General features: G+C 68.1%; 48 protein-coding genes and 3 pseudogenes (1 of these 51 running past the window's edge). 10 read left to right on the top strand and 41 right to left on the bottom strand.

All coding sequences use genetic code 11. The features are described from left to right. From ACFFHU_RS29410 to ACFFHU_RS29395, 4 genes are all read right to left on the bottom strand, one after another. Positions 1–1,633, bottom strand: partial view of a Z1 domain-containing protein gene (locus ACFFHU_RS29410; protein WP_377343720.1) — the 5' portion only. Its footprint begins 1,280 nt before the window's first position; 1,633 of the gene's 2,913 nt are visible here — the first part of the coding sequence; its start codon is at positions 1,631–1,633; its stop codon lies beyond the left edge, outside the window. Continuing rightward, positions 1,630–2,619, bottom strand: a complete 990-nt coding sequence (locus ACFFHU_RS29405; RefSeq protein ID WP_377343719.1) for a PD-(D/E)XK motif protein — start codon at positions 2,617–2,619, stop codon at positions 1,630–1,632. Before ACFFHU_RS29405 ends, ACFFHU_RS29410 begins: the two co-directional genes overlap by 4 nt. Further along, positions 2,616–4,064 carry an ATP-binding protein gene (locus ACFFHU_RS29400; RefSeq protein WP_377343718.1) on the bottom strand — a complete coding sequence of 483 codons (1,449 nt, stop codon included), beginning with the start codon at positions 4,062–4,064 and terminating at the stop codon, positions 2,616–2,618. The genes ACFFHU_RS29405 and ACFFHU_RS29400 overlap by 4 nt, the downstream gene beginning before the upstream one ends. A 109-nt stretch (positions 4,065–4,173) precedes the next feature. Beyond that, positions 4,174–6,159 (bottom strand): AIPR family protein, encoded by a 1,986-nt coding sequence (locus ACFFHU_RS29395; RefSeq protein ID WP_377343717.1) that lies wholly within the window; start codon positions 6,157–6,159, stop codon positions 4,174–4,176. Positions 6,160–6,531: 372 nt separating this feature from the next. Between ACFFHU_RS29395 and ACFFHU_RS29390 the strand changes: the two genes are divergently transcribed. Next, positions 6,532–8,496 carry a DNA cytosine methyltransferase gene (locus tag ACFFHU_RS29390; RefSeq protein WP_377343716.1) on the top strand — a complete coding sequence of 655 codons (1,965 nt, stop codon included), beginning with the start codon at positions 6,532–6,534 and terminating at the stop codon, positions 8,494–8,496. Here ACFFHU_RS29390 and ACFFHU_RS29385 read toward each other — a convergent pair. The 9 genes from ACFFHU_RS29385 to ACFFHU_RS29345 all read right to left on the bottom strand — a co-directional run bounded on the left by ACFFHU_RS29385 (position 8,486) and on the right by ACFFHU_RS29345 (position 17,614). Continuing rightward, positions 8,486–9,760, bottom strand: coding sequence for an ATP-binding protein (locus tag ACFFHU_RS29385; RefSeq protein ID WP_377343715.1), 1,275 nt, complete (start codon positions 9,758–9,760; stop codon positions 8,486–8,488). The genes ACFFHU_RS29390 and ACFFHU_RS29385 overlap by 11 nt on opposite strands. A 477-nt stretch (positions 9,761–10,237) precedes the next feature. Beyond that, positions 10,238–10,723 (bottom strand): very short patch repair endonuclease, encoded by a 486-nt coding sequence (locus ACFFHU_RS29380; protein ID WP_377343714.1) that lies wholly within the window; start codon positions 10,721–10,723, stop codon positions 10,238–10,240. 81 nt (positions 10,724–10,804) lie between these two features. Then, positions 10,805–11,677, bottom strand: coding sequence for a restriction endonuclease (locus ACFFHU_RS29375; protein ID WP_377343713.1), 873 nt, complete (start codon positions 11,675–11,677; stop codon positions 10,805–10,807). A gap of 1,599 nt (positions 11,678–13,276) precedes the next feature. Beyond that, the gene (locus ACFFHU_RS29370; protein WP_377343711.1) at positions 13,277–13,597 is read right to left on the bottom strand and encodes a hypothetical protein; all 321 of its coding nucleotides are present in this window, start codon (positions 13,595–13,597) and stop codon (positions 13,277–13,279) included. Positions 13,598–13,629: 32 nt separating this feature from the next. Beyond that, a complete protein-coding gene (locus ACFFHU_RS29365; RefSeq protein WP_377343710.1) occupies positions 13,630–14,493 on the bottom strand; it encodes an SAM-dependent methyltransferase in 864 nt (287 codons plus the stop codon). Next, complete coding sequence (locus tag ACFFHU_RS29360; protein WP_377343708.1) at positions 14,490–15,152, bottom strand: GNAT family N-acetyltransferase; 663 nt, start codon at positions 15,150–15,152, stop codon at positions 14,490–14,492. The genes ACFFHU_RS29365 and ACFFHU_RS29360 overlap by 4 nt, the downstream gene beginning before the upstream one ends. Continuing rightward, positions 15,149–16,690, bottom strand: a complete 1,542-nt coding sequence (locus ACFFHU_RS29355; RefSeq protein ID WP_377343706.1) for an APC family permease — start codon at positions 16,688–16,690, stop codon at positions 15,149–15,151. The genes ACFFHU_RS29360 and ACFFHU_RS29355 overlap by 4 nt, the downstream gene beginning before the upstream one ends. A 47-nt stretch (positions 16,691–16,737) precedes the next feature. Then, complete coding sequence (locus ACFFHU_RS29350) at positions 16,738–17,367, bottom strand: GOLPH3/VPS74 family protein (protein WP_377343705.1); 630 nt, start codon at positions 17,365–17,367, stop codon at positions 16,738–16,740. 22 nt (positions 17,368–17,389) lie between these two features. Next, the gene (locus ACFFHU_RS29345) at positions 17,390–17,614 is read right to left on the bottom strand and encodes a hypothetical protein (protein WP_377343703.1); all 225 of its coding nucleotides are present in this window, start codon (positions 17,612–17,614) and stop codon (positions 17,390–17,392) included. A 33-nt stretch (positions 17,615–17,647) separates the two neighbouring features. Here ACFFHU_RS29345 and ACFFHU_RS29340 point away from each other — a divergent pair, with 33 nt between their 5' ends. The 4 genes from ACFFHU_RS29340 (at position 17,648) to ACFFHU_RS29325 (ending at position 23,904) form a co-directional block, all read left to right on the top strand. Further along, positions 17,648–19,006 carry an NsdA family TPR-like regulatory protein gene (locus ACFFHU_RS29340; protein WP_512700663.1) on the top strand — a complete coding sequence of 453 codons (1,359 nt, stop codon included), beginning with the start codon at positions 17,648–17,650 and terminating at the stop codon, positions 19,004–19,006. Between the two features lie 4 nt (positions 19,007–19,010). Next, positions 19,011–19,721 carry an SDR family oxidoreductase gene (locus ACFFHU_RS29335; protein WP_377343700.1) on the top strand — a complete coding sequence of 237 codons (711 nt, stop codon included), beginning with the start codon at positions 19,011–19,013 and terminating at the stop codon, positions 19,719–19,721. Positions 19,722–19,814: 93 nt separating this feature from the next. After that, complete coding sequence (locus ACFFHU_RS29330) at positions 19,815–21,674, top strand: Hsp70 family protein (protein WP_377343699.1); 1,860 nt, start codon at positions 19,815–19,817, stop codon at positions 21,672–21,674. Between the two features lie 85 nt (positions 21,675–21,759). Continuing rightward, positions 21,760–23,904 carry an AfsR/SARP family transcriptional regulator gene (locus tag ACFFHU_RS29325; RefSeq protein WP_377343698.1) on the top strand — a complete coding sequence of 715 codons (2,145 nt, stop codon included), beginning with the start codon at positions 21,760–21,762 and terminating at the stop codon, positions 23,902–23,904. Between the two features lie 130 nt (positions 23,905–24,034). Here ACFFHU_RS29325 and ACFFHU_RS29320 read toward each other — a convergent pair whose 3' ends face one another. Then, entirely contained in the window at positions 24,035–25,045 is a 1,011-nt protein-coding gene (locus ACFFHU_RS29320; RefSeq protein WP_377343697.1) for an abortive infection family protein, read from the bottom strand. A 387-nt stretch (positions 25,046–25,432) separates the two neighbouring features. Between ACFFHU_RS29320 and ACFFHU_RS29315 the strand changes: the two genes are divergently transcribed. The 4 genes from ACFFHU_RS29315 (at position 25,433) to ACFFHU_RS29300 (ending at position 32,088) form a co-directional block, all read left to right on the top strand. Further along, on the top strand, positions 25,433–26,197 hold the full coding sequence (locus tag ACFFHU_RS29315) for a hypothetical protein (protein ID WP_377343696.1): 765 nt from the start codon (positions 25,433–25,435) through the stop codon (positions 26,195–26,197). A 400-nt stretch (positions 26,198–26,597) separates the two neighbouring features. After that, positions 26,598–29,615, top strand: a complete 3,018-nt coding sequence (locus tag ACFFHU_RS29310; RefSeq protein ID WP_377343694.1) for a BTAD domain-containing putative transcriptional regulator — start codon at positions 26,598–26,600, stop codon at positions 29,613–29,615. 146 nt (positions 29,616–29,761) lie between these two features. Beyond that, on the top strand, positions 29,762–30,913 hold the full coding sequence (locus ACFFHU_RS29305; RefSeq protein WP_377343693.1) for a DUF2637 domain-containing protein: 1,152 nt from the start codon (positions 29,762–29,764) through the stop codon (positions 30,911–30,913). Between the two features lie 200 nt (positions 30,914–31,113). Next, entirely contained in the window at positions 31,114–32,088 is a 975-nt protein-coding gene (locus tag ACFFHU_RS29300) for an NYN domain-containing protein (protein ID WP_377343692.1), read from the top strand. Positions 32,089–32,163: 75 nt separating this feature from the next. Here ACFFHU_RS29300 and ACFFHU_RS29295 read toward each other — a convergent pair whose 3' ends face one another. From ACFFHU_RS29295 to ACFFHU_RS29265, 7 genes are all read right to left on the bottom strand, one after another. Then, on the bottom strand, positions 32,164–32,625 hold the full coding sequence (locus tag ACFFHU_RS29295; RefSeq protein WP_377343691.1) for a DUF4262 domain-containing protein: 462 nt from the start codon (positions 32,623–32,625) through the stop codon (positions 32,164–32,166). A 13-nt stretch (positions 32,626–32,638) separates the two neighbouring features. Further along, entirely contained in the window at positions 32,639–33,001 is a 363-nt protein-coding gene (locus tag ACFFHU_RS29290) for a hypothetical protein (protein ID WP_377343690.1), read from the bottom strand. A 116-nt stretch (positions 33,002–33,117) separates the two neighbouring features. Then, positions 33,118–33,408, bottom strand: coding sequence for a hypothetical protein (locus ACFFHU_RS29285; protein WP_377343688.1), 291 nt, complete (start codon positions 33,406–33,408; stop codon positions 33,118–33,120). 187 nt (positions 33,409–33,595) lie between these two features. Next, entirely contained in the window at positions 33,596–34,207 is a 612-nt protein-coding gene (locus ACFFHU_RS29280) for a hypothetical protein (RefSeq protein WP_377343687.1), read from the bottom strand. Positions 34,208–34,499: 292 nt separating this feature from the next. Further along, positions 34,500–36,137 carry a VWA domain-containing protein gene (locus tag ACFFHU_RS29275; protein WP_377343686.1) on the bottom strand — a complete coding sequence of 546 codons (1,638 nt, stop codon included), beginning with the start codon at positions 36,135–36,137 and terminating at the stop codon, positions 34,500–34,502. A gap of 33 nt (positions 36,138–36,170) precedes the next feature. After that, complete coding sequence (locus ACFFHU_RS29270; RefSeq protein WP_377343685.1) at positions 36,171–37,337, bottom strand: AAA family ATPase; 1,167 nt, start codon at positions 37,335–37,337, stop codon at positions 36,171–36,173. A gap of 152 nt (positions 37,338–37,489) precedes the next feature. After that, positions 37,490–37,744 (bottom strand): hypothetical protein, encoded by a 255-nt coding sequence (locus ACFFHU_RS29265; protein ID WP_377343684.1) that lies wholly within the window; start codon positions 37,742–37,744, stop codon positions 37,490–37,492. A 626-nt stretch (positions 37,745–38,370) separates the two neighbouring features. On the opposite strand from ACFFHU_RS29265, the gene ACFFHU_RS29260 reads away from it, so the two are divergent. Beyond that, entirely contained in the window at positions 38,371–38,877 is a 507-nt protein-coding gene (locus ACFFHU_RS29260; RefSeq protein WP_377343683.1) for a deoxycytidylate deaminase, read from the top strand. 5 nt (positions 38,878–38,882) lie between these two features. Here ACFFHU_RS29260 and ACFFHU_RS29255 read toward each other — a convergent pair whose 3' ends face one another. From ACFFHU_RS29255 to ACFFHU_RS29155, 20 genes and pseudogenes are all read right to left on the bottom strand, one after another. After that, entirely contained in the window at positions 38,883–39,671 is a 789-nt protein-coding gene (locus tag ACFFHU_RS29255; protein ID WP_377343682.1) for a sugar phosphate isomerase/epimerase family protein, read from the bottom strand. After that, on the bottom strand, positions 39,668–40,396 hold the full coding sequence (locus ACFFHU_RS29250) for a hypothetical protein (protein WP_377343681.1): 729 nt from the start codon (positions 40,394–40,396) through the stop codon (positions 39,668–39,670). Before ACFFHU_RS29250 ends, ACFFHU_RS29255 begins: the two co-directional genes overlap by 4 nt. Then, positions 40,393–41,826 carry a B12-binding domain-containing radical SAM protein gene (locus tag ACFFHU_RS29245; RefSeq protein WP_377343680.1) on the bottom strand — a complete coding sequence of 478 codons (1,434 nt, stop codon included), beginning with the start codon at positions 41,824–41,826 and terminating at the stop codon, positions 40,393–40,395. The genes ACFFHU_RS29250 and ACFFHU_RS29245 overlap by 4 nt, the downstream gene beginning before the upstream one ends. A 155-nt stretch (positions 41,827–41,981) precedes the next feature. Continuing rightward, the gene (locus ACFFHU_RS29240; RefSeq protein WP_377343679.1) at positions 41,982–42,881 is read right to left on the bottom strand and encodes a PfkB family carbohydrate kinase; all 900 of its coding nucleotides are present in this window, start codon (positions 42,879–42,881) and stop codon (positions 41,982–41,984) included. Between the two features lie 25 nt (positions 42,882–42,906). Then, positions 42,907–44,172 carry a hypothetical protein gene (locus tag ACFFHU_RS29235; protein ID WP_377343678.1) on the bottom strand — a complete coding sequence of 422 codons (1,266 nt, stop codon included), beginning with the start codon at positions 44,170–44,172 and terminating at the stop codon, positions 42,907–42,909. A 121-nt stretch (positions 44,173–44,293) separates the two neighbouring features. Beyond that, entirely contained in the window at positions 44,294–44,503 is a 210-nt protein-coding gene (locus ACFFHU_RS29230) for a hypothetical protein (RefSeq protein ID WP_377343677.1), read from the bottom strand. A 92-nt stretch (positions 44,504–44,595) separates the two neighbouring features. After that, positions 44,596–45,528, bottom strand: coding sequence for a hypothetical protein (locus ACFFHU_RS29225; protein ID WP_377343676.1), 933 nt, complete (start codon positions 45,526–45,528; stop codon positions 44,596–44,598). Between the two features lie 1,046 nt (positions 45,529–46,574). Next, a complete protein-coding gene (locus ACFFHU_RS29220; protein WP_377343675.1) occupies positions 46,575–46,898 on the bottom strand; it encodes a helix-turn-helix domain-containing protein in 324 nt (107 codons plus the stop codon). Continuing rightward, a complete protein-coding gene (locus ACFFHU_RS29215) occupies positions 46,895–48,025 on the bottom strand; it encodes a tyrosine-type recombinase/integrase (protein ID WP_377343674.1) in 1,131 nt (376 codons plus the stop codon). The genes ACFFHU_RS29220 and ACFFHU_RS29215 overlap by 4 nt, the downstream gene beginning before the upstream one ends. A 122-nt stretch (positions 48,026–48,147) precedes the next feature. Then, positions 48,148–48,936, bottom strand: coding sequence for a Rossmann-fold NAD(P)-binding domain-containing protein (locus ACFFHU_RS29210; RefSeq protein WP_377344083.1), 789 nt, complete (start codon positions 48,934–48,936; stop codon positions 48,148–48,150). 197 nt (positions 48,937–49,133) lie between these two features. Further along, positions 49,134–49,226 (bottom strand): annotated as a pseudogene (locus ACFFHU_RS29205) (DUF4314 domain-containing protein); the annotation flags it as partial. 77 nt (positions 49,227–49,303) lie between these two features. Continuing rightward, on the bottom strand, positions 49,304–49,957 hold the full coding sequence (locus ACFFHU_RS29200; protein ID WP_377343673.1) for a hypothetical protein: 654 nt from the start codon (positions 49,955–49,957) through the stop codon (positions 49,304–49,306). A gap of 907 nt (positions 49,958–50,864) precedes the next feature. Beyond that, positions 50,865–51,929 (bottom strand): annotated as a pseudogene (locus ACFFHU_RS29190) (peptidoglycan DD-metalloendopeptidase family protein); the annotation flags it as partial. A 101-nt stretch (positions 51,930–52,030) separates the two neighbouring features. Then, positions 52,031–53,068 carry a hypothetical protein gene (locus tag ACFFHU_RS29185; protein WP_377343672.1) on the bottom strand — a complete coding sequence of 346 codons (1,038 nt, stop codon included), beginning with the start codon at positions 53,066–53,068 and terminating at the stop codon, positions 52,031–52,033. A gap of 23 nt (positions 53,069–53,091) precedes the next feature. After that, positions 53,092–53,538 carry a hypothetical protein gene (locus ACFFHU_RS29180; RefSeq protein WP_377343671.1) on the bottom strand — a complete coding sequence of 149 codons (447 nt, stop codon included), beginning with the start codon at positions 53,536–53,538 and terminating at the stop codon, positions 53,092–53,094. A 195-nt stretch (positions 53,539–53,733) separates the two neighbouring features. Continuing rightward, a complete protein-coding gene (locus ACFFHU_RS29175) occupies positions 53,734–54,207 on the bottom strand; it encodes a hypothetical protein (RefSeq protein ID WP_377343670.1) in 474 nt (157 codons plus the stop codon). Between the two features lie 138 nt (positions 54,208–54,345). Beyond that, positions 54,346–54,993 carry a diguanylate cyclase domain-containing protein gene (locus ACFFHU_RS29170; RefSeq protein ID WP_377343669.1) on the bottom strand — a complete coding sequence of 216 codons (648 nt, stop codon included), beginning with the start codon at positions 54,991–54,993 and terminating at the stop codon, positions 54,346–54,348. Between the two features lie 95 nt (positions 54,994–55,088). Continuing rightward, the gene (locus ACFFHU_RS29165; RefSeq protein WP_377343667.1) at positions 55,089–56,039 is read right to left on the bottom strand and encodes a MarR family transcriptional regulator; all 951 of its coding nucleotides are present in this window, start codon (positions 56,037–56,039) and stop codon (positions 55,089–55,091) included. A gap of 178 nt (positions 56,040–56,217) precedes the next feature. Further along, positions 56,218–56,571 (bottom strand): histone-like nucleoid-structuring protein Lsr2, encoded by a 354-nt coding sequence (locus tag ACFFHU_RS29160; RefSeq protein WP_377343666.1) that lies wholly within the window; start codon positions 56,569–56,571, stop codon positions 56,218–56,220. 22 nt (positions 56,572–56,593) lie between these two features. After that, positions 56,594–57,458: pseudogene (locus ACFFHU_RS29155) on the bottom strand (Rossmann-fold NAD(P)-binding domain-containing protein); the annotation flags it as partial. Between the last annotated feature and the right edge of the window lie 213 nt (positions 57,459–57,671).

The following is a 57,671-nucleotide window of genomic DNA, read 5'->3' as shown; positions in this document are numbered from 1 at the left end:
CGCGTAGCCTGGTCAAGCCGCTGGCCCGGTAGTAGCCGGCAGTGTTCCACAGGTGGCCGATCAGCTCGGCTGTCTGCCGGTGGGAGTCCTTGCCCATGGCCTCGTGGATGAGCATCGTGTGGTGGCGGTAGGTGGTTCCGTGTCGCTGTCGGTACAGCTTGATGGCGCCGGTGAGGACGAACATGTCCATCGCGCGGCGCAGTTCGCCGTCGTCGGGCTCGTCGCCGAGGTACCGCACGTGGGCCCGTTCCTTCGACGTGTCGAGAGGACGCTGCTCAAGGGGTAGTTCGGCGTCGAAGTCGTGGAAGTCCTCCGCGCCCATGTAACCGTCGGGTCGCGGCAGGGAGATGAGGAAGTCGCGCGGAAAGATGTCCTCGACGTCGGACGGGTCGATGAACACGTTGGCGTAGGGGGTGGCGGTGTAGCCGACGTACTGCGCGCGGGGCATCATCCGCAGCAGTTGCCCGATGAGGCGGTTGATCGCGGTGCGCTTCCTGCTGTCCTCCTTCCACTTCTTCGGGCTGACGGTGTTGACCGAGGCCTGGTCCGACTCGTCGTCGATGATGAGGACCGGCACCTCACCGAGGCGTTCGCTGATGCGGCCCAGGTCTGCCACCAGCGCCTCGAGAACGGAGGCGTTCTTCTTGGCAACAACGAGACGAGCGTCACTGGTGTGTAGGTTCGCCGGGTCGAAGAACTTCCGGTTGCGCTCTCGTCCCCTGAACTCTAGAGCGGAGAAGCCCATCTTGAGCCGCCTGTAGTCACCGGCGTGGTTGCTCAGGCGGTGGATGTCGGGGTACCCGGCGTCCGACGGCCGTCCGCCGTGGCGGACGAAGCGGTCGCGTTTCCAGTCAGGGTCGTCCTGGTACTCGTGGGCCTTCTGGTCGTGGGGGGAAATCTCCCGTTCGATGTTCTCTCGGCCGCACAGCTCGATGTCGAGACGTCGCTGGGTCTGGGCGCGGAGCATGTTGGTCGTGCCGGTGAGCACGATCACGAGTCGGTAGCCCGCGTCGATGGCCTTTGCGACGACGCCGGTGAAGTTTGCGGTCTTGCCGCTCTGGACGTATCCGACGACGAGGCCTTTTGCCTGGTACGCCACCGGCCGGGTCGGGTCCGACAGGCGGCGGACCACTTCCTCGGTGGCCCTGTCGAGGTCGGCGACGGCGTCGGGGTTGCGCCACTTGTCGAGCAGGTGACGCTGGTAGTGCGCCCAGTAGAAGTTGCGTTCCGTGCGACGTTCGGGGGTGCGCCACTCCTCCCAGTCGTCTGCGATGACGATGGGACCGTCGGCGGCGGCGAAGGGAAACAGGTCGGCGAACAGACCCGCTGTCTGCCCGTCAATGCCGAGAGCGGCGATCACCGCCTCGCGGCGTGCGGCAGTGTTGTGGCTGGTTGCGCCGGTCCAGGGAGCGCCGCTCTGCTCGTGGTCCCAGGCGGCGAGGGCGTGGGCGAACTGCTGGCGCAGGGCGTCCTCGGGTCCGGCGTCTCGCAGGTGGCCCAGGAGGGCGGACCCGTCGCCGATACCAGGGCCGTCGCCGCCCAACATGGCTGCCAGCGCATGCAACGGCTTTGGTCCTGGACGCTGCATGGCGTCGAGGGCGGCGCTGTAGGCGGTGGTGACGCTGTCGCTCATGGCAGTTCCCGCTGTCCCATAGTGAGTGCGTCGGTGAGGATCTTTGGCGTGGGGTCGCCGCTTCGTCCGGTCAGGTCTAGGCGGTAGCGGACGTCGGTCACGTGCGTTCCGTCGACGCCGGCGTCTGCCAGGAGGCGGGGTGTGAGGCGGGGGAACGCCTCGGTCACCTGGAATGTCTCGGGCGGGGTTCGTAGACGCCACCGGCGTTGACAGGTGGTCGAGTAGCGGTCCCGCCAACCGGAGCCGCGAAGCAATTCGTCGAATGCGGCGCGGTGGGCCGTGAGCGACAGGTGATCGCGGATGCTCGTGATGAGGTCCGGTAGCGTGCGGCCCGCGCTGCCGGCGGCGGTGATCTGTAGGGACACCAACCAGAGTTGCCGTTCGCCGGTCTCGACCAGCTGTGTCAGCGAGGAGATCCAGTGGGCGCGGCGTTCGGACACGGTGGTCTTGACCTCGACGTCGTGGTCGGGGAGCCCGAAGTCGTGCTCCTCGGCCTGCCCGCCGCGCCATGACGCGAGCGCGGTGTCCGGTCCGGCGGCTTGTGCGAGTCCGGCAAACAGGAGCAGCTCCCCGATCAGCCCCGTCTCCTTCTCCTGTGAGAGGACGTCCTCCGTCTGTAGGAGGTGTCCGAGGCGGCGCAGGGTTTCGGTCAGCGCGGCGGTCAGTGTCTGCTGGCCCAGTTGAACCCGGTCGGCGACGGCGCACAGCAGGGGATAGGCATCGACGAACAGCCGGGGATCGGTGACGGCGATCTCGATCATTCGCTGCCCGTCGTGGTGCACGGCGCGGACGGTGAGGTGCTCCAGCCCGGCTGGTGCAACCTCGTGGGACGCTGCGGGTCCGCGGAGTCCAACGCGGTTGCCATGGGGGTCGACGAAGAGCACAAGCCGTGGTGATCCGGGGATCGGGTGGTCGATCGGGACGCTGCTTCGCAGGTAGTCGGCGAAGCTGTCGGCGCTGAGATGACGGTCGGCTGGTGTCGTCATGAGCGGGCCTCGAAGGTCGACCTCTCCGCCTTGGCGGCGGTGGTCAGGACCTCCTGCCAGAGGTCCATGTTGTCCTTGTCGCGGGCGCCGAAGTGCGCACCCTCGAAGACGTTCTCGGCGAGCAGAAACAGCAGTGCCTTGAGGACCGGCACATCGTTACCTCCGCCGCGCCGTCCACCGAGCAGTGCCTGCCGGTATGCCCGGTTGAGCCACAGGGTCCTGGTTCCGCGGTCGAACTCGAGGAAGGCGTCGGTGGTAAACCGTTTCCACTGGATGTTGAGGGGTTCCTCGGGCAGGAGGGGTAGTTCGTCCCGGATCTCGCGGGACACCTTGGGGTGGAAGCCCTTGCCCGGGGGGAGTACAGCCTTACGGCGGGCGGTGGTGCGTCGGTTGGCGATGACCCATGCCGTCTCAGCAGCCTGGAGGTAGTCGGTGATCGTGGTGCCGTCCTCGGCGCGTGCCTTGGCGACGGCTTGGGCGAAGCGGGGGCCGGCCGAGACACGGGACTTCTCGGGGTTCATGGCGAACAGGCCTGCGGTGTCTCCGTCGATGTCGATGCAGACCCGGGCAAGCTGGAGCCGGGGATCGGGTGCGTGGATGCCCTCCCAACCGCCGGCGTGCAGGAGTCGTCCCCTGCGGTAGAAGTAGAGACCCTGTCGGGCCTCCGCCCCACCGGGCAGTCGGTACTCAGGCGAGTTGGAGCGGCGCGGCCAGATGTGGCAGCGCAGGAGCAGGCCCGTCTCCCCCGTCTGGACCTTCAGGTCCTTCGGCCAGCCGAGCAGCGTGTCCGGGTAGGCAAACGGGTCGAGGGGTGCGACCGGGTGACGGACGCCGACGCCGGACGCCACCTCCTCGACGTCGATCACGATCTGGATATTGCGGTGGGCGAGGATGCGGTGGAAGGTCAGGCCTAGGTGGCCCTGCAGGTGCGAGATGGTTCGGCTGAGGAACTCGTCGACCTGCTCGGGGTCGTTGGACGACGGCAGGCCGTTCACCTGGTCCCATCGGATGACCGTGCCCGAGGCGCTTGTGGAGAGCATCCAGTTGCGGTCGAGTTCGGCGGCGGCGAACGTACCGGGGACGATCTCGCAGGTGAAGTCCCGCCTGCCGGACGTGAGTTGCCAGCGTCTCCCCACGGCTGGATGTCCGGCGGCACGGGACAGGACGGTGAGGCTGGCGGCCTGGCTGAATGAGGCGGCTTTGAGACCGACGCCGAAGTGTCCGAGGTCCTCGCCGGTGTACGTGCGCTGACCACCGATGGTCATTGCAGCGTCGATACGGTCCGGCTCGATGCCACGGCCGTTGTCAACAACATAGAGCCCGACCAGCCGGGTGCCGCGTTGGACGAAGCGGACCAGAACCTTTGTGGCGCCGGCGTCGATGGAGTTGTCTACCAAGTCGGCGAGGGCTGTCTCCAGGGAGTGGTTGCGGCCCAGGGCGTCCATCGCCCGCGGGTCCGGCGGTAGCTGCACCGCTCCCTCGGTGGGGACCTCCTGAGACCAGAGGGACATCGACGCTCCAGTGGGTGGTAGTCGGTTGGTGGAGGCGGAACTGTCAGAATCCGTTGACGGGACGGAATCCATGGCGTCTGGCGTGGTGCATGGCCTCCAGCGCGTAGCGCAGGTGTTTGCCGGCGGGATCCCAACCCTGGTGCAGGGCTTGGGCGACCTCGGTCGCCGACCGCCGTTGCTCCTGGCTGAGGATCCCCGTGGCGGCGCCCCAGGCGGTCAGGTCGCTCCAGTCAGCACCGGTGGTGCCCCGGACCAGTTGCAGGTCGTCGCCGTAGCTGTCGATGTCGACGAGTTCCGCCTCCAGCTGTGGCGGGATGACCCAGTCGAGTTCGTGTACCGCTGTCCAGCACTCCGGTCGCTTGGTCCACTCGCCCACGTTGGTACGGCCCTCAGGCGGCGACGTGATGACCTTCTGCACCAGCGGGCACAGGTCGGTTACGGCGTCCTGCAGCGCGGAGGTGAGGTCCTGGTTGCGCCAGATGCGATCGAGGTCAATCCTCTGGCTGGTCGCGTGGGCGAGCTTCGCAACGGTGTAGGTGACAATGTTGGCCTTGTACCCACCGAAGTTCTGTCTGGCGACGAGCTTGTCGACCTTCCTGAAAAGGATCGCCTTGGCCACCAGATGCCGGCAGTACTGCTTGTCCACCACCGGCGGCTGCTCGTCCAGCCGCTGCGAGAACAGGGTGAAGTTCTTCTCCGCCCCTAGGCTGACCAGATGCGGTTCCATGCCCCAGGAGTGCTCGAACTTGGCCAGGTCGGACTTGGTGAATTTCTGGGCTGACGGGTTGGCAGCCTTGAACACCTTCTGCCGGGCCGGTGTCCCCTCACGGGTGAGAGCGTTGGCGTACTGGCCGCGGGCCCGTTCGTAGAACCAGTGAGTGTCGTGCGGATGGGCAGGACTTGGCGGTGCCCACAGGGTCCGCATGATCCGCTCGACGTCGACGTGGAAGGCGCTGTTCGCCTTCAGGTCGGAGGCCGTGACGCGGTTCTGGGTGTTGGAGTACGCGGAGATCTGCGGGACGATGTCGTCAAGCCGGTCCGGTGAGACAACGGTCAGCTTCATCTGTACGTGCGCGGCGCCGACGTCGACCTTGTTGCGGCGGGCGTGGTGGATCGTCGCGGTGGTCTGCCCTCCATTGACGATCTGAAGGTTGTAAATGCGAGAGATCATCCGCTGACCGGACGTCGTGTCTTCGAATTCGACCTTCGAGGCGGTGGCTGCAATCCCGTTGTTGTAGGCGAGGAACCGCTCGGGGTTGCTCCTCAGAGTGTCCAGGATCCCCCGATTGACCGCGCCGCGGACCTGAAGAAAGGAGCGGACGTTCAGCTCCAACAACCGGGCCCCGTGGGCGGAGTACAGCTCGGCCAATCCGCTGGCGGGCACGATGGCCAGCAGAACCGAGTAGTCCTCGTCGGTACGCGGGGTCGCCAGGCAGGGCAGCCCTTCCGGGAACTCCGCAACGATCGGCTCGGCTTTGCTCCCAGAGGCCGACCAGTTGGCCAGGCGCCGCAGGTCCCACAACTCCCGGCTCACGTGCCGGCCCTCGAACAGCATCGGCGCGACACCGTCGCGGACCACGCTGCGAGCGTTGGTAACCAGCACCAGACGGACCGACTCGACCCGATCGAATCTCTCGCTGACGGCGGCGCACAAACCGGCGACGTCCGAGGAGCGGTCACGCCTGGCCAGAGTGCCGGCGACACAGCGCGAGAGGAAGTTCTCCAAGCGTCTGAACGCCGCCTCAACCTCGGCACGGCCGATCTTGTGGTCGTCGTCGGCACGGGGGCTGTAGTGCGTCAGGAACAGGTCCAACGATCGGTCGTCGGACGCAGCACCGTACCCGCTGACTTCCACCCCGTGATCCTTGAAGCGAACCGCCACGACATCCTCGGTGTGTCCGTCGGCGGCCAGCTGGTCGAGCATCAGCTGGGTGAAGGCCTCTTGGAGGTCGCAACCCTCGATCTCGGACTGCGCCCTGACGTCCTCGATGAGGCCGTGTGCATAGGCGCTGACATCCGGCTCAGCCATGCATACCCCTGTGCCGCAGGACGCGGGCTCGGCACGACGGGCCGCACATCCCGGACGGACTTGTGAGGGGCATGTACTTCTCCGGAGTTACTCGGTAGCTGAGGTGACTGTTCGCGCCGATGCGGTTGCGTGATGGGACCAACTCTCCACGATAAGGACAGGACCGACAAGACCCGGCGGGTGAGTCGTGATCACCTCATCGGTCCTGTTCCGGACCCACACAGCCACCTGTGGCGCGACCAATGCCTGAAAGACTTCGCGGCAATCCGTGAGGCGGGGAGCCAGGCATGACGACGCGGGGCGGCCGACGTCGGGCGTCGGACCGCAGAGGTAACCTGCGCAGTGCGTTTGCCGATTGGGGAGGTGACACGGGTGACGGACAATAGCGTCGAACGGCGTCGCGCGGGCTATGGCGTTAAGCTCGTGCGTGGCCCGTTCGTGCGCCTTGCGCCACATCGTGAGGCTTGTAAGGACGACGCCGAGTTCCTCCGCTTCGCGGCGGCGTGCCGTGAGCGGGGTGAGCGGCTGGCTGCTGACCTGTTCAGCGGTGCCGGTGGCCTCAGCCTGGGTCTCACCGAGGCAGGATTCCGTGTGGTCCTGTCGGCTGACCGCGATCCAGAGTCCGTCGAGACGCATCGACACCACTACCCGGGCCTCACCCTTGACTGCGACCTTGGAGAGTCGGCTAACGTCCGGCGGATCGCCGCCCTGGTCAAGGCAGCGGGCATCGAGCTGCTGGCCGGCGGCCCACCGTGCCAACCCTTCTCCCGAGCGGGCCGGTCACTGATCCGTCACCAGGTCCGCCACGGTCTCCGCCCGGCGCACGACGAACGCCGGGACCTCTGGCGCTCATTCCTCGAGGTAATCCACCTGGCCAGACCCGCTGCCGTGATCATGGAAAACGTCCCCGACATGGCCCTCGACCGGGAGATGTTCATTCTCCGCACCATGGTTCACGAGCTGGAGTCGATCGGTTACGCGGTCGAGGAGCGAGTTGTTGACACCCTCCGCTACGGCGTGCCCCAGTTCCGCCAGCGGTTGATCCTGGTCGCACTGCGAGACGGGATCGCCTTCGACTGGCCGCCGGAGGTACCGGACCGGGTGTCGGTGTGGAACGCGATCAGCGACCTACCCGAGGTGGAGGGCGGCTGGAGGCCCGAGGGCGGCGCCGACGGCTGGTCAGACTACGCCGGCCCCGCTTCTGCGTTCCAACGGCAGATGCGTCAGGGTGTTGCACCGGCGGACACGGGCAAGGTCTTCGACCACATCACCCGCCCCGTACGCGAGGACGACCAGCGCGCCTTCGACATGATGGACGCCGGCACCCGGTACTCGGACCTGCCGGAGGACGTCAAGCGCTACCGCGACGACATCTTCGACGACAAGTACAAGCGCCTGAGCGAGGACACCTACTCCCGCACCATCACCGCGCACATCGCCAAGGACGGCTACTGGTACATCCATCCCCGACAGGACCGCACAATCACCGTGCGTGAGGCCGCGCGGCTGCAGACCTTCCCCGACTGGTTCCGCTTCGCCGGCCCACCCTCGGCCGCGTTCCGCCAGATCGGTAACGCCGTACCCCCGGCGCTCGGCGCCCACCTCGGGCGCGCCGTGATGGCAGCGGTGGACGCCCCAAGGCCAGTTGCCTACCGCAGCCGCGACATCGCCCAGGCCCTCACCGCCTGGTTCGACGACCTGGGCGAGCTGGCCCTGCCGTGGCTGCGTGCCCGGACACGGTGGCAGGTCATCTCCGCGGAGATGCTCCTCGACCGCGCAGCGCCCGAGCAGGTCCGAATCCTCTGGTCACTGCTCGAACGATGGGAGCAGCCGCAGGACACCGTCGACGCCGGAGACGAACTCATCGAGATCGGGCGGTGGATCAACCGCGAGCACCGCGCCGAGCGTCTGCTCGAACTGGCGTGCACGCTAACGTCGCAACCGGATCTGCTGGACGACGACAAGATCCACAGTCTCCGCGGGGTCGACGCCTCGGTGGCCGACCTCGCCGTCCTCGTAATCCCGACCCGGGACGAGGACAACGCGGAGGAACCCGTCCTCATTACCAAGGGCACCCATCGCGTGGCCGCCCGCTTCACACGCGAGGACGAGCATGTCGAACGCAGCAACAGGATGACCGCTGGGCGCCTAGCCGTCGCGCGGATGATAGGCGATGACACCGACGCGCGGCGGGCGCACCTCGGTCTGATCGAGCTTGCCGTCTCCGTCTGCCGCCCCACCGACCCTGCCTGCCCACGCTGCCCCCTCAACAGGGCATGCAGCGAGGCGGCGAAACGGGGCAGTCGGAGCGGACGGCAGCCGGTGGTCAGTCCCTGAAGCCGAGCGCGGCGGCGATGTCGGGGGCTTCGGCCCGCAACCTCTTCCCGATGCGTTGCAGGGCCGCGTACTCACCTGCGCGCATGGCAGCGGCCCGCAAGGCCAAGCCGATCACCGGCATGGGTGGCGTCGCTCCGGATGCCTCGCTGCGCGACAGGGCGGCCAGTTGCTCGGAGGCTACCCCCGGAGGACCCTCGGAGGCGCCGCGCGAGTTCTTGCGGTAGGCGTCGTCCGCCCGCATGCACAGCTCGTGCACGGGGCGTTCGATCAGCTGACGTAACTGCGGTGGCATCGCCACCCGCATCTTCGCCACGTTGATGTTGAACACCACGTCAAGATCTGTGTCGAAGTCCAGCGCCGCCCGCGCGAGTTTCGTGTGTTCGTCGATGCCTCGTATGCCGTTCCATCCGCCCCACTGGACCAACCGCTGGGCGCGGTAGACGTACAGGCCCTGCTGACGGTTCCAGTTCATCGGACCAGACAGGCGCTCGAACTCCGCCTGCGACGTGAACTGGTCGCGGGACGGCAGGACGTACCGTTGCAACGACACGGTGCCGTGGGCCTCACCGACGGTCACTTCGAAACGGAGGGGAGGCAGTGCCTCCCGTCCTGGCTCGTCGGGGGCGAAGGGATTCCACGGCCGGACCTTCTCACCGTTGACGGTGATCACGAGACCGCCACCGACCTCACCCTCAAGGAAACGGTGGAAAACGGTACCCAGATGGTCAGCCGTCCTGCCCGCCAGCGCTTCCAACCGACGACGCGCCCAGCCGCCCTCCGGCTTACGTTCGGGCAGCACCCGGTCGAGTCCGCGCCAGAGCACCACGGTGCCCCCCGTGTCCGCCACCGCCTTGCGGGCTCTGCCGACCTGCTCGTCGTTGGCCGGTTCGGCGACGACCCAGTCGTCCACCTCGGCGATGAGATCGAGATCGATCATCCGCGACACGGTGCGGGCCGTGGCGGCCCTCCTACGACTGATAACCGCCAGGGACCGGCACTGCGACAGAGACGCGGTCTTCAGCCCCAACCCGTACCGGCCGAGGTCGCCGCGGCCGTAGTCGCGCCGGCTGCCGTAGCGCAACGCCTCCAACAGCCCGTTGGCGCTCATACCCTCGCCGTCATCGGCGATCATCACCCACGAGTCGGACCCATCGAACACAATATCGATCTCTACGCGGTTCGCACTTGCGGCGACGCTGTTGTCCACCACGTCGGCCACCGCGGTCGGAAAGTCGTAGCCGATGTCGCGCAGCGAGTCGGTCAACCGCGCAGCAGACGGCGCCACGCTGTACAGATTTCGTACGCTCACGACGCTTCCTCCGTTCCGACAACGACGATGGGGACCAGGATGTCACACTCACCTGGCTGCCGTCTTGCTGGACGCTCCGGACCCCCGACGGGCAACCCCACCGCGCGCGAAGGGTCGATCTTGCAACCATCCGAGGGCAGGCCTCGCCCTCCGAGAACCCGTTCCGCCACCCTGCTCTGAACACCTCAATCGTTCTCGAGGGTGCGGCCATCAGCGTGACGCACAGATCAATTAGAACACGGGTTCGACCTTCCTGGGCTGCCGCCACTTGGGAGAGATCCGCGGCAGCGGACAACCAAGGGCCACGCGCTGCCGACACAGCCCGTAAGCGATCGGCCGTTGCCGCGCTCCGCAATACTTCCTGTTGCCCACAGCACTCCCGACGGTGACCCGTTCCAACGGTCTCCTTCGGTCGCCGGCCAAGTGCATGACTCAGCCCGTGGTCGCCGAGCCCCACGAGTGTCCGCGAACCTCCACGGCAATCCGGCGAGCTGCCACTTCGACCCCACGTCGTATCTCGCACTCCCAGACCCGAACCACACGCCAACCGGCCGCACGGAGCTCAACGTCGACCCGCCGATCACGAGCTCGGTTGGCGGCGATCTTCCCAGTCCACCTCTCCGCGTTGGGACCCCTGAAGCGTGTGGGCCCGTGCTGCGGACAGCCGTGCCAGAAGCAGCCATCGACGAAGACTGCGACACGCGGCCCAGGAAAAACAAGATCGGGTCGGTACCGGTTCACCAGGGTTCGTCCCAGCCGAAAGCGAAGACCAAGAGCGTGCACTGCCCGACGTAGCGCGACCTCCGGCGCCGTGTCGCGAGTGGGTCGTCCCCTCAGGTGCGCTCCCTCGACGGTGGCGATCCAGCCGCCCCTGTCGCTGCCCTGCTGTCGGGAGGCAGGGCCATCACGGCCTACCATCACTCAGCCCCATGTCCTCGTAACGGCTTGAGCGCCGCCTGTCGGCGCCCATTCCAGTCTCAACCACTTCACCGCAATAACTCACAGATCGACGAAGAATTCCTTTTCGACGCGCACATCCTCAACTACGCGCGTTTCCGTCCGGACCCCCAGCTCATATTCTTTCAGGAGGTCACATAACCGTCGTCCATCTATCAGGTCCACGGGCGGTGCGCCGTCCCGCGTCGCCTCTGCCTTCGCTTCCGCCGTAAACGTGCCCGTAGTGATTAGCAGGCCTTTGTCTCCCCGCCCTGCCATGGCTCCCCTAAAGTCTCGGACAGCACCTGATCCGACGCTGCCTCGATACCGCTTCGACTGGAAAAAGACGGGAAACGAGACCAGAGACATTCGATAGATTCCTAGCCCGTCGATGCCGCCATCGCCGGACCGCCCAGTTACCGTCGTGCTTATGAAGCCCGCCTCCCGCAGTAGGCGTCGCGCAAGCCGTTCGAAAGCGGCGGGCGATACGGACATCAGTACTTCTAGCAACTGCTCCCGCCAGTCCTGCTCATCCTCGATCTGCTGGTCCACCTCGTCCGACATCAGCCGGGACTGCTGCTCCCGGCGCTTGGCACGCAGCTCGTCGCGCCGGCGCGCTACCACCCTTGCATGCAGGACCGGTATCTCGTCGCGGTCGACTGACCGGCCAAGTTCTGTGAGCGCCCAGACGCCACGACGGCTATTGACCAAAAGATCCATGGACTTGAGAGAGGTACGCGCCCAGGCAAGACGGTACTCGATCTCTGTCCTCGGCCCGTCCCCATGCAACACCTGCTGCTGCTCTTCGCTGTACTTCTGCTGGTCGAGGACGGCTTCCACAATCTCGTCGATAGATCCCGAACCGCCCAGCGTCCGAACGGCCTGAACAGTCGGCCAAAGCAGCTTCGCCTGGTCCGGTACCCGTGCGCTCGACATGGGCCCAGTCTGCCTTAAGTCCGTCAACTCGTCGCTGGACCGCTCCTTGCTCAGGCAGAAGTGCCGGCACATGAAGTCTGGCTGGCTGGCGCAAGCAAAACATGTCGGTGCTCTGGCAGGACTGCGCCAACCGAAGGTCTCAACGCCACGCAGTCCCTCCCACGCTCCCCGGCTGCTCCGGGCACCGAGCGCGTCGAGGCCGGACCAGTTGCCGGCTGTGGCTGATCAGCTCTCCGCGCATAAGAACCCTTATGGGCGGCTGGGTGCTCGGCGTGCTCGTGCGACGAGCAGGGCTCACATCCAGCCTGGTCCGGTGGGACGCCGTGTGGTCCGACATGGGCTGTCGCCGGCGGTGGCCGCGACGACGGCTACGCGGCTGGACAGTAGCCACTCCCGCGGGTTGTGCAGGCGGTCACGGGTTGGTGGAAGCAGTGGCGTGAGCGCGGCCCGGTGTACAGGTTCGTCGAGGCGGCGGCCGTTCGTGCCACGGCCCATCTACTTGCTGCCCGAGGGTCAGGCTCCGAACGGGACGGGCGGCCTATGGCTAGTGCGATTGGCACCAAGCCATGTGGCGAGTGGTCGGCGTCGCAGTGTGCTGGCCCATGCCGAGCCCTCCGGCGTAGCGAGCACCGTGATGGTGGACCCGACCGGATTACTTCGGGCGAACTTCCTATAGGCGCAACGAGCCACTCAACGGGCGCATGCGCAACAGGAAAGGATACTTCTCTATGCGGCGCTCTTGCAAGGGCGTAGCCCGGCAAGCCACTGTGACGTAGCGGTCGTAACGCTGGCATCTGTGCTAGTCGATCCGGTGCGGACGATAGGGATCGATGTCCATCTGTACTGTCCCGCACAATATTGTCCGTTCTTATATGCATGCGAGAACGGACATTCAACTCTTTTTATGTCAAGATCCAAGAATTCAACAGTTCGGTGCGTGTCCAACTGCCGCTCCGGGCGTTGAGATCCGCAGGAGGGCCGCTGCTGCTCGGCTGTCTGTTCACCGGTGACAGATAACCGAGGGGGAGCCCCTCCTGAAAAAGAAGAGCCCGACCGGCCCAGACCCACCGGGATGATGACCGTTCGGGTGGTTGTAAATGCAGCGGCCATCGCGCTCGACCTGACGGCAGAACTGCTTGAATCGGGTGGACGCGGTGGCCCTGCTATGGCAGCCAGGACCACCGCTCACCTGCTACAGCTCGCCCTGATCTTCATTGCCAGAAGGGGCAAGCGGTAGCCGACCCGGGGTCCCGGGACCCGCCGCACGTCGGCGGGCCCGGGACCCTTAGCTGGGGGCCGTACCCGGAACCTGAGCGTTGCAAGACCATCAGGACTTGGGCCGCCGATTGGCCCTACTCCATCTTCTTTAGCAACTCTTGCGTTGTCTATAGGTAACGGGTGACGGCGTGAAAGCTCGCTCAGTCACCTGGAAGTCCAGCATATTCACGGGCTAGGTGGGCAACCGTGTCCTGTTGGCGGACTCACTCTCGATGATCGGTGGACCAGCATGGACCACCCGTTGGCCACTGCCTCGGAAGATGTCCTATCAAGGTGAGACCGAGGGGTCGTGGTGTTCAGGTTAAGCAGTAGTAAGGGCCCTTAGTTACATTCGGGTGGTAAAGCCTGTTCGCGTTGCTTTGTCGACGGGTGCCCATGCGGTGGTCTGAAGGCTGCTACGAGTGCGGCGAGTTCGGCGGCTTGCTGCGGGTCGGTGAGGTGTTCTCGGCGGTAGCCGTGTTCCCACATCAGGGATCCGAGCTGGCTGCGGGAGATCACGTACTGGTTGCGAGGGCTTTCCCCCGACCCATCCGGGCTGACCAGGTGCTGCCCGTCGGGAGTGCGGACAATCAGTGCGGGGCCGTGAGGAGTGTGCTCGGCCAGTCGTTTGACCGCGTCGGTGAGGTCATGCATCGACTCCATCGGGTTGTCCTCCTGTCGGTCCGAAGGTCGAGTTATGGGAGTTGTGCCATCAGGCCGTAGGTAGCGGTCGCCTGCGCGGTGGCGTGCGGCTGGGGCGGCAGGTGGGGGCGCCAGCGTGTGACAGGCACCAGGCCGGGTTGGACCAGGGGTAGTCCTGCGGTGAGTGCGGTGACTTCGGCTCGGGTGCGGGGGCGGATGGCGCCGTGGCCGGTGCCGAGGAGTTCGGTGACCGCCAGGGCTGTGGCGCTGGGGAGTGGGTCGAGCGTGGCGTGGGTCAGCGCCAGGCAGCTACCGGGTGGAAGGGCTTCTTTCAGTCGCTTGAGGATCTCGGCGGGTTGGTCCTGGTCGTGTAAGTAGTGCAGGACGGCGCACAGCAGGACGGCTACCGGCCGGTTCGGATCGAGGATGCTCGTGAGGGCCGGGTTGTTGAGGATGCTGTCTGGGTCGCGGAGGTCGGCGTGCAGGCAGGCGACGGCGCCTTGGGGGCTGCTGCTGGTGCGGGCGCGGGTGTGGGCGATGACCATGGGGTCGTTGTCGACGTAGATCACCCGGGCGGCGGGGGCGATGCGTTGTGCTGTCTCGTGCACGGTGGGGGTTGTGGGGATGCCGCAGCCGATGTCGAGGAGTTGGCGGATGCCGGCCTCGCCGGTCAGGTAGGTGACGGCGCGGTGCACGAAGCGGCGGTTCTCCTTGGCCGCCGTGTGAACGGTGGGAAACGCGGTCGCGATGCGGTCGCCGGAGTGTCGGTCGGCGGCGAAGTGGTCTTTGCCGCCGAGCCAGTAGTCGTATCGCCGGGCGGAGCTGGGTTGGGAGGCGTCCAGCCGATCGGACGTGGACTCCCGGCGCTGGTGGTCGTTTCGACGCCGCGTTGTGGGGGTGGTGAAGGCACTGGTCACGAGGTCCTCGCCTCGGTAGGGGTGGAGGGTCGGGTATCTGGCGCGGTCTCCGCTGATGCGGGTGTGGCTGGTTGGTTGGGTGGGCGCCACATCGGCCAGAACGGCTCCGGGCAGCCGGGAATGCAGAAGGGTTCGCCGTGAGGTTGGTAGCCGTGACGGGTGTATAGGTCCCGGCTGCTGGTGCTGCTGGCTTCGAGGTAGGCGGGCATGCCGGTCTGGTCGAGCAGCCGATGGTGGTGGTTCAGCAGAGCAGTGCCGAGGCCTTGGCGCTGCCGACCGGGCCGTACGGCGAGGAAGGTGAGGTGGTGGTGCGGCCCGTCGGGGTGGTGGGTGTCGAACAGCTCGTCCAAAGCCCGGAAGCGGGAGCTGTAGGGCGCGCACACGGCCTCCAGCCGATGCTGGTACCGGTACGGCGGTGGGAGGGGTGTGCTGCGGTCGAACCACACCGCGGCGCCGCTGCGGTCGTCGAACAGATCCACCGAGCCGTACTGCAGGGCATGGTCGACAAAGATGAGGACGTTCCCGGCCAGGACGTGGGGCCGCTGATGTTCGTCGGGCACCAACCAGGCCGTCTGTGGGAGGTCGGCGAAGGCGCTGGCGATCAGGTCGGCGATGGCACGGGCCTCGCCGGGGCTGGCGGCCACGATCGGTGGGGTCATCGGTGTGCCCGGTTGTTGGCCCAGTGCGGCCGCACGGTGGTGGGTTCCCGGGGGTTGGGCAGGTTGAGGTGGGCGGTGGCGCTTTTGGCCCCGAGTCCGACCGTGGCGTACACGCGCGGGCGCCTGGATCGAAGCGTCAGTCCCCAGCCGATGCCAGCCAGCGCCGCGGCCAGGTAGCTGGTGGGGATCAGCCAGGTGAGGAGATGGCCGGCCGGCAGACCGAGCAGGGTGGGCAGGTTGCTGATGGCCAGCACGACCACCACCAGCAGCAGGACTGTGGCGGTTGCGGGTGCGATGAGTCGCCGCCACCGGCTTTCGCCGCGGGAATCACGGCCGAAGAAGGCAACCACACCAAGGGAGGTGGCGGTGATCAGGACCAGCACACCCAAGCCGCCGCAGGTGCCGGCGTAGAAGAACAACTGCACCAGCGGGTCCAGGCCCAGCGCGGCGTAGGTGATGATCACCGCCAGGCCGATCACGCTCTGCACGATTGAGGCGTTCCTCGGCGACCCGGTACGGCGGGACGTGCGACCCAGGCCGGCGGGAAGGACCTGCTCCCGGCCGAGGGCGAACATGTAGCGGGCAGTCGTGTTGTGGAACGAGATCAACGCGGCGAGGATCGAGGTCACGAACAGCGCGTGCCCGACATCGGCCACTGCCCGACCGAGGTGCGCGGTGGCGAGGTTGAAGATCAGCTCCGGGCCGTCGGCTCGTGACGCGGCCCCGATCTGGTCGGGGCCGGTCGCCACCGTCACCGCCCAGGATGAGAGCGCGTAGAGGGCCGCGATCAGCCCGACCGACAGATATGTCGCGACCGGCACGGTACGGCCGGGGTCGCGGGATTCCTCGCTGAACACCACCGCGGATTCGAAGCCGACGAACCCCAACACCGCGAGCACGAGGATCGCACCCACACCCGAGCCGGCCAGGGCGCCCGGTGAGAGGGTCTGCACGCTCACCTGTCCACCCGCCGGGTGCAGCAGGTCTGCCACGTCATACAGCAGAATGACGGCGACCTCGGTGACCAGCAGCACCGCCAGCACGGTGCCGTTCACCTCCACCCGCAGCAGCCCCAAAGCGGCGGTCACCACCCACGCGGCCACCGCGATCACCCACCACGCCGGCGAGCTGCCGAACCACTGGGCAAGCACCGGTTGAGCGGCGACGCCGACCGCCCCGTAGAGGCCGACCTGCAGCGCGTTGTATGCCAGCAGCGCGACCCACGCACCGCCCACCCCCAGAGGTCGACCGAGGCCGTGGCTGATAAAGGAGTAGAACGCCCCGGCGTTGGCCATGTATCGCGCCATCGCCACATACCCCACGCCGAAAAGCGCCAGCAGCAGGCCAACCAGGACGAACGCCACCGGCATCCCGGTCAGGCCCGTCGTGGCGTACCCGGTGGTCACCACCCCGGCCACCACGGTCAGCGGCGTGGCCGCCGACATCACGAAGAACACCACCGCGGCGACGCCCAGCCGGTCCGCGGCCAGACTGCTCGCAACCGGGCCGGATCGCACCGGTGGGCTGGATAAGGCCATCACAATTCCTCCATCAGATCGCTCGATTCCAGGGACGGTCGGCGGGTTCAGGTGCGGTAGAGCAGGACCGCGTCACCGACCGCGGCCTGGGTATGCACCAGCAGCTCCCGCAGCGGCGGCCACGCCGTGACCACCAGTTGGCTCGCATAGCGACGCGCCGCCACCGGAGCGTCCTGCAACAACTCCCCGTCCAGCCCCGTCGACACCGCCAGACCGGCCAGGAACGCATCCCCGTGATCCATCGGCCGCTGCTCCGACAGCAGCGTCGACAACCGCCACCACGGCAGATAGGCCGCCGTCATGTCCGTCGGCACCCACGTGACGCTCGACCGCAACAACCGACGACCGGTCACCCGCCGCACGTGCCCGGCCCGCCACAACCGCTGCGCCACCCGCTCGTACGCATCCCGACTCAGCACGTCCAACCACACCCGCACTTCCCGGTGCCGCGGCTCAGCCACAAGCTGATCCAGCACGCCGTGAGCGAGCACATCCTCCGGCGGGGTGCGGTCAGTGACACACACAAGCCCATCCCGCAAGGCGATCTTCGGGATCCAGACAAGCTCGGCGAGCAACGCGGCTGCCAACCCCACCCCCATCGCCCGCATGTTCAGCCGTGACCGGCCCGTACTGTCTCGATGGGCCAGCCGGAAGTAGTCATCGGCGAGCGGATGCACCGGGCCTCTCCTCTCGCGTACCTCAAGGCAGCAGCGACAACGAACTGGTGTGGAGATCCGGCCCGCCGCCGTGCATTGCCGTCCACAGCGGCGGGCAGGAGTCGTCAGATGCGTTGATCAACGATCCGTTCGACCGGATACCCACGCTGTAAGGAAACCCCGCATACTGCTGACGGTCGATGGCCACGCTGTTGTCTCGCTGTTGTCTCTTGTCAGAACCGGCCCTTTTCCGCAGGTCGCGAGCCATTCACATTCCATATCTGGCGGTACAGTCACCAGAATGATGGGGGGTGACATGGTCAGATCCTCAGCGACTTACAGCCGACTCTTGGTGCACCCGCTGAGCTACGTTCGTCAGGAGCGGAACTGGACTCACCAAGACCTCGTGGACGTGATCGCGCAGCGGCTCAACACCGCCGCTCGTCGTGAAAAGGCTTGGCGGTGGGAACGATGGGGTGTTGTACCAGATGAGGCAACCCAGCTCGCCCTTGCGGCTGAGTTGGGGGTGGAGCCTCAGCGCGTGCGCGAACAGGGCTGGCCGCACTGGCTACCAACTGGTCCCGGGGTCAATCTCACCGCGCCTTGGACAGCAGACGGAGTTGTTGGACTGCTCGAGGAGACGGCGGGTTCTGCCGTGCTAGACCGACGCGGCTTTTTGATCATGGGGGCCGGCCTCGCCACATCCATCGCGGACCAGTGGTTGGTAGCCGAAGCACCACGGCTGGCGTCGGTCCTTCGAGGTGGACGGCTGGACGACGATCTCGTGAGCTGTTTCGAGCAGCGGGTTCCCGCGCTACGGCAGATGGATGCGAGTCTTGGCGGCGGAAGCGTTCGAGCCTTGGTGGACGCGGAGCTTCGGCTGGTCACCGACTTGCTGGCGAAGAGCTCGTACACCCAAGGCATTGGACAACGCCTCCTCGCAGTCGCGGCAGAGCTGGGCAGGATCGCCGGTTGGGCAAACTTCGACGCCGGCTACCACGCCGCCGCAGAGCGGTACTGGTTCGCCGCGCTCCACGCGGCGCATTCAGCGGATGATCGTGCAGCTGGCGCCAACATCCTCAAGTGCATGAGCCTGCAACGGGTCGACGCCGAGCGACCTCGGGAAGCCCTTGACCTTGCGCGAGCAGCGCTCGCCGGCGCCAAAGGCGCCCCGGCACGCGTACGTGCCATGCTGACCACCCGCCAAGCACGCGCACATGCCGTACTGGGAGATTCGCTCGACTGCGAGCATTTACTGGCCGACGCAGAAAGGGCGATGTCGCGAGCAGACGACGAGCCGACACCGCCATGGGCCGCTTACTTCGACCAAGCCGAGTACTGCGCACAAGTTGCTGCATGCTATTTGCTGCTCCGACGTCACGACACGACGGACTATTGGTTGACCCAAACGCTTGCGCTCCAGCCCAAGGAGCGCAGCCGGGATCGAGCGACATATCTGATCTGGCGTGCAGATGCTGTTCTCAACCTCGGCGATGTGGAACATGCATGCGCTCTCGTCGGTCAAGCGGTTCCCGATATCGCGATCACTCGATCAATCCGGAACCATCGTCGCCTCCTCGACATCCACGGGAGACTGACGGCGTACCATCATCCCGCCGCCCGAGCATTGGACGATCAGGTCCGAGCTATGGTCGCATGATCCCATGACCGACCTTCAGCGCGTCGCCGTAGTCACCGGATCCAACCGGGGTCTTGGCCGGGCCATCGCGCGTAACCTCGCCGAACGGCACGGCCTCCACGTTGTGATCACTGCCCGCTCCGAGGAGACTGCGAATCGGGCCGCTCAAGAACTCATCGACGACGGCCTCAAGGCGTCAGGGCACCAACTCGACGTTACCGACCCTGCAAGCGTCGCGCGGCTAATGGCCGACGTCGGCTACAAGCATGGCCGACTGGATGTTCTGATCAACAACGCGGGTATCGCAATCGACCGCGGCCAGGCGGCCTACGCCGCAGACATGGAGAAAGTGCGCGCCACTCTCGACGCGAACATCATGGGTGCGTGGCGATGCTGCACCGCAGCGATCCCAGAAATGAAGAAGAACCGCTACGGCCGCATTGTCAACGTCACCAGCCACATGGCCACCTTCGCCCAGATGGGGACCGGCAGTGTCGCCTACCGCGTGTCCAAGGCCGGGCTCAACGCGCTTACCTGCATCCTCGCCGCCGAGCTCGCTGAGCACGGGATCTTGGTCAACGCAGCCTCTCCTGGCAAGGTCGACACCCGGCTGGCGTACGGCAAGGCTGACCAGTCCCCCGAGCAGGCAGCCGACGGCTTCGCCTGGCTCGCCACCCTCCCCGACGACGGACCCACAGGCCAACTCTTTTACGGGAAGCATCCATTGCCGTGGTGACGGCGCTCCGCCGAGCGTTCGAACTGGGAACCGCCTGCGTTTGCGGGATCACCGGGCGTGACGTGAGTGAGTCTTTCATGTTTGACTTTGTCGATGGGGTCACCGGAGGCGCGGCTGGGGATCGACTACGGGGCCGTCGACACGACGGCGGTGTTGGTGTTGCCGGATGGCCGGTCGTCGGTGTTGACGTTCGATGGGCTGGCGATGTTGTCCAGCGCCGTGCTGATCAGTCCTGACGGTCAGGTGATCACGGGTCAGCAGGCGTGGCGGGCGGCGCCGGAGTATCCGGACCGGTTCGTTGTCTCACCCGCGGCGGCCGGCACGGAGCAGTTGGACGTGGCCAATCGCCAGATGCCGGTGACGGATCTTGTCGCGGCGACGGCACGACGCGTGGTGGAGGAAGCGGAGCGCGTCGCCAAGGGCCCGGTGCGGGACGTGCGGCTGGTCGTTCCGGCCGGGTGGGGTCCACGACGCCGGACCTGGTTTCGGCAGGCGATGCACCGCGAGGGTCTGGGACAGGCCCAGCTGGTGGAGGCGCCGGTGGCGGTCGCGGAGCAGCTACTGGCCACCGGAACTCAGGTGCTGGTTGGCGGGTTGCTGGTGGTGGTGGATGTCGGCGCCGGGTGTGAGGTGTCGGTCCTGCGGCGGGGTCCGGCCGGGTTCGAGGTGCTGTCCACGCTGCACGACCCGCAGGCCGGTGGACGGGCCGTTGATGAGGCCCTGCTGGCCGCCGTAAACCATGGCACCGGGCAGAGCGGCGCCGGTAGGGATTGGGCGGCGTTGGCCGCGGTGCGGACGGCGAAGGAGGCGTTGTCGCAGCATCCGGCGGTCACCGTGCCGCTGAACGGGTCGATGGTGGTGCTGGGCGCGGACCTGCTGGATCGCGCCGCGGCGCCGATCGTCGCACGGGTGGCGGATTGGACGGTCGAGGCGATCGGGGCGGCGGAAATCGACCCGTCCCAGATCAGCGGCCTGTACTGCGTGGGCGGCGGCGCGAACCTGCCCTTGGTGGAGAAGGCCCTCGCGGAGCGGACCGGCATCGTCCCCCTCACCGTCGCGGATCCCGCCATGGCGGCGGTGCGGGGCGCGGCCGGCGCCGGCACCCCGGACACCTCGGCCGCCGAGGTGATGGACGAGGCAGGAGCCGCCCTGCCGCCGGTGCGGCGGGCTCTGGGCATCGTGCTCCCCGGGCTGGCGTCGTTGGCGATGGCCGCCCAGTTCCTGGCCACCGCCAGCGTGCACTCGGGTGTCGGGTACTGGGTGGTCGCGAATTGGGCTGAGTTGGCCTTAGCTGGTGTGCTGGCGACGGTGGCGTGTCTGGGATCGGGAAGCATCCTGTCCGCGGTGCTGGCGGACCGGGGCGTCACCGTGCCGATGCGGGCACCTGGCGCGCAGGTCGCCATGGGTCTGCTGGCCGCCGCGTCTCTCGGTGTGGCGATCAGCGCGATGTATGCGGTCCTCGCCAGCGCATACCTGGAGATGTCGATCGGCACGTATCTGCGGTGGGCGTTGCTGCCCGTCGCCCCGCTGGCAGTGTTGACGATCCTGGCAGCTGCGGTCGCGGCACGGCAGTGGCGAACCCCGCGCGGCGGCTGGTACGCCAGCTTCGCGGTCCCCACCGCCTCGGTCGCGGCGGCGACCGCCGGCATGCTGCTCATGCAGTACGCCTTCCCCGCGGCGATTTGGGTAGACGCGGACCTGATTCCGCTGCTGGCCGCCCGCGGCGGAGGGGTGTTGATGGGCGCCGCGCTGGTCATGGCGATCACCCGGGCGCCGATCCTGCGGCTGATCGTCGGTCTGCCTGTGGCGGTGGTCTCTGCGGCCGTCTACAGCGAAGCGGCCATGAATTTGCTCGGCGTGGCGTACGCGATAGCGCTGGCCGTTGGCTACGCCGGGCGCCTCTGGGCCGCCGTCGTTCCGATCCCACAATCCCCCGCCAGGCTCCGGCCATGACAGCTACTGATTACGTGGTGGGCCGCAAGGCCGTGGCCATCGGACTCGGCAGTGCGACGCGGCCAGTTCGGTGCGGACGGTAGGCATGCGCTGGCCACAGCACCTCGTTCGCGGGCTGTTGGTCACCATCTTGGTGGCCGTCCCACCGCTGGCCCTGCTCTATTACAGCCCCGTACCGTTGTTTGTGCCGAGCCAGGCTCAGCTGCGGCAGTGGCTTGCCGATCCCGTCACCGACCAGACCCTTCAGTTCGCGTTCACCGCCGCCGCGTGGCTCGTATGGTTCCTCCTGGCCGCCACGATCGTTCTGCGCTTCCTGGCCCGGTTGCAGGCCGGGGCGCGGTGGCTGCGTCGCATCCCGCTACCCACACCGATGCAGGCCACCGCGAGCGGCATGGCCGGCGCGGCGTTCCTTGCCATCCCCGGCGCCAGCAACGCCACCCCCCTTCTTGATGCTCACCAGGGTGGATCCGCCGCCGGGGACATCCTCGACCGATCCACCGTCCAGGACCCGCTGCCGTCCGATCGTGAGGGGGAGGCGAAGGCGCCGGTGGATGGAGTGCCGCTCCCCGGCGGGTGGATACCTGCGCACACCGCTCAGCAGATCGGCGCCGCCGCTACCCTGCTGTGGCTGCGTCGCCGTCGCGCCTACCGCCCCGGAGTCAAGGACCAGCCCGGCGACGCCGACCTGGCTGACCTGCCGGCCACTGTCCGCGCGGTGCAAGCGGCCCTGCCCTCCTTGGCCGCGCAACCCGTCCCAGCCACCCGGCCGGAGACCGGGTGGCTACCCTTATCCCTGCACAACCTGCCGGCGGGCGGTGTGGGACTGACCGGCGCGGGAGCGGAATCGGCCGCCCGCGGCGCCCTGGTCACCGCGCTCCTTGCCGCCCGACCAACCTCGTCACCCCTGCCGCGGATCATCACCACCCGGGGTCTGTTGGCCCGGCTCTTCGGCCCTGATGACGTCGGTGACCTGCCGGGCCTGCTGGTGGCGGCCACCGCCTCCGAGGCCGTAGCCGCCGTGCGGCGTGCCCCGGTGCGGCCGAGTTCGGCGACGGACGTGTCGCCCGATCCCACCGCGGTCCGCGACGGGGATGGTGCGCTGTTGCTCTTGTCCGCTCCCACCGAGCCGGAGATCGCCCGGACGATCGCCGCCGTCTCACGAGCCGGTGCGGACCTCGCCGCTGTGGTGCTGCTCGGCGGGTGGCCATCCGGGACAACATGGCAGGTCGACGCGTCGGGCCACACAGCCGATCCGCGTCGGCCCCACGCGGCCGGCCACCGGCTGTGCGTCCTCGACGCCACCGCGGCGGCCGACCTGTTGACGGTGATCCGGCACACCGCCACGCCAACGCCGGCGACCGAACCGGCTACCGCGGTGTCACGGGCGCGGATTCCCCGCCAGAGCACCCCGGCGTCGCAATCGGGCAGCTCGCAACGCGCTGCACCGCTGCGGCTGCGAATCCTCGGCGAACCCGAACTGCGCCACGGCGAGCAGGTGCTGACAATCCGGCGCAGCGCCGTATGGCAGGTGCTGGTGTTCCTGGCCGTCCACCCCGACGGCGCCACCACCCGCGATCTCGTCACCGCGATCTGGCCGGGCCTGCCCATGCGGACCGTCACCGGCCGGCTCTACACCACCCTCAGCGACCTGCGCACCATCACCCGTACCGCCGCCGCCGTCACCGTCATCGCCCACACAGATGAGCGGTACCGCCTCCTGCGTGAGCACCTGGAGGTTGACCTGTGGCGACTCCGTGACGCCGCCCGGCATGCCGCCACCGCGGTCGAGGACGTGCCCCACGCGTGGCGAGCGGTCATCGACAGCTACACCGGCGACCTGGCTTCCGGCCGCGTCTGGCCATGGATCGACCGACCGCGCGAAGCCACCCGTCGCCTGGTCCTGGACGCCTACGGCCACCTCGCCGACACCGCGCCCGACCCACAGACGGCGTTGGCCTTCCTGCGTCAGTGCGTGAGGATCGACCCCTACAACGACGAGCTTCACCGCCAGGCTGCGCATCTGCTCACCGCGGCCGGTGACTATGCCGCCGCCACCGATCTCGCCAACCAGTACGCCCGACGGCTCACCGACACCGGTCTCGAGCCGGCCGAGCGGCTGCTGGGGGAGCCGCTGCGCGGGCGCAGACGAGTGACAAGCCGGCGTCCGACGACCGGCGACGAAGGCCCCGAAGCCAATCTGGGCCGACCCCATGATCGCGGCCGTCCCTGACGACGAGTGTCGGCGTACCGGTTCCGGTGCAAAGCCAGGCACGCCAAAATGCTCACGATGAGTAATCGGTGGACGTGGGCTGCCGCTCGGGTCGCGGCATGTCCGCGCGTTCGCTAGTGAGGGCTGAGGTTCAGTCCTTGTCCTCAAGCTTTGCAGACTCTCCTGAGTGCAGGAGCTCGTTACAAAGAGCCTGGAACGGCTCCGCGAATCCCGGATGGAGCCGCTCACCTTCGCTCCGCAGGGCTGATACGACATCCGCTGGCTCGACCTTGGTAGAGCCGCGCCATGTGCCAATCCATGGAGCCCCGGTCACGCTCTCGCGAAGAGCTTCGAGCGCGCTTTGCGCCTCCCGCTCCGGAAGCGAGGACAGAAGGGAGACGAACCACGGGGCGTAGAAGCCAGTGAGCCCGACAGAGCCTCCTCCGGTCAAAAGCATTCCCTCCAGGAGCCCGCGCCGATAGTCGATGGGATACTCGTCGTATCCACCCTCCACCGCGGGCTCTACGCCCACCTCGGTTGCATTGCCGAATCCTCCGGCGGACTGCTGGCCGAAGACGACACCAATCCGGTGCTGCACTTCGCTTGGTTGCTGGGCCAGCGCACTCGCCTCAAACTTCTCCTTCAAAACTTTCCGACTCGTACCCGTCTGAACTGAGGCAATGAGTTCGTTCGGGTAGTCGGCGAGCAAGTGCCCGAGTCGCCGCAGGGCCCACCTAGACCACATCAGGGCCGACTCCAGCGAGAGTGTTGCCATCTCCACGACAACATCTGGGACGCGTGCTCGGCCATGTCCCGTCCCATACCCGTTCCGGATCGGCGCGAGGCTTGTTGCAATCGTCTGCGCCGCCTGCGACATGGCGCGAAGATTTTGATCTTGTGAAAGATCGGCTCCCGGCTGGCGTCCGAGTGCCTTCTGTGCAGCCTTCACAATCGGCTGGAAGTCAACGGCGTCGGACACGGCCCCTTCGGCTGCCTCCACCGTCACCTTCGCTACGGTCTCCACCAATTCCTTGGCCTTCCCCACGACGTCCGGCAGGTCATCGAACTCCCAGGCGCGCCGCAGCCTGCTCAGCGCAAGCTCGATGGAATCCCATGCCGGCTGTGCCACGTGCTCCGGTCGAGGCAGCTCAAAGAGATCCACGCAGTCACCGTAGACCCGATCATCGAGGCCGAGTCACCGACCCTCCTCGCAAAGATGAAGGGACCTCCGACAGCATGGTTGCGCGCGTCTCGGCGCGCAGCGGCGGACATCCGTGCGTCCGCGGACACCGACCCGGCCTCAAGGGGCGGAGACCGCATCGCGGCAGATCAGCGCCTCGCTCCTGCTGCTGAGCGGCTCTAAGTTGTGGGCACGTCTCGTAGTGTCGGTCTTCTGACACCCAAGGCGCCAGCCTTCATAGAGAATGTTCCGATGCCGTGGATTGCGGATTCAATTTCGCTACGTTTTGGTGAGGTCTCCGCTACGGCCAACTAAATTTGTCAATTTCATTGGAGCGGAATGCGGCACCCATATCGAACGCTCGTTACTTTGCGCATCACAGTCGTTGCACTCAGTGCTCTCGTATTGGGGCTTATATTCCTCTACCTCGGCGACGTTGACACGCCCTTCTGGTCGCGCCATAAGCCTCTACCGACGCTCCTTGAGAACATGGGTGGCCTGCTGGTGGCTTCAGTATGCCTCGGAATCCTTTGGGAGCTCATTGGTAAGCGGGCGTTTGTTGCGGAGGTTCTGGAAGCGACGCGGGTTGGAGTAGACGTACAACGGGCGGGCCTGAGTCAAGTTGCGGCAAAGTTCCTCGATGTGGACTATAAAGTCCTCTTTCGAAAAGCCGACCGGGTTGACGTATTTGTGGTCCACGGAAACGCATGGCTGAGTAGAAACCGATCTCTCATGGAAGGCGTCGCATCGAAGCCGGGTGCCCTGATTCGGATATTTCTGTCCGATCCGCAGGCGTCGTCTACGATTGAGGTGCTTGCTGAGCAAGTGGAGCTTGATCACAACGCGCTCATTGCCCGGATTGAAAGTTCAAGGCGAGAGTTTGAGAGCCTCCTTACTCCGGGTGGCGCGAAGATTGAAACCTTCTACTACCCCGGAAACCGTACGCATGCCATGTATCGGATAGGCGACTCTGCCGTAATCACATTTTATCCGCACCGACGCGGCAAGACTTCGCAAATTCCGTCGTTAGTGTGCCGTGACGGCGGCGCACTCTACGCCTTTGTGTGCGCGGATTTCAAGGCTATCGAACAGATGTCCCGCCGATGCGGCCCGGATTTGCATACTCAAAAGTAGCCGTGCACTCAACTTAACATAATTAGGTGCATTGTCATCGGCAGTTCGGGACCGCCATCTGATCGGCCAACATGACTGAGTATGGTCGACCGTTGCTGGGCTGGCTCGTCCGCGAGGCAGCGGGCTGCATCCGCAGATGTCGATAGCTGCTGTGTACTTGGGGGCGTACGCGGCTCTGCGCTCGAAGCCGTACGCCGCCAACGAGGGCCGTCTGACCTGCGACTGTGAGGTTCAGTGAGGTCCTGTCAGGTTCTGTGAGGCGCGATTACGGCGCCCGACCCCGCAGACAGCCCTTACGTTCGGCATCACGACTCCGGATGTCCGGGGCCGCTTCCGCGGACGGTGCGCGGTCGACCTGAGGTATCAGCGCCGCCGGTGTGATGCGACAGGCGGGGAGGTAATGATGCGCAAGGCAGTGCCATTGATCGCGGGGACTCTGTCAGCCGCTGTGATGAGTGCGCCGGTAGCGGCGCTGATCCTCGTGGTCCGGCCCGCGGTGCGCATGCCCACGGCTGACGGGGTGACCCACTGGCTGCGCCAACCGCTGTCACCACCGACCCTGGTGCTGACCGCGGTCACCGTCGCTGTCCTGCTGTGGGTCCTGGTGACGGCCACCGTGGTGGGCCACTGTGTCCGGCTCACCGGTCGGCTGTCCCACCGTCTGCCGGCCCTGCATGTGCCGGGACCGGTGCGGACCCTGAACGCCGCGCTGCTGGGCGCGGCGGCTGTCAGCGCCACCGCCGGAGCCGCGTCGGCCCGGCCCGACGGCACCGGCGTGGCCAGCGTCCCGGACGTACCCCACCTCCTGCCACCGCACATCGACCACGCCCCGCTCTATAGGGCGACCGCCCCTCCCGTGAACCGGCAGGTGGAACGTACGGTCACGGTCCGGCGGGGGGACACGTTGTCGTCCATCGCCCAACGGCGCCTCGGCGACCGTGACCGGTGGCCTGCCATCTACGCCCTCAACCGTGGCAAGCACTCGTCGACCGTCGGCGGCGCCCTCACCAACCCGAACCTGATCTACCCCGGCTGGGTACTGAAACTGCCCGACGACGCCACACCTCCGGTCGGGGCGCCCCCGCGACCCCGACGGCCCGTCGGCCCGCCGGCGGGGGGTCCCGAGCAGCCGAGGCCTGGTACCGCATCGCCGGCGCCGACGCGGCCGAACCAGTCCGCGCAGCCACCGTCGGACGCGCCATCCGCGAACCCGGGACGCGCCGAACCGGCCCCGGACGACGGTGCCGACGGCGTGGCATCACCCGCCCCGTCACCGACAGTCTCCGTGCCCACCAACACCTCGGCCTCCGGAGCCTCACAACAGGCCAGTTCCTGCCCCGCGGCGGATGACGGGCGGCGGACAACCGGCCCGCGAACGGACACCTCACCTGGTGTCTCACTCGGCACCGGCAGCTGGGTCGACGCCGGGCTGGTCACCGCGATCCTCGCGGCCGTCGCCCTCGTCTGGGCGCACCGTAGGCGCCGCTACACCCCCCGCCCGCCCACGTCACGGCTGCGGCTGGACGACCCGGGTGTCGAGCCCATGCCGCCGGTGGTCGCCCGGATCCGCCGCGGCTGGCGCCAGCCGGCCCCAGCCCCGCACGCGCAATCGGACGCCCCGCTCGACGAACTCGTCCCACCACCCGACCCTGAGGACCTAGGCCCAGACGGCGACGAGCCGCCTACCAGCCCCACCGGCGGCCGGCAACTGGTCATACCAGCGCTGGCCAGTCCGGTGATCGAGGTGTGGCCGCCCGCCGGCCTGGGATTGACCGGACCGGGTGCCAAAGCGGCGGCCCGAGGCTTCCTGGTGTCCGCCCTGGCCGCGGGCGGACCGGAGTCACCCAACGACCGGAGCTGCGTCGTCATCCCCTCCGGCACCCTGGCCACCCTGCTGGGTGCCGCCGCGGTCACGGTGCCGGACACACCGCGGCTGACCGTCACCGGTGGCCTCACCGACGCCCTGGCATTGTTGGAGGAGCAGATCCTGCTCCGCACCCGGCTGTGTTTCGACCACGAGGTCGACACCATCACCGGACTGCGGGACGCCGATTTCATGGCCGAACCGCTGCCGCCGATGGTGCTCATCGCCGACACCACCGCCGCCCACGAGCGTGCCCGCGTCGCCGCCCTGCTGACCCAGGGCCAGCGCCTCGACATCCATGGCGTCCTGCTCGGCGCCTGGCCCGACGGTGACACCGTCGTCGTCGACCCCGACGGCACCACCACAGCGGCCGGCGGTGAGACCCATCGCCACGGCCGCCACCTCGCCGACGTCGGCCGCCTCACCGTGGTCAAACCGGCCGAGGCAGCCGACCTGCTCAGGGTCCTCGCCGAGTCCCAGACCGGCGAACCACAGCCCCCGGCACCGGCCAGACGTACGCCGAAGGTCACGATTGAACCCCACGACGAGGCCGGCGTGTCGGCCAGCAGCGAACCCGACAGCGGAACCGCCCTGAAGGCGGCGGCTTCGGCGCTCCGTCCTGCCGACACGACCGAAGCGCAGGTGAACCATGCGCCGCCGCCGCCGGCAGCGGCGGACTCGGAGTCCGGCGACAGGTCAGAAGCATCCGCACCAGCCTCACCAGACAAGCACCTGGAGTCCGGCGAGGGCGACCCCGCCCGGTCCTCCGGCGACGGCGACGAGGTGACCGGGCGGGTTACCGTGGAGGTGCTCGGCGACGCTCGCATCGTCGACATCGACACCACCCAGCCCCTGCGGGGCAAATCCCTGGAACTGCTCGTTTACCTCGCGGCGCGCGGCGGCACCGCCAGCCAGGAGGCAATCCTGGAGGACCTTCTCCCCGAAGCGACCGCCAGCAAGGCCCCGCACCGGCTGCACACCTACGTCTACAACCTGCGCCGTGTCCTCAAAAGCACCGGCGGGCCCGCCACCTACCTGTCCCACCCCGACCGGCGGTACATCCTGCACCGCGACGCGGTCGACGCGGACCTGTGGCGGATGAGCGACGCCATCGACGAAGCCAACCGGGCCAGCGACCCCGCCGACCGGGTCGCCGCCCTCTCCCGCGCCGTCGCCGCCTACCAGGGCCCGCTCGCCGCCGGGAAGGGCTACGAGTGGATCGAACCGTACCGGGAGGCCGTGCAGCGGCAGGCCACCGACGCCACCCTCGCCCTGGCCGAGGCGCTCGCAGACCAGCCCGCGCAGGCGATCGGCGTGCTCACCACCGCACTCGGCCACCACCCCTACGCCGAGCCGCTGTACCAGGCAGCCATGCGCGCCCACGCCGCCCTCGACGACGCCGCCGCGATCCGCGACCTGCACCGGCAACTCGCCCGCCACCTCGACGAGATCGACGCTGAGGTCAGCGACGAGACCACCGCTCTGGCCCGCCGACTGGTCGACCGCGTGCAGCGGGCCCGCCGCGTCGGCGCGACCGGCAAGGCCCCGACATGACCGACACTCGCGTCGGCGTGGCCCGCACCAACGGAAGCACCTGGCCACCGCCGATCCCGGCTGCGGCGGCACCCGCCGGCACGATGACTCCGCCGGTCGGCGGGCACCCCGACACGCAACTCGAGCGGGCCGTCCGCCGCGCCGCCGTGGTCCGCGCCGCCTTCTACGGCGTCGTGCTGCTCACCGCCCTCGCTGGCCAGGTCACCGGCGCGACGCAGAAGCTTCACATCCCGCTGCTGGCCGCCATTCCCGCCGTCGGCGCCCTCGAGCTGGGCGGTGTCGTGCTGATGAGCAACGCCGACGTGCGGCGCAGGCTGGGTGAACGCGCCCTTGCCTCCCGGGTCCTGTCGGCCGCGATCGCCGCCGGGGCGGTCGGGTTCAACTGGCTGGCCCACGACGACCATCTGCTCGGCGGGTTCTTCGCCGGCATGTCGGGCCTGGGCTACCTCGTCTGGCTCCTGCACGTGGACAACCAGCGCCGCGATCGGCTGCGGGCCGTCGGCGCCCTCGCGGCGCCCACCCCCGCGTACGAACTGGTCGGCCACTGGCTGCGGCACCCCATCCTCACCCGCCGCGCCCGGTCCATGGCCCGCGCCGACGCGCGCCTCGGCCTGTACGGGTCACTCGACGCGGCACACGCCGCGCTACGCCGTGAGCGGCGCGACGCCGCGATCACGAAGGTCCTACGACGCAAGATCGAAGCGGCGGTCGACCCCGCCACCGCCAGGATCGCCGTGCACGTCTACGACCTCGACGAGATCGCCGCCCGCCTTACCGCGACGGCGGACTACGACGGCCTCACCGACCTCATCGCCGCCGACCTGACCCCGGCCCGCATCGCAGACGGTGTCGACCGGCGGCAGGGGCCGCGTCCCGACGGGCACCCGCGACCGACGGGACAGCCCGGCCACGCCACGCAGCCCCTGACGGCCCACACCGCACGGCGGCGCCCCAAGCGTGCCGAGCCGGAGCCGAGCCCCGAGCGGGACGAGGACCAACGGCCCCCGCACGGCCCGACACCCTCCGGTCCCGAGCCCTCGCAGTCCTTCCGAGAGGACCAGACAACCAGCGACGACGAAGTCACAGACGAAAGCCATGCCGACGCGACGGCACCCGAGCAGGCGGAGCAGACGCCCGGCGTGCCGAGCGAGACCCCTGCCGCCGTCGCCTACTGGCTCGGTATCAACCCGGACATGGGGTACGACGAGATCGCGCGCAGGATCGGCCGGACCGAGCGCACCGTACGCCGTAACCTGCCGCCCGGCCATCGTCGGCGCCGCGGCCGCGATCGAACATGACAGCCTGGGGAGACACCACCGCTGCGGCCGGCGGAGGTGCTGAATCGCTGAAGGATCGGTTTGATCCTCGTCCGCGTGAGGCGCCTCCCGGCGCCCCGCGCGGCTCCGTGCATGCCCGGAGCGGGCGAAGGTCTGGCCGCAGTCGGTGGCTATGCGCGGCGACGAGGTCGATCAGAGCTGGTGGTGGCATCCTGTGAGCCATGAGGTCTATGTGCGCCCTCTATGTCGACGTCGGTTACCTGCTCAGTTCCGCAGCTGTCCGGGTCACCGGGACGTCACTGCGCAGCGGGGTTCACGTCGACTACCCGCCGCTGATCGACGCGCTTGTTCAGCAGGCCAAGAAGATATCGGAGTTGCCGGTGCTGCGGGTGCACTGGTACGACTCCGCTCGAGACGGAGTGCCCGATCAGCCGCAGCAGCGCATCGGCGAGGTGCCGAAGGTCAAGTTGCGGCTCGGCCGGTTCGCCATCGACGGCCAGCAGAAGGGCGTGGACCTGCGTATCGGTCTTGACCTCGTGACGCACGCGCGCAATGGAGCCGCCGACGTATTCATTCTCCTGTCGGGCGACGACGATCTGACCGAGGCTGTCGAAGAGGCCCAGGTTCATGGCGTGCAGGTCATCCTGCTTGCCGTTCCCAGCGCGGAGGGCAAGCCCCACGGCATCAGCCGGCATCTGATCCGGGCGGCCGACGGGCTTGAAATCCTGCCCCCGGAATCCGTTGATGAGACGGTGATGAAGGTCGAGATGCCGCCGGCGCCACCGACGACGCAGCCGGTGGCGGTCGCGCTGCCTGCTGGGTCACCGCCGACCAGGGCCACACCCCGGGACTTCGCCGGTCTGGGACATTCAGGTGCCCCTCGTCCGTCGTCGTCGGTGCTGACCTACAGCGCGACCACGGGCCGCGAGCCGCAGGTAGCAACGGAGTACGAGGACCCGGAGGGACTTGCCGACCAGATCGACCGGGTGGTCACCAACGTCCTGACGGCGTTCCGCACGTCTGCCTCCGGCGAGGCGCTGGCGGAGCTCAGGGCGGGGAGGCCATCGATCCCGCGGGACATCGACAAGGCGTTGCTGACCGACTTGTCCGAGCGCCGTGGCGAGTTCGACTTGAGCGACCAGGTGCGGCACAAGCTACGGGCGCAGTTCTGGAAAAGGTGTGACGAGGCGCCGTAACACGCGGTCCACGCCCAGGACGGTCTGGGTGGTTCGGCTCCGCGGCGTACACGGGCGTGGCCTGGTGTTCGGGGATCAGAGGGTGGCGATCAGCGGCTGGGCGTCTGGGTCGAAGGCGTAGCCGCTGTCCCATGGAAACTGTCCCTGCGGGTCGGGCCACACCATCTGTTGCAGGCGTACCTTCGCGCGCCCGTAACGGGCGATCGCCATGCCTGGGAACAGCTCGTCGGAGGGTGGCCCGTCGATGATGATCGCGTCGTAGCCGGCGATGAGGTCGTTGATGTGTTGGCCGTGGGTGAACCGTTCGGCCTTGTCGTAGACCCGGCGGGCGAGGTCGTTGAGCAGGGTGTGGGCGACCTCTGCCGGTAGCCCGGCGGTGATCAGTTCGGGGTAGTCGTGGGCGGTGAGGCCGACCGTGTAGGCGAACGGGGTGGTGGCCTCGGGGTCGTCGTCGGTGGGCAGGACGTGCGTGACGGCCCAGCCGGTCGTGTCGATGATGTGTTCCTGGCGTCGGAGGAAGTCGTCGGTGCTCGACACAGTTGTCTCCTAATCAGTCGGTGGTGCGGACAAGGCCCGGGTCGCGTGGTTCGACGTCGACGAAGCCCCAGAGCCGTTCCATGGCCTGAAGCTGCCAGGTGCGGTACCGGTCGGCGAAGCCGCGGCAAACCGCGGGCGGGACCGGACTATCTGCGTACGGCAGCGTCGAGTGGCAGATGATGTATCCGGCCTCACCGCGGGCTTCGGTCACCATCTGCCTGAGCCGGCCGGCGTCGAGGTGCATCGGGTTGCCGGGCTTGAAGATGCAGGTGGCGCACTCGCGGGCGAGCCGTCGGGTCTTGCGTAGTTCCGGGTCGCCGACGCTGCGTCGAGGTGACCGGTCGGTATCCGGTTCGTCGGCGGCGGCGGCGAACATGCTGTCCATAATCAACTCCCTGCCGGGACGGCGCGGGGCCCGCATCAACAGATGGGGGCCCCGCGAATCCGAGTGAGCGGAATGCCTCGGCGCCGGGTGGCGCCGGTGTGGCCTGGTCAGAGTCGGCGCAGCCAGGTCAGCACCGTGTCGACGTCGGCACGGCGCAGCCCGTGATAGGGGTCGACCGGGTGGAGGACGGTGGGTGCGCCGTCGGCGCTGCGCTGGTCGGCGGTGGTGGGGTCCTTGCCGCCGAACTGGTCGTCGAGGACGGCGAGTGCCCGCCGTGGGTAGAGGGCGGAGAGTTTGCTCTGGTGGCCGAAGCGGACACCGCCCGCGCGGACGGGGATGTGCGGCCAGGCGGTCGGCAGGCCCAGCGCTGGGCGTGTTCGGCCAGTTCCCGCAGCCATGGCCCGTGGTCGGGGTGGAGCCAGACGGTGCCGGCGACGTGCCGACCGTCGGGGCCGGGGCCGTCGTAGCGGTGCGGCTGGTAGCCGAGCGCCTCGGCGTGGGCCGGGTTGGCGGGGTTGAGGACGCCGTCGACGTCGACGGCCACGATCGGCGGAAGCCTGGGGTGTGCCAGGGGTCGGGTGCTGGTCACGGCCGGGCCTCCTGGAGGGTGACCGGGTGCAGCGGCACGATAAGCCGGTCGGCGGTGCAGCCGGGTCCGCCGTCGGGTTGCCACGTGTCGGCGGCGGCGTGGGTGGGGAACGGGCCGACCGTGGCGAGCCGGCCGGCGCTGCGGTCGAGCAGCACGAGGACGGCGGTGCGGGCGTCGTCGAGGGCGGGCCGTAGGGCTGCGGCGAGGGTGGTGGGCAGGTCGACCCAGCAGGTGGCGGGTAGGGCTGTGGCGGCGGGGTCGTGCAGCGGCACGGGCCTGGTCAGGTTGAGCGTGGTGCTGTCGAGCGCGAGGGTCGCGGCGTGGGAGCCGGCCGCGGTGGCGCCGTCGGTGGGGCCGTGGGCGGCGAGTTCGCCGCCGGTGTGGACGGCGAGCAGCGCATACGGGTCGCGGACCTCCAGGGAGTCCAGGACGGCGAGGGTGATCATGTCCCCGGTGCGCAGGTCGCCCAGGGTGAGCAGGACCGGTCGTCCGTCCGGGTCGCGGGTCCAGGTGATCGCGTCGAAGTGTTCGCTGGTGACGTCGTTGAGGCGTCGCCAGGCGCGGTTCTCGGTGTCGAAGGGGTGGTCGTTGTCGGTGCCGAAACGCATGGGGTTGGGCTCCTCGTGATGGGCGGCGTCGTACGCGCGTCCGGACCTGGCCCACCGGGCCAGCGGGGGACGCGATGCATGGACGCTTCGATGGCGCGGATGGTCAAGTCGCGCAGCGGCGGCGAGGGCCGTCCGCTGCCGGCCCCGCGAGACGCGTCGGGTTGCCGGCGGCAGCCCGACGCTCCGGGCCTGGGGCCACGTCGTGGGGTCGCCGCGCGCGGCGCTGCCCGGCCACGGCCGTCGCAGCGCCGCGGGGGTGGGACTGGTCGGTCGCCGAACGGCTCGGCTGGCCTTAAGCCTGGGTGAGGGCGGCGACGGCGGCGTCGGCGATCGCCGCGACGGCCGCGACGGGATCAGCGACGGTGAGGGAGGTGGTTTGCGTGAAGGTGTGCCTCCACATCTGGTCCGGGCCGGTCAGCTCGCTGTCGGCGAGCGGGTCGGCGGGGTGCAGCCACAGCACCGCGCAGCCGGCCCGGTGCAATGTGGTGACGAGTTGTTGTCCCGCGGGGATGTCGTCGAGGCAGCCGTCGGAGACGACGGCGAGCATCCGGAGGGTGCGGCCGTGGCGTAGGTCGAGGAGTTGGTCGGCGACTTTGACCGCTTCCGGGAAGGTGGCGGTCGCGAGGCCAGTGCGCATGGTCAGCACCTGGTTGGGGCGGGCGCGTGGCGGTACCAGGACGGTGGTGCGGTCGCCGAAGCCGATGGTGGTGGTCGTCGCGTCGGCGCGGCGGGCGGCGTGGGCGAAGATCCACGCGGCGGAGGACATCGTCTCGGTGTAGCGGTCCATCGAGCCGGACAGGTCGACCAGGACAGCCAGGTGCAGACGGGGTTTCTCCGGTGGCAGCTGAGCGCGTTGCTGCCACGGTGCGGCGGTCGGCAGTTGCCCGGCGGCGGTTTGCGCTTCGGCGGCTATGGCCTGCCGGGTTCGCAGCCGGCCGGGCGGAATCGCGGAGGGGCGCCGCCCGGGTTCGGGGTGCTGGTTGCGGGCCTGCCGGAGGCGGTTGGCGAGGTCGCGGGCCGCGCGGTGTTCCTGCTCGGTCGGGTCCCGGCGGTCCCATTCCGAGGGTGGGCTGTGCCGGTGGGCCAGCAGCGCCGCGGCGTACTCGGCCGGGGTGACGCCAGCGGCGACGGCGAGGTAGTCGACGAGAGCCGCGGCGAGGCGCCCCGAAAACAGACCGGCGTCCGGCTCCGGGACGTCGCACTGCTGGTCGGGGTCGATGCCGAGGACCTGACACCACCGGCGGGCCAGGGTGATCATGGTGTCTGCGTCGGTGTCCTCGCAGATGTGGGCCTCCCGCCAGATGTCCCGCAGTTGCCGCAGCCGCGCGCGGCCGAGGACACCGGTGACGGCGGCCCGGACGGGGCGGACGTCTTTGCTGGTGACGATGCGGGCGTCGACACGGGCCAGGAGCAGGGCGGCGAGTTGCCCGGCGTGCCACAGGTCGTCGACGGCCGCGTCGTCGGGGTCGAGGAGGGTCTTCACCACGTGGCGCAGCCAGCGGCGGTCGCCGCGGCGGCGCCCGCGTTGGCGGCCTTCGGCCCGGGATTCCTCCAGCATGTCGGCGACCGCGGCGAGGATCGGCGGCGTGCCGGGCGGGGTGCTCCAGCGGCTGTGCGCGGCGTGCGCGGCGCCGTGTACGAGCAGCCCGTACCCGGTGGGCACGAGGCGCTTGTGCCGGGCCTTGGCCGGGTCGGTGACGTCGGGACGCTCGGCGATGTAGGTGGCGTCGACCTCGATGCGGTTGAGGTCGGGGTAGAAGCACTCGGGCGCGGTCCCGGCGGCGCCGGGGGCGACGAGGACGGTGAGGTCGGTACGGCCGGTCAGCAGCGGGACGTGCTTCGTCCACGCCGCGGACCAGTCATGCCAGTCGCTGGCGCCGGCCGGCTTCGGCGGTGCGCCCTGCTGGAGGTGGCTGCTGGGGTGGGACACGAACTGGCTCCTTCCATGATCGGCAGATGGGAATCAGCGCTTGCCGAGGGCGAGGGCAGTGATGGGCGTGCCGGTGTGTCGTGACAGGGCGGCGGTGACGTCGTCGCGGGCGTCCTCGGGGGCGATGCCGGCCAGGTTGGCCAGGGCAGCGGTCATGCCCAGGTGGTCGCGGACTTTGACGAAGCCGAGCAGTTCGCGCAGCTGCGGCGCCCACACGGTCTTGCCGGCGGCGAGGTCGGCGTTGAGGTCGACCGCTGCGGCCACGACGGTCTTGGGGACGCCGAGTTGGCGGGCGAGGTCCCAGTCAGTGGTGACGTGCAGGTGGACGGTGAACCGGGAGGCCAGTGCCTCGGTGAGCACCGCGCCGTGCACGCCCGGGTTGTGGCCGGCGACGATGTAGAACCCATCGACGGCCTGAACGGCCTCGTTGCCGTTGGCGGGGATGGTGATGACACCGCGGCCGTCCATGGCCGGGTACAGCACGGCCAGGACGCGGGGCGGGATGAGGGTGGCGTCGTCGACCAGCAGCACCCGCCCCTGGCGCATCGCCGTGACGAGGGGTCCGTGGACGAACTCGTAGCCGCCGCCGGGCAGGGGGTTGTATGAGCCGAGGAAGTCGTCGACGACGGTGTCGCCAGTGCCGGCGACGGTGAGCAGGTCGGGGAACGCGGCCTCGACCATGGCGGTCTTGCCGGTGCCGGGCGGCCCGTACAGCAGCACCGGTACCTGCTGGGTGCGCAGCCGCCGTAGTTCCTCGACGTCCCAGCCCTTGCCGAGCCGCCGCGGGTGGTACAGCGTCCCGTTCGGTCGCGGTACCGGCGCGGGCCGGGCCTGCCGGCCACCACCGCTGCTGCCTCCGGAGCGGGCGCGGGGCGCGGCGGGTGGGAGGGCGCCGGCGGCGTCGATACCGGCCTGGGTGATCTGGAAGCGGTGGTGCGGGTCGCGGTGGTGGGTGGCGTGCCCGGCGGTGGCCATCTTCTTCAGCGCCTCGAACACCGCCCCGGACGACGGGGCCCCGATGGCCCGAGTGATCTCGCCGACCTTGAGGATCTGGTCGGGGTGGTCGGCCAGGTGAAGGGCGACCTTCCGGTAGAGGTAGCCGGACCGGCCGGAGGTGGCGCCGGCGGTGGGCGCGCCGCCCGAGGTCGGGTCGTTCCGCGGTGCGCCCGCCTGGGGGGCCGGTGGGGTTGGTGTGGTCATGTTGATGCCTCGATTCCAAGGTCGGGCCCGCGCACCCGTCTCCGGGTGCGCGGGCGGTGGGTGCCGCACAGCGGAGACGGGTGGGGCCAACCCCGTGCCGGCCCGAATCGGGCCGGCAGGTGGGCAACCACACCCCGGTGCTGCTGAAGGGGTTACGGCGACACGTCGGGTCGCCGCTGGCGCGTGCTGGTCGGTGTCGACGTCGCGCGGGCGGTGTCGGCGCCGACGATGGAACGCCCCACAGACCAATCGATCAAGTCGAATTGGTGCGGGGTGATGACCTGGCGGGCGTGTTGGAGGTCGAGTGCCTCCACGAGCACCTCCTCGCGGAAGCCGAGGATGCCCCCGCGATGGGCCCGGAGAGCCCAGATCCGGGTGACGATCTTCTGCTGGGAACGGATGGTCACTGGGTTTCCTCCGGCCTTACCGGTCGTGGGTGTCTCGGACGCAGCCGTCGAGTCCGGCTCAGCCTCGGCAGACGCGGCATGGGTGCCGGTGGCGGCCTATGCCGGGTCGGGGTCGGGCAGGTCGCCGACGATCCGGTCGCAGGCGTACGGGGCTGGCGGAGCGCGCTATTCGAACCATGCGCTATTCGTCGGTCCGGCCGGCCCTTGACCTATGGTGTTGGCCTCTGCTTTCCAGGGCAGAGCTCAGCACGCCAGCGAATAGGCAGCAGTGAGCCGTATCCGCAAGTGCATACGGGTAGCCGATGACCGAGACCACCGGGGTACACGGGGATAACTGGCTACGCACCGTGACGTGCGCCGCCAACCCGCCGGGGTACGGATTTGGCCGAATTGAGTGTAGTTCACCACGGACTCACCGTGCTGAGACCGCGAGGCGCGCCGGGCACTCGCGCTGCTCGGCTTCGTGCTTCTGAGAAACGGAGGGCCTGCACTAAGAGCCTTACCGTTTGCCTACGCCCTAACACCTCGGGGCTACTCCCGGATCGGCACCGGCCGTGCAATCGAGCAAAATAGAATGATGGACGGGGCACAGCCGGTGCACTCGGCGACTTTCTCGAAGGGTTTCGATGACATCTGAGGGGCCGATGATCGACGGCATGTCACCGAGACAGCTGCTCATCGAGCTCGAGCGAGTTGCACAACGAGGCACCTGCCTGAAGCGCAAGGTGGCGGCATTCGTCGTACTCGACGGGTCGCTCGCCATCACAGCCACCAACGACACACCACCCGGGATGGCGCGATGCTTGGATGGCGGCTGCAGCAGATGCGCTGCGGCAGACGTCCCCCATCGGACGGCGTATGACTTGTGCATATGCGTGCACGCGGAGGAGTCCGCTATAGCGCAAGCCGCATGCTCAGGACGCGCGCTACGGGGGGCAATCCTCATTACCAACTATCAGCCATGTGTCACGTGTGCCAAGTTGATCATTTCAACCGCATTCAGCGGAGTGTGGTACATCGAGCCTTGGGTGATGCCGAAGCATGCCTTGGGAATTCCCGGGGTCGCGGATGACTACGAGCGGCTCTGGCGTCTCCTGCCCAACGGGTGCCGACGACTCTCGGGGCTCGGGTGACTGCCTCACCGATTTCCGCTACCGGCGAGGTGGCCGAGTCGGTGCAGATAGTCCGCACTTACTCCGGCCTGCTGTACATTGACCGCCTCGACTGTCACGAACCCTGGAAAGCCGGAGCTCGTCAGGCGATCGATCACCTGCTGGACAGGCACCACTCCCAGCCCCAACGGAAGGTGCTGGTCGTTTCCAGTACCGTCGTTGTCGCTAAGATGAACGTTAACGATCACGTCCTCGAGAACGTCCAGCGCCGCCAACGGATCAAACCCGCCGTAAGCCACAGCGTGGGAGACGTCGAATGTGAGCTTCAGATTGGGCTGGTTCGCGAGTTCGACATAGTCGAGCAGCTCGTCGATGCTTCCTTCGAAGACGTTCTCGACGCATATCGTGAGGCTGGTTTCCGCAGCTAGGGTGGCCAGATCGATCAGAGCAGCCGTTACACGCTCGAGTGATCCAAGCTTGCTGAACCTGCGGACGTGGCCCGTGTGGATGGTCAGATACTCGATGGCCGGACCCAGCCGTCTTATACACCGCGTGATCTGGTCGATGGACTCCCGCCGTATGCCTGGGTTGAGGCTGTCCAGCTTGAGATCGATCGAGGGGGCATGTGCCGCCAGGTGCAATCCCCGGTCGGCGCACATACGTTGCCATTCCTGCAATGCTCGATCAGTGAGATCTTCCACGCTGTCACGGATCGCGAGCTCGACTCCGTGGAAGTCGTGATCGCCGGCGACGCGGATCGCGTCGGAAACAGTCCCCTCAACGACGAGAAGCCCATACCGAAGCCCGGTGGTCATGTCCGCGCCTCCGAGGAGAAAATCTCGCTGAGCGCAAGGAAGCGCTGCTGAACCGCGTCTCGACCGATCTCCGAGATTCCATGAAAGTCGTGAAAGAAACGATAGATCTCGCTGGCCCCGAAGCGCTTTTCGAACATCCAGGGGAAGCTGGTGGGTGTGGGCGGTCCGTTGCTCTCCTTGAAGACCATCGCGTAGCTGAACGTGTTCAGCGCATCGCGCAGCAGCAGATCAGCATAGCCGTAATTGCCTTCTGCGATCAATCGTGCCGCCTTCAGCAGCAGGGACTGGGATTGCCTGAGCCAGTCCTCCCATCCCGTCAAGGTGAAGGGCTCTGGATGCACGCACAACTCTCGCAAGTGCGACAAGGAGCCATCATCGCGGACGACAGGACCGCTCAGAATGCCGCGGGTCACTGTCCATCTCTGATTTCGCAAGGCCGTTACCACGTAAGACACGTCGGCGAAGAAGACGTCCAAAGTGTAGGACGACGAGCGCATGATGCTGGAGGGCATACCTCCGAAGTTGCGCTGGGGGAACTTTACCTTCTCTGTGTTCTCGCACACCACCAGAACATCTACGTCCCGTCCGGGATCGTACGGAACGGTTGCTTCGATAACGTCGATAATCGAACCCCACAGCAGAGCGGCACGGACCCCGGGAACGCCTGCAGAATCAAGTGCCCGCCGGGCGGCGTCGAGAATCGCACCGAGTGGCATCTCACTCATACGCTAGCACCGCTGTTCTGGCGCCGATCACGCCAGAACTCGTACAGGTAATAGGGAGATCCAGAGACGTTCGCCTCCACCACGGGAGACAGTTCGGTGATGAAGCGGAACGCCAAATCGATGATGTCCGCCCTCTTGAGGTCTGCTGTCTCGACAACCGGATCGAACTTGGATGCAATCATCCCAGCCGACGCCGACGAAAGCCGACGAAGTCCGTATGGGTTGTCAGGGTCTGCAACGTACTCCGCCATCAAGGTTCCTGGGTATGGTTGAAGCAGCGACAGGAGCGCCGTTTCGGGCCGATGTTCGCGAATGAACTCAATGGTTGCCAGGAAGCTGGCCACTGTCTCTCTGGGCAGGCCCAGGATCCAGCTCGTCCGGCTTGCGATGCCGGCCTCACGTGAGGTGGATATGGCAGAGGCTATGCGCGTTCCCCACTCCTCCGGCCGTTTCGTCTTCAGCGTCGCGGCGATGACTTCCGCATTCGGGGTCTCGCAGCCCATGAAAACTTCCATGAAGCCCGCTGACCGTAGCAACGACATCTTTTCTGGAGCTCGGAAAATGGAGCAGTCGACCGTGGCCGAGAAGGTGAGCTCGAAATGTCCAGAACGCTCGGATGCAAGCACTTCGGCCAGCTTGACCACGTGGTTGACATTGATTGACGGGTTGTCGTCGTTAAGAGCGAAGCGAAATACCCCGAACTTCTCGGAAATTCGGTTCATCTCATGGAGGACGCTCTCTGCGGAGCGGTTGCGGAACTTCCGCTCAAAGAGCGCAGCGCACGCGCAAAAAATGCACTTCAGGGCACAACCGCGGGACGTCTCGATCGGAAGATACGGGGTCGATCCGGCTTCCTGTGCGATTCGGCGATATACCGGCAGAGGAAAGCTTTCCCAGTTCGGCAGAGGCAGCGAATCAAGTTGCTCTCGCGTCAGGAGGCTGGCTGGTGACGATCGGACTGCGCCGGAGTCGCGGAAGGCAATGCCAGCAATGCCGGCCCAGGCCCCCGGAGCGGCGGACGCTTGCACGAACTGGGCGAAGGACAACTCCGATTCGCCGAGGAACACCACGTCGACCGAGTCCTCCTCGTGCAGGAGTTGCTCGAAGGTGAAGGTAGGGTCAGGACCTCCGACAACGATGCATGCCGCCGGGAAATGGCGCCGTGCGACTCTGGCGATACGCATGGCTTTTACGCGGTTCGCCGTCACCACCGGTCCGATACCGATGATCGTCGGCTCCTCTGGGGGCAGCTGATCGAGAAGGGCATGCCAGCCGTCCTGGCCCGCCGCCTCGTAGGCGCCCATGTCGATCACTTGAACGCTACCGTACTTCTTCGCTATGGATGCGAGACGGGCGAGTCCGAGCGGCGGCACTGCGGATTCTCGCGGCGTGAAGGGCGAGTACGTGGGCGCGATCAGCAGCGTTCTCATTCGATCGACTCCAATGATCGTCCGACTGCCTGAGTGAGACATCGAGGTACTTCGACAGGGTAGCCCGGCATGCTTGATCGACGTAAGAGCAGCTGTGACCGCCGTCCAAATGCTCTTGATCGGGCTCGCGGGGCTTGGCGTAGCCGGACGTGGGTTCAGAGATCTCCCCGAAGGTCATCGATGTATTCGGTTGCGGCGCGTGCTGCCCTCAGCACGGCCTGCTTGATATCAAGGCCCAACGCAAGGCAGCCCATGAAGCTGCCGTTGAAGATGTCGCCGGCGCCCGCCGCAGTCGCTCTGGGCTTGCTTGTCGGGTACGCCCGGAACGATGTCCAAGTCCTGCCGCCGTCAACGGAGAAAGAGCCGCCACGCTTACCGTTGGTAATGACCACGGCACTCGCCATCTCGTAGAGTCGAGGGCCAAGCCGAACGCGTAAAGCCCTGTGCTCATGTCTGTTCAACAGGATTAGTTCGGCGGTTTTGAACAGCCGTTCAAGCAGCGACGGGTCATCGGCGAGGATGTCGAGTAGAGGCGTACACGGGTTTAGAATCAGGCGTGGCGGTGTCCGCGCGGGGGTATGACTCAAGAAGACGTCGACGGCTTGAATGATGTCGAGGTCCTCAGCGCTGACGTAGACCCAGCTAGCCGGCAGCAGAGCGTCGATGACTCGTTTCGCGAACTCCTCCCGATCAAGCGTCCGGTGGCTGCGTTGAATGAATGTCCGCTGATCGCCGTCAGATCCGGTTATCACCCACACGCGGGCATCTTTCTCGCGCGTCTCGAGCAGCGCGGCACGGCCGTAGGGCAATCCCTTGAACATCGACCCGGCCGTCGCTACTTCAGCGAGCAACGAACACCTTCCGGGCGCCACCGAGTCGAACGCGCGAGCCGCAAGAAGACCTTTGCCGCCGAGTCTTTCCGTTGAGGTAACGACAGGAATAACTGATTCATGGCCCCCATGCGGCTGAGTAAGCTCCAGGAACGTGTCGTGCGTTGCCATGCCGACGATGAGTCCGTGGTTCCCGAGATCCAATAAATAGGGTTCGGTCGCCATCGGCAGCACTCACCTCCGAGTCAGATCACAGTTCGGGAAGCTGGCGCTGGAGTCGCCGCTTGTACTCATGATGGGAGATGTAGCGACACATATCGTCGATCGGGTACGTATTCATTCTCTCAAGTCCGCCTAGGACCCTTGCCACCCCAGCACCGGCGCCGCCACTGGCCAGAATGATTTGCGACGTCGTGGTGCTCTGCTGGATCACGGCGCCGAGAGCGGCGGCGAAGACGACGGCCGAAATTTTCTCCACATTGCGCAGAAGCGCGACCATCCGCCGCTTACCTCCCTCCAGCTGCTTCCGCCTCCGGAACTTGTCCCAAGCCAGGGTGATGTAGATCTGCTGTTCCTCGCGAGCGTCCTCGATCAACCGATGATACGCCTCACGGAAGGCCATGAATTCCGGTGACCCTTTAATTGCTAGTAGCTCTTCGTCGGACAAGGAGCCGAGTAGGGGCGACGATATTCCGCATGCTTCGAGCACACGGAGGAACAAGGTTACATTCGCGAAGGCAAGAGGGCCGAGTAGACGCCCGCGTGGACCAACAGCCGATTCATTGAAGGTGCGCCAGGTGGCCAAAAGATCGCTATGACATGCGTTAGCATTTGCAAGGAGGTATAGGTCTGTCACGCGATAGAGAATGGCGGACCGTAGCCTTTGAGGAACTCCGATCTCCTGGATCCCGCTCATGGCGACATTGCGTGAGAAGTAGTCCCGCGCCGCAATCCTGCTGATCGCCTCGGTAAGCAACTCGGGATTGGATACCTCCGTCGAGGAGTGCAGCATGTTATGCACCGAGAAAGGGTCAGTCTCGTTTCGGCAATCCCACTCCCAGAGCTGCCGGAATTCGGCACCTACCGACTTGGTGTCCACGTGGACTTGAGAGCCGAGATGGTCGAGCCGTATAGCGATCGGGCGTTGCGTCGGCCGCGCCACCTCTGAAGCCAGCGCCGGAATCTGGTATATCGGCAGATGGACGAACCCGGCGGTTTCCTCTGCACGCGTGTCGAAGTAATCGGCGGCGTCACGCGTCACGCCCGGCGCCCTGATGACCGGGAGAATGTCGCCAGTGCGCACCAAACCTTCCACGAAAGGCAATGCCGCCACCATGGCCTCAGACTGCCAGGAGAATGCCGCCGCGAATAGCACGTGATCGTAGAGCAGGGCAGCAGAGCGCAACTGCCACACGAGTTCTTTCATCTCGATCCGACGTGCGATGACATTGAAAGAGTCGCCTTGACCGAAGAACGCGGTTCTTTTGTCGGTGAGCTGCGACACCAGCCTCTTCACCCGGTACCTCCTGGTAGGCGGCCATGGCGATAATAAAAGGCGCTTAGCTCTACGTTATTACACGTTGTCCCGGTGACGGTACTGCTGGGATCATCAGCGGGACGGCCCAGCGCCACCTAGTCTAGCTAGGTCCGGGCGCGGCCGAGCTGTCGTGTGCTCGTTTCGCGACGTAGTCGGTCCAGTCGCGTCCGGTCAGGCGGGTCCACGCGACGGCGGTCTGGACGTGCGTGCCGGTCAGGTCGGCCAGCACGGACGCGGGCAGGCCAGAGGCCAGCGCGGCGCGAGCGGTGTTGCGGCCGGCGGTGACGGTGATGCCGTTTCGGTGCAGCATGGCCAGGAGGCGACTCTGGCTGGCGGGGCGGGTCGGGCCAGCGCCGGGGAACAGCCACTGGTTTGGCGCGATCTTGGCCAGGGTGGAGCGGACTACGCGCGGCTGTTGGAAAAGGCGAGTGACCAAATCGGCCAGGCGTGGCGGCAGTTGGAGCCAATGCGTGCCGATCCGCAGCCGACAGCCGGTCGTGCCGCAGTCCACGTCGTCGAGGGTGAGCTGGGCGAGCCGACTGACCGGGATGCCGAACAGCGCACGAGCGCTCCGGCGACGCGGTCCTCGACGGGCATGTCGTCGTCGTGTAGACAGCGGCGAAGTTGATCAGTACGAGCAGATCCGGTGAGGAACACGTGCGGTTCCCCGCGCGGTGCCGTGGGCACGGCGAGGCTTCGGGTCAACCGCCGACGATTGGTCCAGCGGATGAACGATTGCAGGTATCGCTGGCGGGTCGGGTTGGCCGCCAGCCAGTCCTCCAGGTGGGGTTGGGTGAGCGTGGCGAGGGTCAGTTGATGGCCGTCGAGCCAGGCCAGCAGGAGCAATGCGGCGCGGACGCTGGCTCGTAGGCCGGCGGCGGAGTTCTTGGTGGTGGGCTGGTTTCTGGATCGGTGGCGGGCGTGGCGGACCAGGTACCAGTGGGTGTAGGGCTTGATGATCGCGGCGTGGCCAGCGGGCCCGTCGGCGAGTATCTGGTTGACGAATCCGGTGATCCGGTCGAGGTGTTCGTCGCGGACGGGCAGGATCGCGGTGGTGACTAGCAGGTCGCGGATGTAGTGCAGCGCTTTGGATGGCGCCAGGTCGTCGAGAACGGCGTGGCTGATCGGTTCGCCGGTGCCGGCGAGCTGGGCGAGCAATCGGGCGGACATGCTGTGGCGTAGCCAGATAAGGATCGTGGCCGGGTGAGCCACGCCGGAGAGCACTTCGATCAGCTGCTGCAGCTCGGGTGACACGGTGCCGTCCGGTCCAGTGAGCAGGTCGGTCAGACGCAGGGTAAGGACGCAGCGGGCGCATCGGCCGTCGCTGTAGAGCATGGTCGGGATGCCGCAGCCGGCGCAGCTGTAAGCGACGGCAAGGCCAGCGCATGGCCCGCAGATCGGGGTGCCGTGCTCATCCTGGGCGATGAGTGGTTGGGTACTGCGGCAGGCGGCGCAGGCACCCGGGTGCGAGCGGACCTGCTGGTAGCAGCGCTGGCAGACCGGCCCGACGGGCCAATTCGCGGCGATGGGGCGGGGCTGCTGGCAGCGATGGCACGTCCGTCGCGGTGTCGGGCGGCATCCGGCGCAGACCGGATGGCCGGTGGTGGTGCCGCGGCACGGACGGACGCGTCCGCAGGTAGTGCATTCGGCGTGTGGGGGCTTCCAGCAGTGGATGCAGACGTCCGGGTTGGTGTCGGTGGCCCGTTGGGCGATGGGCCGGATGAGTCCGCACCGGCTGCAGCGGCGTGACGGGGAGCGGTAGCAGGAGTAGCAGATCGGGCCGTCGTCGCCCTGGCGGGCGGCCGGGGCGGAGCGTCCGCACCGGCTGCACAGGTGATGCGGTTTGGGTGCGCATCGTCGGCATCGTGGGCTGTCGTCGTCCAGGCGTCTTACCGGCGCTGCCGGTCTTCCGCATTGCCCGCATGGTTCCTTGCGGGTCGGGTCGGCGGTGTAGCAGAGGCCGCAGATGCCTCCATCGGCGCGGCGGGCGTAGATCCGTCGGCGTTGCCCGCAGCGGACGCAAGGTGCGTGGTGGCGGCGGGTCCTGCAGGTACCGCAGATCCGGCCGCCGGGTCCTGGACTGACGAGCTTGTCGGTGAGCCGCCCGCACTCCGCGCAGCGTGGTGCGGCGACGCCGCGATGCCCCGCGCTGTGCAGCGCGTAGGCGAGCCGGACCAGCGGCGCCGACGTTTGGCTGTCCAACTGCGTCAAGGCGTGCGGCCGGTCGAGGAACTCGGCGGCCAGACGGGCCAGCGATGACCAGTGGTCGGCCTTGGCTTGCCGCAGCGCCGCGGCGGCTGCCACCCGGTCGAGTCCCGGAACTGCGGACAGCAGGTGATCGAGTACCCGTTCGCGGTCGTCGGGGTTCTTCGTCGGAGCGGTCATGACAAATCGGGACGGCGAACGGTGGTGCGCCGCACCAGCGGTGGCGTGGCGTCGGTCGCGTCGGCTGTCCTGCACAGCTTCTGGTTGACCACGTGGACCTCGATGAGGTCGTTGGGTTGGCAGTCGAGGATGTCGCAGAGCGCGGCGAGGGTGTCCATGGTCAGCCGCTGAGGTGGTTGGGTGACCAGCCGGAACACCTGTTCACGGGATAGCTCGACACCGCGTTCGGCCAGCAGCGGCACGAGATCGGTGGTGGCGTACATGCCCTTCTCGGCCATCCGTAGCCGCAGGTGCCACTGGTAGCCCATCTTGCGGATCATGAGGTGGCCTCCTGCGGGTACAGGTCGGCGCCGTGCTGGTCGTGTAAGACCCGGGTCAGCAGCCGGTTGCGGTACTCGTCGGAGACGTTGGTGTAGATCGCCGTGGTGCTGCCGTACCGATGTCCTGCCTGGTCCTGCACGAAACGCTCCGGGTATCCGAACTCGATCAGATGCGTGATGTAGGAGTGCCGCAGGCAGTGCAGTTCGAGCTGCTCGTCTAGGCCGGCGTCGGTACGGGCCTGCACGAACGCCTCGTCGATGCTGCGTAGCGAGAGCCGGCTGCGGCGTTCGGTCATCCACATCGCCGGGTGTTGACCAGGACCAAACTGGGGCCGGATCTCGTCGATCCACTGCTCGACCGCCGGCACCACCCAGTCCATCTCCGGCACCGTCAACACGGTGCGCCGCTTGGGTTGCCCGCCGCGGGACGACTTGCCCCAGCGCACGAAGATGCCGCCGACTCGGCCGTATTGCCTGGCCTTCGGGTTGCGTCGCAGGTCGGGCAGATCGAGGCCCCACGCCTCCCGGCGGCGGACGCCGTAGGCGTACACGACTTTGAGTAGCACCGCGTCGCGGTGCGCGGCCAGCGCGCCCTTGCGGTGCCGGGCCCGGATCTGCTCGACTCTCCCGTCGGCCGCGTCGAACAATGCCTGGACCTCGTCGTAGGTCAACGGGCGCCGGCCGGGTCGTCCCTCGAACTCGTCGGTATGGGTGAGGGTGTTCTCCTCGTGCAGGACCTGCTCGGGGACCTGCCCGAACCGCTGTAAACACACCTCCGGCCAGCCGTAGCGGGCGTCGGTGACGTAGCTGAGGAACATCCGCAGGTCGACCTGATAGTTCCGGGCGGTCGACACGGTGATCGGACGTCGTCCGGATCGCAGGTCGTCGAAGAACGCCTCCACCTCGCCCGGGGTCCATTGCCATGGGTACAAGTTCGAGAACTTCATCAAACGGCGAACCAGATCGAGGCGTGCCTTGATCGTTTTGTCTTTCAGGAACCGCACCCGCTGCTGCCGGGCCCAGCCCTCCAACATCGCGTCCGCCACGGCCGTGTGCGGATCCAACGGCACCACGTTGCCGACCAGCAACAGCCGGGCCGATCCGTCTAGAAGAGCCGACTCGTTCACGATGCGTCAAACGCAACATCGTGGACTCGGTTACCGACGCAGCCCTCGAATCGGTTGCAGCCCAACCGAACGAGCGACCCGCCGTGTCGGCGCACGTGGGTCATCGTTGAGCAGTATGAGCGTCAGGAACCGCGGTATTGATGCGGCAGACGCAATTCCGCCTCCTTGTCGACGGCCTCCCAGCACCAGATGCGGCCGAGCACCACGTACCGGCCGTCGCCGTCCGGTGCGACGCGCTCGATGGCTTCCGGGTCGTCGGACAGTGCGCGCTGGTCGGCGACAAGGACGTCACCGTCGAAGGACAGGTTGGCCAGCGCGGCGTCGACCCGCCGGTCCAGGTCACCCTCCGGTACGCCCTCGTCCCGCAGGCTCTGCCGATGCTGAGCGCGGACCCGTTGCTGATCGGCGACGATCGCCTCCGCCACCGGGCGGGCGCAGGAGAACACCGCCCACCCGTTCCAGTGGCCGATCAGGGTGCCGACGAACCCCACCTCGAACCGGTCCTCACCGTCCGGGCCGACGGTCAGCGCCCAGTCGCCGGAGAACACGCCGATGTCGCCGACGTGTACCCGGTCGGGGTGCAGGTGGGACACGTCACGGCCGGTGGGGCTGGCCGCGAGGTGGCACAGTTCGGCGACGCGGTCTTCGGCGGCGGTATCGAAGGCGTCGTGGTAGACGGTCATCGCCTCGTCGCGCTGCTGGATGCGCAGCCCGAACCAGCCGGAGCCATCGCCGGTGGCGTCGGCGAACAGCTCCCACCCGGCCGTGTCGACCGAATCTCCAGCCCAGGTGAAGTGGGGCAGGGTGTCGAGGACGGCGGGATCGCCGTCGTGGATGCCGGCCAGGATCCGGCGCGCGGCCAGGCGGTGTCGCCGCTGGCCCGGCCGCCGACGGTGTCCTGTGCCCACCACTCGGCCGCGGTACGCCCGGACTCGGTGCCCGCGGCGCGCATCCGCCGCAGCGCGTCGACCCATCCGGAGGCCTCGCCGACCAGCCCGCCCGCGGGCGGGAGGGTAGCCGGTTCGATGCGCCCGCCGGCGTCGAGGCACATCGACAGCGTCGAGCCGCTGTCCCAGGCGACCTCGACGAGGTTCTGCCGCTGGTCGTGGCGGCGGACGGTGCCGGTGTCTCCGGGGCGCAGCCGGGTGTGTGGGTCGCTGGTGTGGACCAGGGCGACGCGCTGGCCAGGCTGGTAGGTCATGATGGTCTCCGATCGGTCGTCGGGGCCGGTGGGACGGACGCCGTCATCGGTGGCCGCTGACGTCGTACGGTCGGTGTTCATCGGGTTTCGCCCGTGGTGGGGGCGTGCGGTGGCCAAGGCTTGCGGGTGACGTGGTCGCCGAACATCGGGTCGGTGGTGACCGAGGAGCCGCAGCGGGTGCAGGTGGTGGCGGTGTCGTGGCCGTAGCCGGCCATGGACGGCACCTCGACGTGGTTGATCTCGTCGACCGCGCCGCAGACGGTGCACACCGTCATCTCCGGGCCGCCGTCGTCGTTGGCGGGTGTGGTGACGAACAGTTCCTCGGCGGGGTCGAGGTGGTGGGCGCTGTGCCGCAGCCATCGGTCGTGGACCGTCGCCTCGTACGCCACCAGGCGCCGCTGGTCGATGTGCAGCAGGTACAGCCACTCGAGGGCCCCGCCGACGTCCTCGCGCAGCGCACCCCGCCGGATGGTGTCGTTGTCGGCGGGGTGACCCAGGCCCGGTACGGGCGGCTGCTGGTCCCAGCGGCGGGGCTTGGGGTTGACGGCGAGGGACCACCAGTTGCGGGCCAGCAGCGCGGCGGCCATGGCGACCGTGTCGCGGCTGAACGTGTCGGTCCAGATCCGGCGCAACAGGGGCACCAGAACCTGCGGATCCTCACCGAACTGGATCCGGCGGGCGGTGTACCTGCCGCCGAGTGCGGCGACACCGATGAGCGTGGGTGTGCTCACGGGCTTTTCCTCCTCTGGGATGTGTGAATGGGGTTGCGACGGGTCGTCCCCGGGGAGGGACGACCGCCGAGCTGGGGGTGGATCACGGACCCGCCGCCGGCAGCCGCGATCGGGATGTGGGTTCTCATCGAATTTGGCGGTTGGCAGGTCTCTGACCTGGGAAGCCTCCGAGATTCCCACCGGTTTGACGGCGAGGGTTTCTCACGGATGTGACGGTTTCCCTGGCGCGGTAACAGTGCTGCGGGCGGCCGGCCCTTCGGACGGCGACCGGATGCACTCGTGCTGGATGCTGTGACGTTTTCGCTCGCCCCATGCGGATGGCGCCAGCAGGCCCAATCGAGGAGATCGTCGGAGAGGCGGAGTGAGGGTCCGAACTGGCCCCCGGACGGCTCGCCCCGCGCCTACTGCTTGTCCCCGCGGCGCGAGGTAGCGAGGACGAGGACCGCGGCACGGCTGAAAATGCGGCGGTCACCAGCTCAGGCACGTCGCTGCGGAATCCGGACGTGTGCCGACCGTCATCGTCGATAGCCTGGCCGTTATGGCCATCGCTCGTATGCCCCTGCTCGCTATCGACTGTCCCGATTCTGGTGCGCTCGCCAGGTTCTATGGCGCGATGCTGGACTGGAAGATCGACGACTCCACCGACCCGGCTTCGGTCTGCGCTGAGAACGGTCAGTGCATCGCCTTCCACCAGGTGGCCGATTACACGCCGCCGACGTGGCCGAGTCAGGAGCAGCCCCAGCAGATGCACCTCGACATGCTCGTCGACGACCTCGATGCCGCCGAGGCGGCAGTGATCGCCCTCGGTGCGACCAGGCATCCGGATCAGCCCGGAACGTCCTTCCGGGTCTTTTTGGACCCGGCAGGTCACCCGTTCTGCCTCTGTCTGAACTGATGCAGGACCTGCGTTGAGGGGCGCGCCGACGGAGGCCATGAAGGCGACCGGGTCGACGGCGGTGCCGGAGGTGTGGTCACCGAGGTGCACCTCGAAGTGCAGGTGCGGTCCGGATGAGTGGCCGGAGCTGCCGGCGACGCCGATGACGTCCCCGGCCGCGACCTGCTGGCCCTCGGCGACGGAGGGGTGGGTGAGCATGTGGCAGTAGCGGGTGATCACCCCGCCGGGGTGGGTGATGTCGACGTACCAGCCGCAGCCGCGGGTGAGGACGGGGTCGCCGTCGCGGTCGCAGCCCCAGTCCCGGCCGGTGCGTACGTCGACGGCGTTGCAGCGCACGACGGTGACGGTGCCGCCAGACGCGGCGTGGACCGGGGTACTCCTGGGCACGATCAGGTCGACGCCGTCGTGGCCGGGCCGATCGGGGGTGCGGAACCCGGAGCCGACGTCGCCGTGCAGGGGCTGGGTCCAGCCCTGGGCGCTGACCGTCACCTGGCAGCCGGCGAGGCCAGCGTTGACGCCGGTCAGGGCAGCGACGATGCGGGAGGCGTCGGGTTCCCACTTGGCGTAGGCGTCGGGGTAGGCCGACCGCTGCACCCGTTGGGCGGCCTCGGGCAGCGGCATCGCCTGCCAGCCGTCGACGGCCTGAAGCGTCTGGTAGAACGTCGTCGCCGCGTACTGCGGGTCGTGCAGTTGGTCGGGGGTGCCCCAGCCCTGGGAGGGACGCTGTTGGAACAGGCCGACCGAGTCGCGGTCCCCGCCCGGGGTGTTGATCAGGGAGGATTCCTGCATCGCGGTGGCCACGGCGATGACCCAGCCGCGGGGCGGGACACCGAGGCGCATGCCGACGGCGGTGATGGTGGCGGCGTTGCCGACCTGCTCGGTGTTCCAGTCACCGATCGGCCCGATCCCGTCCGGGGCGGGGCTGCGCGCCGCAGATGAGGTGGTGGGTGTGGCGCTGGTTGCCGTACCGCACGCGCCGGCGGCGCCGCCGAAGATCAGGGTGGTGGCCAGTCCGGAGCACAGCAGCAGAACGCCGACGACCGCGATCGCGATCCCGGACGGCACGCGGGTGGTCATGACTGGTCACTCCTTCAAGGCGGGCGCGCGTGGTGAGCGGGGAGGGCGAAAGCCGCGCGGGCCAAGGGAAGGCGTCGCGCGGCCTTCGGGCGGGTCCGGGGTCAGCGGGCGAGGACGGCCACCTTCTCGCCGTGCAGCAGCGGCGCCCCGTCGGGGCCTTTGATGTGGGCGTTGATCCAGATGCGGTACGGATGGCCGTCGCGGTCGATGAGGCGTCGCCAGTGGCCGCGGACGACGAACCGGACCCGGTAGTGCCACTTGGGTTCCCCGTCGGCGGGTTCGGCGAGGGGGCTGGTGCGGCGCAGCATGACCACGCGGGTGTCGTGGCGGATGTGGGCGCGCACGGCGCGGCGGCGGGCGGCGCGGTCCAGGGGGGCGGCGGCGACGGTGGCGAGGGGTTGGGCCTGGATGCGCCAGAAGGCGTAGGCGATGGCGGCGCAGGCCCGCAGGTGGGTGGTGGTCTCGTCGATGCAGAACCGGCCGTCGGGGGCCGGTTCCCAGTCGCGGTCGTCTGCGTCGAGGACGGGCAGGTCGGGGCGGGGGTCGACGGATTGACCGATGGGGATCTCGGTGAAGTCGGTCAGCACGTAGGGGCCGAACTGTCGGGCGAGGTCGGGCCGGTCGGCGAGCTGCCGGCGGCGGCGGACGGCCGCCGGGTCGTGCGGGTCGTGGTGGTCGGCCCAGCCGGCGATGGCCCAGAACGATCGGCCGTTGCTGGTGTTGGTGGTGTGTGCCCAGGTGATCGCCCCGATCGAGGACACCTCACCGCGGTGGCTGCGGTGGTAGATCGGTTCGGGGAGGAACAGCACCCCGCCGTTGTCGGGGGCGATGTCGGCGGGCAGCACCTCGCCGGTCAGGTCGAGGGCCGCCGCGGCAGCGGCGATGATCGCGGTCATCGCGGGGGCGATGACGTACGGTTCGCCGAATCGCCACGGGTTGGCGGTGATGGCGCGGACCGCGCTGAGGGCCTCCGCCATGCCCTCGGTGCTGAAGTCGGGTTGGTCGGCGAGACGGCTGTCGAAGAACGCCTGCAGGTAGTTGGCCGCGAGCTGGCTGCGGTGGTAGTCGACCATGCGGGTACGTAGGTCGACGGCGGTGCGCGCGTAGCCGGCGAGAGTGTCGTTCGGTAGAAAGTTCACGTTGTGCCTCCAGGGTTCGGTGCTCAGGCGGCCAGCGCCGCCACGGGTGGACGCCGGTAGAACCGGGATTCCGGCGGCACCGCGTCCGGTACAGGCGCGGGCCGCATCAGGGGTGTCTGCGCGCGGGCGGGGGTGAACCAGCCGGTGAAACGCCGCAGCGGGGCGGGCACGGCGGCGCGCCCCCGCGCGACCCCCGCCGGGCGCGGCGACGGCGGCGGGGGTGGCGAGGCCAGGGGGGCGGGGGCGCTGCGGGCCTGTTGTTCGGCGAGGCGAGCGGTACGCAGCGCCCAGCACGGGCCGTCCTGCCCACGGCACTGCAGGTTCGTGCAGGCGCCGCCGGGTCCAGGTTGGTGGGCGGCGGCGACGTCGATCGCGAGCGCCCACAGGAGCCGGTCGGTGACGTCGTCCGGTACGGCGGTGCGGTCGCTGGGACGCCGGCTGCGGCCCTCGGGGTATGCGGGGTGTGCCATGGCGGGTGGCCCTTCGGTCGGCGGATCGCGGGCATGCGCGGTCGCCGCCCGACTCGCGTCGGAGCCCTTCGGGATGCTGGTGTCCACATGACCGACGACGACCAGCAGTGATCGACGCTCATCTCTCGACGAAGGTCAAGTCGTGTCGGGCGGGCAGGACCTTGCCCGCCCGACACGGCAGCGTGCACTCCTGGTTCAGGTGTTCTGCTCGGGGTCGAGGCGTACGCGGGTGGGATCGACGGCGGTGAGCAGACTGCGGGAGACGCCGCGCCAGTAGCGACCGTTGTTACCGCCGAGCGGAACGAGGGAGACGCGGCCGGTGCCGGTGTCGCGCAGCACCACGTACAGCTCGCCGGGAGGCTGCTTCCAGCCCGCGCCGGCGACGGTGACGAGGGTGCCCGGATGCAGCGGCGCCTCGTGGATCATGGTCCACTCGCCGCCGGTGCTAGCGCTGGTGGTGCCACCACTGGTGGTGGTGTCCGCTGCGGGGGCGGGCCGCAGGTAGGTGGGGTTGACCTTCACGGGTCGGCCGCCGTTGACGGGTTCGACGACGACGTTGACCGGCAGTAGCCGAGTGACGCGGTAGATGACGTCCCGGTTGCTGGCGCGGGCCACCGCCGGGTCGATGATCACCCGGTCGCCGACGGTGTAGATGTGGGGGCTGCTCATGACAGATGCGCTCCTTTACGGCTTCTCGGCGACCGTCGCCGAGGACGGGGAAGCAGTCGGGGGGTGGGGTGGAGAAGGGGCACGGTGAGGACCTCGCGCCCGTCGATGGGCGCGAGGTCGACTTGTGTCCGTGAGCGGTCAGCGGTGCCGCAGGTCCCGCAGGCGGGTGCCCGGTGGCAGCCCGGTGTGCCCGGGGGTGGCGCTCGCTCCGTGGACGCCCGCGCCGGTCTTCTTGGCTTCGTACATGGCGATGTCGGCCTGGCGCAGCAGGGTGCGGGGGCCGATGCCGAGGGCGGCGGTGGTGTGCCCGACGCTGGCGCGCACAGCCGCGGTGTGTTCGCCGACTTCGACCGGGTGACGACCGACCGCCCGCCAGGCGGCGCGGGCGGCGGCGGCGACGTCGTCGGCGCCGCCGTCGACCAGCAGGGCGAATTCGTCGCCGGACAGTCGCGCGGCGAGCCGCACTGGCCCTCGTAGGGCGGCCAGCCGTCGGCCGACCTCGGTGAGAACGTCGTTGCCGGCCTCGTGGCCGAAGGTGTCGTTGATGGCCTTGAAATGGTCGAGGTCGAGCAGGACGAGCCCGAACGGGGTGCCGCGCTGGGCGGCGCGGCTGGCGGCGGCGAGCAGTGCCCGCCGGTTGGGCAAGCCGGTGGCGTCGTCGTGGTCGGCGGTGTAGCGGGCGCGGGTCAGCGCCTGCTGCTGGCGCCACAGCAGCGCTGCGGCGAGGGCGAGACCGGCGAGGATTCCCCCGACGGCGGTGACGATCGAGGTCACGATGGGAGACACTTCGGAAGCTCCTTGTGTGTGAAGGAGCACCGGGGGCGGGCGTGGTTCCGGGAAGTTCGACGCCCGCCTCCGGGCTACCGGCAGGGTGGGGTCGGTCAGGCGGCGGGGTCGGCGAGAGCGAACGTGACGGGCTTCTCGGCGGCCAGGACCAGCCGCCCGGACTCGACAAGTTTCATAGCGGCGTTGTGGACCGCACCGGCACTCGCTTTCTTCGCACCGGTTCCCTCGTTGGCCCGGTCGACCAGCTTGCACAGCTCGCTGACCTTGTACTGCTGGCCGGGGTTGGCCTCGAGGATGTCGAGGATTGCGCCGCGCAGCGATCCCGACGCCCGTCGGGTAGGGGCGTCGCCCGCCGCGTCGGTCGCCGGTGACGCAGTGGGTGCTTGCGTTGCAGAGCTGTCGGTTCGCGTGCTGGCCGCAGACACCTCCGGCGCGGCCGGTCCGGGGTCCGCTTCGTTCACTGAAGGTGTTGCGGTGGCCGGGTCGGTGTCGTCGGTCGTGACCGGCACCTCGGGTTCGGCGGTCGAGCGGCTGCTGTCTCCACCGTCGACGCTCTCGTCATCGTCGGTTTCGGTGGCCTCGTCGGGTGCCGCCTCAACGTCGCTCGGAGCGGGCGGTGCAGGCTCCTGGGCGTCTTCGGGCTGCCGGTCGGCGGGGGCTTCGGAGGCTGGTCGCTGGTCGTGGTCCTGCCCGTTGCCCTCTCCGGTTTCCTGCGGGTTGTCGCCGCGCGGCCCGGGTTCCGCGGCGGTGTCGCGGAGGGCGGGTTCCGGCCTGCGCTGGCCGTGCTCGTCGCCCTGTTCGGCGTGTGCGCGGCCGGTGTCGGTCAGCCGCCAGAGGCTGCGTCCGCGCTCGTCGCGGGTGGGTTCGGCCAGTCCGGCGGTTTCCAGGGTGCGCAGTTTCGGGGTGGTGGTCGAGTAGCCGAGGCCGGCTTCGGCGGCGATGGCGGCGGCGGTGGCCTCACCGAGCCGGTGCAGCGCGGTGAGAACCTTCGCCACGCTGGGCGCCGGCTGCGGTGTTACGGCCGTGTCGGTTGGGGTGGTGGTCATGGGCGTGTGGCCCCCTCTCTCCTGCCGCGGGCAGGGTTGGTGAGTGAGGTGCGTGCACTGATCCACGCTTCGAATCGGGCATTGATCAAGTCGTCTGCCCGTACTGCGGGACTCCGGCGACGCGCACAGGTGTGCCGCCCGGTGAGCTCTCGCCGGGCGGCACGTGGGGGATCCGGGGTCAGTGCGCGGCGTGGTAGGCGTCGCGGACCGTGGCGGGGATGGGGCCGCTGGTTCGTGGTCGGGGCAGGTTCAGCTCCTGCCAGTTCGTGGTCCACCACCAGGTGCGGATCTCCTGTGTGCGGCTGCTGGAGGTGCCGGGCTGCCGCCGTGGCGCCTTGGTCTGTTTCGGCAGGCGGCGTCCGGCGGTGATGAAGGGGGCGAAGGCCGCGGCCATCCGGTCGAAGTTGCTGGCGGACAGGTCGATCTCGTAGGTGACGCCGTTGAAGGTGAACTGGTAGGTGCCGACGTCGTCGGTGGTGCCGTCGAGGTCGTCGACGACGATCGCGGTGGTGTGGGTGGCCACGAGGGCCACCTCCTTTCCTTCGAGGGGTGGGTTACTGGGCGGTCTGGGTGCCGAGGCCGAGCCGGTGGCCGATGACGGGCCCGCGGTGTACGGCGGCGACGGCGGTGGGCAGGTGTCGGCGTTGCCAGCCGTGCAGGGCGGCGGTGAGGTCGGCGGCGTACTTGTGGTGCTGGGTGAGAGCGGCGACGAGGCCGGCGGCTTGTTCGATGCCGTTGTTGGCGCCGCGGGCGGTGTGCGGGCGGACGGGGGCGAGGGCGTCGCCGAGCAGCACGGCGTGGCCGCCGCCGACGGGCCAGACCATGCGGTCCGGTGGGGCGATGTCGAGGACTGGTACCGCCATGCGGGTGGTGGTGTTGTGGACGACGGCGGCGTGGTCGGCCGGCAGGAGCAGGTCGGCGTGGGTGTCGACGTGGGTGCGGGCGGCGGGGCTGACGTGCCGGGGCAGGGCGAAGACCCGGTGGGTGGGGTCGGCGCCGTACCGCTGCGTGTATTCGGTGCTGGTGCAGTTGAGGTAGAAGGTCCAGTCGCAGCCGCCGGGTACCGGGGCGAGGTTGAACTGGACGCCGGGGCAGGGCTGCAGCCGTAGGAAGTCCCGCAGCCCGGGCTCGGGGGTGGTGTCGGCGATGCCGCGGTGGGCGACGTAGCCGGCGTACCGCAGGGTCCGGTCGGGGTCGAGGAGTTGGCGGCCGATGGAGGACCGGCCGTCGGCGAACAGGACCAGGTCGGCGGCCTTCGGTGTGGCCGTCGCGGAACCGTAGTTCGGGCCGGCCCGAGTGTTCGGCCAGGGCGGTGACCTTCATGCCGGTGTGCAGGACACCGGCGGGTAGGCGGCGGGTCAGCGCCTGGTGCAGCAGCGTCCAGGTGGTGTTGCGGCCCGGGTAGGTGCGTCTCAGTGTCAGGGTGAGTGCTGCCGCTGTTTGCGGTGGTTGGGATCCTGGCCGTCGATGATCTGGCTCATAGGTTCGGTGCCGCCTGGTGGGGTCGGCTTTCATCCGTTGTGCCGGTCATCGGTGGTCAGGGCCGACCGGCGTGACTTGATAGGAGCGTGGCATCGCCCCCACTGAGGTGTGTCCGCCGGCCGGCCCAGCCGTCCCCGTCTCCTGGGAAGA

Origin of the sequence: Plantactinospora siamensis (assembly GCF_042434095.1) — a bacterium.
Classification (GTDB): domain Bacteria; phylum Actinomycetota; class Actinomycetes; order Mycobacteriales; family Micromonosporaceae; genus KBS50.
The sequence above is the reverse complement of the archived record's forward strand: the minus strand, read 5'-3'. Positions and strand labels throughout refer to the sequence as shown.

Excerpts from the sequence above, each read along its gene's own strand:
- ACFFHU_RS29405 (WP_377343719.1), bottom strand. The coding sequence starts at position 2,619 with ATGACGACACCAGCCGACCGTCATCTCAGCGCCGACAGCTTCGCCGAC.
- ACFFHU_RS29400 (WP_377343718.1), bottom strand. The coding sequence starts at position 4,064 with ATGGACGCCCTGGGCCGCAACCACTCCCTGGAGACAGCCCTCGCCGAC.
- ACFFHU_RS29395 (WP_377343717.1), bottom strand. The coding sequence starts at position 6,159 with ATGGCTGAGCCGGATGTCAGCGCCTATGCACACGGCCTCATCGAGGAC.
- ACFFHU_RS29380 (WP_377343714.1), bottom strand. The coding sequence starts at position 10,723 with ATGGTAGGCCGTGATGGCCCTGCCTCCCGACAGCAGGGCAGCGACAGG.
- ACFFHU_RS29375 (WP_377343713.1), bottom strand. The coding sequence starts at position 11,677 with ATGTCGAGCGCACGGGTACCGGACCAGGCGAAGCTGCTTTGGCCGACT.
- ACFFHU_RS29370 (WP_377343711.1), bottom strand. The coding sequence starts at position 13,597 with ATGGAGTCGATGCATGACCTCACCGACGCGGTCAAACGACTGGCCGAG.
- ACFFHU_RS29360 (WP_377343708.1), bottom strand. The coding sequence starts at position 15,152 with ATGACCCCACCGATCGTGGCCGCCAGCCCCGGCGAGGCCCGTGCCATC.
- ACFFHU_RS29355 (WP_377343706.1), bottom strand. The coding sequence starts at position 16,690 with ATGGCCTTATCCAGCCCACCGGTGCGATCCGGCCCGGTTGCGAGCAGT.
- ACFFHU_RS29345 (WP_377343703.1), bottom strand. The coding sequence starts at position 17,614 with ATGGCTCGCGACCTGCGGAAAAGGGCCGGTTCTGACAAGAGACAACAG.
- ACFFHU_RS29340 (WP_512700663.1), top strand. The coding sequence starts at position 17,648 with ATGATGGGGGGTGACATGGTCAGATCCTCAGCGACTTACAGCCGACTC.
- ACFFHU_RS29335 (WP_377343700.1), top strand. The coding sequence starts at position 19,011 with ATGACCGACCTTCAGCGCGTCGCCGTAGTCACCGGATCCAACCGGGGT.
- ACFFHU_RS29330 (WP_377343699.1), top strand. The coding sequence starts at position 19,815 with ATGGGGTCACCGGAGGCGCGGCTGGGGATCGACTACGGGGCCGTCGAC.
- ACFFHU_RS29325 (WP_377343698.1), top strand. The coding sequence starts at position 21,760 with ATGCGCTGGCCACAGCACCTCGTTCGCGGGCTGTTGGTCACCATCTTG.
- ACFFHU_RS29310 (WP_377343694.1), top strand. The coding sequence starts at position 26,598 with ATGATGCGCAAGGCAGTGCCATTGATCGCGGGGACTCTGTCAGCCGCT.
- ACFFHU_RS29300 (WP_377343692.1), top strand. The coding sequence starts at position 31,114 with ATGAGGTCTATGTGCGCCCTCTATGTCGACGTCGGTTACCTGCTCAGT.
- ACFFHU_RS29290 (WP_377343690.1), bottom strand. The coding sequence starts at position 33,001 with ATGTTCGCCGCCGCCGCCGACGAACCGGATACCGACCGGTCACCTCGA.
- ACFFHU_RS29285 (WP_377343688.1), bottom strand. The coding sequence starts at position 33,408 with ATGGCTGCGGGAACTGGCCGAACACGCCCAGCGCTGGGCCTGCCGACC.
- ACFFHU_RS29280 (WP_377343687.1), bottom strand. The coding sequence starts at position 34,207 with ATGCGTTTCGGCACCGACAACGACCACCCCTTCGACACCGAGAACCGC.
- ACFFHU_RS29270 (WP_377343685.1), bottom strand. The coding sequence starts at position 37,337 with ATGACCACACCAACCCCACCGGCCCCCCAGGCGGGCGCACCGCGGAAC.
- ACFFHU_RS29260 (WP_377343683.1), top strand. The coding sequence starts at position 38,371 with ATGACATCTGAGGGGCCGATGATCGACGGCATGTCACCGAGACAGCTG.
- ACFFHU_RS29255 (WP_377343682.1), bottom strand. The coding sequence starts at position 39,671 with ATGACCACCGGGCTTCGGTATGGGCTTCTCGTCGTTGAGGGGACTGTT.
- ACFFHU_RS29250 (WP_377343681.1), bottom strand. The coding sequence starts at position 40,396 with ATGAGTGAGATGCCACTCGGTGCGATTCTCGACGCCGCCCGGCGGGCA.
- ACFFHU_RS29245 (WP_377343680.1), bottom strand. The coding sequence starts at position 41,826 with ATGAGAACGCTGCTGATCGCGCCCACGTACTCGCCCTTCACGCCGCGA.
- ACFFHU_RS29240 (WP_377343679.1), bottom strand. The coding sequence starts at position 42,881 with ATGGCGACCGAACCCTATTTATTGGATCTCGGGAACCACGGACTCATC.
- ACFFHU_RS29230 (WP_377343677.1), bottom strand. The coding sequence starts at position 44,503 with ATGCTGCACCGAAACGGCATCACCGTCACCGCCGGCCGCAACACCGCT.
- ACFFHU_RS29225 (WP_377343676.1), bottom strand. The coding sequence starts at position 45,528 with ATGCTCTACAGCGACGGCCGATGCGCCCGCTGCGTCCTTACCCTGCGT.
- ACFFHU_RS29220 (WP_377343675.1), bottom strand. The coding sequence starts at position 46,898 with ATGATCCGCAAGATGGGCTACCAGTGGCACCTGCGGCTACGGATGGCC.
- ACFFHU_RS29180 (WP_377343671.1), bottom strand. The coding sequence starts at position 53,538 with ATGGCACACCCCGCATACCCCGAGGGCCGCAGCCGGCGTCCCAGCGAC.
- ACFFHU_RS29175 (WP_377343670.1), bottom strand. The coding sequence starts at position 54,207 with ATGAGCAGCCCCCACATCTACACCGTCGGCGACCGGGTGATCATCGAC.
- ACFFHU_RS29165 (WP_377343667.1), bottom strand. The coding sequence starts at position 56,039 with ATGACCACCACCCCAACCGACACGGCCGTAACACCGCAGCCGGCGCCC.